The following is a 57,671-nucleotide window of genomic DNA, read 5'->3' as shown; positions in this document are numbered from 1 at the left end:
GACAACTTATGAGTCGTATGTCGTTTGAATTGCTCGCTACGGACGGCAAAGCCCGTCGCGGTCGCCTGACCTTCCCGCGTGGCACTGTGGAGACCCCGGCGTTCATGCCGGTCGGCACCTATGGCACCGTTAAAGGCATGTTGCCCCGTGACATCGTCGCCACTGGCGCCGAAATCATTCTCGGCAACACCTTCCACCTGTGGCTGCGCCCGGGCACGGAAGTGATCAAGAAGCATGGCGACCTGCACGACTTCATGAAGTGGCAGGGCCCGATCCTCACCGACTCCGGTGGTTTCCAGGTGTTCAGCCTGGGCGCCATGCGCAAGATCAAGGAGGAGGGCGTGACCTTCGCCTCGCCGGTTGACGGCGCCAAGGTGTTCATGGGGCCGGAAGAGTCGATGCAGGTACAGCGCGACTTGGGTTCGGACATCGTGATGATTTTTGACGAGTGCACACCGTACCCGGCCGATGAAGACGTGGCGCGTATCTCCATGGAGTTGTCGCTGCGTTGGGCCCAGCGTTCGAAGAACGCCCATGGCGATAACACGGCGGCGCTGTTCGGTATTGTCCAGGGCGGCATGCATGAAAGCCTGCGCAAACGCTCGCTGGAAGGCCTCGACAAGATCGGCTTCGACGGCCTGGCCATCGGCGGTTTGTCGGTGGGCGAGCCCAAGCACGAAATGATCAAGGTGCTGGATTACCTGCCGGGCCTGATGCCCGCAGACAAACCTCGTTACCTTATGGGCGTTGGCAAACCGGAAGATCTCGTAGAGGGTGTGCGCCGCGGTGTGGACATGTTCGATTGCGTGATGCCAACCCGTAATGCCCGCAATGGGCATCTGTTCATCGATACAGGCGTGCTGAAGATCCGTAACGCGTTCCATCGCCATGATGATTCGCCGCTGGATCCTACCTGTGACTGCTACACCTGCCAGAACTTCTCCCGTGCTTATCTGCACCATCTGGACAAGTGCGGGGAAATGCTGGGTAGCATGTTGAATACCATCCACAATTTGCGTCACTACCAAGTCCTGATGGCTGGTTTGCGCGAGGCTATTCAACAGGGTACATTGGCCGCCTTCGTCGATGCCTTCTATGCCAAGCGTGGCCTCCCTGTGCCGCCCTTGGACTGAGTTTTCCGACCCTAAGATTCACTATTTGCAACTGGAGTGCTAAATGAGCTTTTTTATCTCTAACGCCATGGCTGACGCCGCTGCGCCTGCTGCTGCCGGCCCTATGGGCGGTGGTTTCGAGTGGATTTTCCTGGTCGGCTTCCTGGTCATCTTCTACCTGATGATCTGGCGTCCACAGGCCAAGCGCGCCAAAGAGCAGAAAAACCTGCTGGGCAGCCTGCAAAAAGGCGACGAAGTCGTGACCACTGGCGGCATCGCCGGCAAGATCACCAAGGTTTCCGATGCTTTCGTGGTACTGGAAGTCTCCGACACCGTGGAAATGAAGTTCCAGAAGGGCGCCATCGCCGCCACGCTGCCTAAAGGCACGCTCAAAGCGATCTGAGTAACAACCTTTACCAATCGACGGGGCGCGCAAGGCGCCCCGCGTTATAAGCGGGCGGCGTGATGCTGAACAAATACCCTCTGTGGAAATACGTACTGATCCTGGCGGTGCTGGCGATCGGTTTTATTTATTCCGCTCCCAATCTCTATCCTGATGACCCGGCGATCCAGATCTCTGGCGCCAGCACTTCGCTGCAAGTCAATCAGGCAGACCTGGACCGTGCGAGCAAAGCGCTCAATGACGCGGGTATCCAGGTTAAAGCGGCAACCTTGGCGGCTGGATCCAAAGGCGGCTTGTTGCGCCTGACCAAGCAAGAAGACCAATTGCCGGCCAAAGATGTCGTACGCAAGGCCATGGGTGATGACTACGTTGTCGCGCTCAACCTGGCCCAGACCACGCCACAATGGCTGCGCAGCATTGGCGCGCACCCGATGAAGCTGGGTCTGGACTTGTCCGGTGGTGTGCACTTCCTGCTGGAAGTCGACATGGACAAGGCCCTGGACGCACGTCTGAAGGTCTACGAAGGCGACGTGAAGAGCCTGCTGCGCAAAGAGAAGCTGCGCTATCGCAGCCTGCCGCAGCTCAACGGTGCCATTCAGCTGGGCTTTGCTGACGAAGCTTCCCGCGAACAGGCCCGTGCGCTGATCCGCAAGAACTTCAATGATTTCGACATCGTGCCTGCCGACCTCAATGGTCAAGCGGTACTGCGTCTGGCGATGAGCCCGGCCAAGATCGCTGAAATCCGCGAATACTCCATCAAGCAGAACTTGACCACGGTGCGTAACCGCGTCAACGAGCTGGGTGTGGCCGAGCCGATCGTGCAGCGCCAGGGCGCCAACCGCATCGTGGTTGAGCTGCCGGGCGTACAGGACACCGCTGAAGCCAAGCGTATCCTCGGCAAGACCGCCAACCTGGAGTTCCGTCTCGCGGCAGACCCAGGCGCTACGCGTGCTACTTCCGAAGAATTCGAATTCCGTGAAGGCAACCGTCCTCCTGCGTTGATCGAGCGTGGCTTGATCATCACCGGTGACCAGGTGACCGACGCCAAGGCTGGTTTCGGCGAGCACGGCACGCCTGAAGTGAACATCCGTCTGGATGGCCATGGTGGCGAACTGATGAGCCGCGCCACGCGCAGCAACGTCGGTCGCAGCATGGCGGTGATCTTCATCGAGCAGCGCCCGGTGACCACCTACACCAAGCAGATGGTCAACGGCGTCGAGAAAGACGTGCCGGTGCAGACCTTCAAGGAAGAGAAGAAGATCATCAGCCTGGCGACCATCCAGTCGCCGCTGGGTGCTCAGTTCCGTATCACTGGCCTGAACGGCCAGGGCGAGTCTTCCGAACTGGCGTTGCTGCTGCGTGCCGGTGGCCTGGCGGCACCGATGTACTTCGCTGAAGAACGTACCATCGGCCCGAGCCTGGGTGCCGACAACATCACCAAGGGTGTCGATGCGGCGCTGTGGGGCATGTTGTTCGTGTCCCTGTTCATCATCGCCATCTACCGCTTCTTTGGTGTGATCGCCACCGTTGCCCTGGCGGGCAACATGGTGATGCTGCTGGCCCTGATGTCGTTGCTGGGCGCCACACTGACCCTGCCAGGTATCGCCGGTATCGTACTCACCATGGGTATGGCGGTGGACGCCAACGTGCTGATCTTCTCGCGGATTCGTGAAGAGATCGCCGCCGGCATGACCGTGCAGCGTGCAATCAACGAAGGCTTCGGCCGGGCATTTACCGCGATCCTCGACTCCAACCTGACCACCTTGTTGGTCGGCGGGATTCTCTTCGCCATGGGCACAGGCCCGGTGAAAGGCTTTGCGGTGACCATGTCCCTCGGGATCTTTACCTCGATGTTCACGGCCATCATGGTGACCCGCGCAATGGTCAACCTGATCTTTGGCGGGCGTGACTTCAAGAAGTTGTGGATTTAAGGGGCTGCCATGTTACGTACAATCAACTTCATGGGCGTTCGCAACGTTGCGTTCGGCGTCACCGTGCTCCTTACCGTTCTGGCGTTGTTCAGCTGGTTCCATAAGGGTCTTAACTACGGCCTGGACTTCACCGGCGGTACGCTCATCGAGCTGACCTACGAGAAGCCGGCCGACGTTACCCTGGTGCGCAACGAGCTGGTCAAGGCCGGCTATCACGAAGCCGTGGTACAGAGCTTTGGTGCCACCACCGACCTGCTGGTGCGCATGCCTGGCGAAGACCCGCAACTGGGTCACCAGGTCGCCGAGGCCTTGCAGAAGGTGGGCGGCGACAACCCGGCGTCGGTCAAGCGCGTCGAGTTCGTCGGCCCGCAAGTGGGTGAAGAACTGCGCGACCAGGGCGGCCTCGGCATGCTGATGGCGCTGGTCGGCATCATGATCTACCTGGCGTTCCGCTTTCAGTGGAAGTTCGGTGTCGGCGCCATTGTGTCGCTGATCCACGACGTGGTCGTCACCGTGGGTATCCTGGCCTATTTCCAGATCACCTTCGACCTGACCGTATTGGCGGCCGTGCTGGCGATCATTGGTTACTCGCTCAACGACACCATCGTGGTATTCGACCGGGTTCGTGAGAACTTCCGTGTACTGCGCAAGGCGACGTTGATCGAGAACATCAACATCTCCACCACCCAGACCCTGCTGCGGACCATGGCGACGTCGATCTCCACCTTGCTGGCGATTGCTGCGCTGATGATCTTCGGCGGCGACAACCTGTGGGGCTTTTCCCTGGCGCTGTTTATCGGTGTTCTGGCGGGTACCTACTCGTCGATCTACATCGCCAACGTGGTGCTGATCTGGCTGAACCTCAACAGCGAAGACTTGATCCCTCCTGCCGCTACCGATAAGGAGGTCGACGACCGTCCTTGATGGGCGCTTGTTGATCCGCTGTTACAAGAAAGGCGCGAGTATTGAACTCGCGCCTTTTTTTTTGCTCCAAGGCTGGGTATAGCGCGGATCTTTCGGTCCGCTTGTGATGGTCAGGAGGTTCATGTGAACAAGTCGTTGCTGGTTGGTGCGGTATTGGGTGCTGTCGGTGTGACTGCCGGAGGCGCTGTTGCCACCTACAGCCTGGTAAAAAGCGGCCCTGAGTATGCGCAAGTACTGGCAGTACAGCCGGTGAAAACCCAGATTAAAACCCCTCGTGAGGTCTGCAAGGACGTCACCGTGACCCGGCAGCGTCCGGTGCAGGACCAACATCAAATCGCCGGTACCGTGGTGGGTGCCCTTGCGGGTGGCCTGCTAGGCAACCAGATTGGTGGCGGTAACGGTAAGAAGCTGGCCACCGTGGCCGGTGCGGTCGGTGGTGGCTACGCCGGTAACAAGGTTCAGGAAGGCATGCAGAACCGCGATACCTACACCACCACGCAAACTCGCTGTAACACCGTTAACGACATCAGTGACAAGGTGGTCGGTTATGACGTGCGTTACAACCTGGATGGCAAGGAAGGTACCGTGCGTATGGAGCGCGACCCTGGCAGCCAGATTCCGGTGGACAAGGAAGGCCGTTTGATCCTGGGGCAGAACCAGCAATAATTGCTGGGCAGTCACCGTTCAAAATGTGGGAGCGGGCTTGCTCGCGAAGGCGTACTGTCAGTCGGCAGATGTATTGACTGACCTACTGCATTCGCGAGCAAGCCCGCTCCCACATTGGGTATGTGCTGTGGCGGAAAAAACGCAGCATTACCCAAATGCCAAGCATAAAAAAGCACCCCGAGGGGTGCTTTTTTTGTGCTCGCGCGCTTAACGCTTCAGCGAAGCCGGCAGGTGCGGCTGGATCGCCGTCAGCACTGCCTTGAAGCATTTGGTGTTGCCAGCCACGACGTGGCCTTTCTCTAGGAAGTCGTGACCACCGGTGAAGTCGCTCACCAGGCCGCCCGCTTCTTGAATCAGCAGGGCGCCAGCAGCCATGTCCCACTCGGACAGGCCCGACTCCCAGAACGCATCAAAACGACCGGCGGCTACATACGCCAGGTCCAGGCTGGCTGCACCGGCGCGGCGGATGCCGGCGGTCTGGCCAACCAGGGCGCGGAACATGCCCAGGTAGTTTTCCAGGTTGTCCATCTGGTCGTCACGGAACGGGAAGCCGGTACCCAGCAGAGCGCCTTCCAGGCTGGTACGGCCGCTGACACGCAGGCGGCGGCCGTTCAACTGGGCGCCACGGCCACGGCTGGCGGTGAATTCTTCCTGGCGAACCGGGTCCAGCACAACGGCGTGTTCCAGGCGGCCACGGTATTTGCAGGCGACGCTCACGGCAAAGTGCGGGATGCCGCGCAGGAAGTTGGTGGTGCCATCCAGTGGGTCGATGATCCACAGGTAGTCTTCGCCTTCGCCGCTGCCTTTATGCAGGCCGGTTTCTTCGCCGAGGATGCCGTGGGTAGGGTAGGCCTTGCGCAGGGCGTCGATGATTTTCTGTTCGGCGGCGCGATCCACCTCGGATACATAATCCTTGGCGTCTTTTTCGTCGACCTTGATGGTATCCAGGCGCTCGATGGAGCGGAAAATCAATTCACTGGCGCTGCGGGCGGCGCGCAGCGCGATATTCAGCATGGGCTGCATGGATAGGTCACCTAAGGTTGTTAAAGAAAGCCGAGCATTCTAGCAGAAACTTTCTTCAGGTGAAGGACGACGTTCGCTTTCATGGCATAACCTTAGGCGGTTCTGTAAGATTTGCTCCCCTTTCCTGTGTCCGAGAGCGCCTCCCTTGCTGCAAAACATTCGTGTCGTCTTGGTCAATACCAGTCATCCCGGCAACATCGGCGGGGTGGCGCGAGCCATGAAAAACATGGGGCTGACGCGCCTAGTGCTGGTCGAACCGCGGGTATTCCCGCACCACGAGGCGGATGCCCGTGCGTCCGGCGCCAATGACTTGCTTGAAAATGCCCAGGTGGTCGCCACCTTGGAGGACGCCCTGGTCGGCTGCAATCTGGTGCTCGGCACCAGCGCCCGTGACCGTCGTATCCCTTGGCCGCTGCTGGACCCCCGTGAATGCGGCACCAAAGTGGTGGAAGAGGCAGCTGGCGGCGCTGAAATCGCCTTGGTCTTTGGTCGTGAAGACTCCGGCCTGACCAACGAAGAACTGCAGCGATGTCATTACCACGTGCATATCCCCTCAGACCCTGAGTTCAGCTCGCTGAACCTCGGGGCCGCGGTGCAGGTGCTGACTTATGAAGTGCGCATGGCCTGGCTGGCTGCTGCCGGCCAGCCGAGTAAAGTGGAAAAGGAAGAGGTTGCCTCGACCAAAAGTGGCGAGTTGGCCACCATGGACGAGCTGGAACGGTTCTATGAGCACCTGGAGCAAACCCTGGTCGCCATCGAATTCCTCGACCCTGAAAAGCCACGGCACTTGATGGCGCGCCTGCGTCGCTTGTATGGCCGCAGCTCGGTGAGCCGAGCTGAAATGAACATATTGCGTGGCATCCTCACGGAAACCCAGAAAGCGGCCCGTGGTGAGCTTCTTAAGCGGAAGGATTAAAAATGTTCGAGCGTTTGCGAGAAGATATCCAAAGTGTTTTCCACCGTGACCCGGCGGCGCGCAACGCCTTTGAAGTGCTGACCTGCTACCCGGGCATGCACGCGATCTGGATCCACCGCCTGTCCGGCGCCCTGTGGGGCATGGGCTGGAAATGGTTGGCGCGGCTGGTATCGAACTTCGGGCGCTGGTTGACCGGTATCGAGATCCACCCGGGCGCCAAAGTAGGTCGTCGGTTCTTTATCGACCACGGCATGGGCATCGTGATTGGCGAGACGGCCGAGATCGGCGATGACGTCACCCTCTATCAAGGCGTGACCCTGGGCGGCACCACCTGGAACAAGGGTAAGCGCCACCCAACACTGGGCGATGGTGTGGTGGTAGGGGCGGGCGCTAAGGTGCTCGGGCCGTTTACCGTGGGGGCTGGTGCGAAGGTTGGCTCCAATGCGGTGGTGACCAAGGCTGTACCGCCGGGTGCCACGGTTGTGGGTATTCCAGGCCGCATCATCGCCAAGCCGCAAGTTGGTGACGAGCAAGAGGCCAAGCGCAAGGCCATGGCCGAGAAGATTGGCTTCGATGCCTACGGCGTCAGTGAAGACATGCCCGACCCGGTGGCTCGTGCGATTGGTCAATTGCTCGATCATCTGCAGGCGGTGGATGGCAAGCTGGAGGGCATGTGCGGTGCGCTGAAGGAGTTGGGCAGCCCGTACTGTGCCAAAGACTTGCCTGAACTGCGCGAAGAAGATTTTGCTGAGATCAAGGACGAGGCTGCCACGAAGGCAAGCTGAGGTTTCGCAATCACTGCAAAACCCCTGTGGGGGCGGGCTTGCTCGCGAAGGCGGCGTGTCAGTCACCGGGTATATTGACTGGCCCATCGCATTCGCGAGCAAGCCCGCTCCCACATGTTGACCTCCGTTTGTCCTGCATTCTCGGCTCGGCCCTGTTCCCGCTGGTCCATCCCACCCCACCCTGCTATGATTCGCGCGCCCTTTTTACGGGTAATCCTGACTAAAGTACTAGGTCTTATAGTTGACTTAAATACTCGGGAATCGCATACTTGCTCCCATTCTGAAACACCTTGGTACTTGTCCATGAGACTGACTACAAAAGGCCGATACGCGGTGACCGCCATGCTCGACTTGGCCTTGCACGCGCAAACTGGGCCGGTGTCCCTGGCCGATATCTCCGAGCGCCAAGGCATTTCCCTGTCCTATCTCGAGCAGTTGTTCGCCAAATTGCGCCGTAGCAATCTGGTTTCCAGCGTTCGCGGTCCGGGTGGTGGCTATCAGTTGTCCCGCGACATGCAGGGCATTCAGGTGGCCCAGGTGATCGACGCGGTCAACGAATCCGTCGATGCCACCAAATGCCAGGGTTTGGGTGACTGCCATGCCGGCGACACCTGCCTGACTCACCACTTGTGGTGTGACTTGAGCCTGCAGATCCATGAGTTTTTGAGTGGTATCAGCTTGGCTGATCTTGTGACTCGCCGTGAGGTGCAAGAAGTAGCCCAGCGTCAGGACCAGCGCCGTTGCAATACCAAGGCGCCGCGTCTGGACAAGATTGAAGCGTCCGCCGTCGAGTGACAGCCGAAGAGCTAACGGCACGCCAGCCAGCCTGATTTAGGAGAAAGTCCATGAAATTGCCGATTTACCTTGATTACTCAGCGACCACCCCGGTTGATCCGCGTGTCGCGCAAAAAATGAGCGAATGCCTGCTGGTCGACGGAAACTTCGGCAACCCGGCCTCCCGTTCCCACGTATTCGGCTGGAAAGCCGAGGAAGCGGTCGAGAACGCTCGTCGCCAGGTCGCTGACCTGGTCAATGCCGACCCGCGCGAAATCGTATGGACCTCCGGAGCCACCGAGTCCGACAACCTGGCTATCAAGGGCGCGGCGCATTTCTACGCGACCAAAGGCAAACACCTGATCACCACCAAGATTGAGCACAAGGCTGTCCTGGACACCATGCGCCAACTGGAGCGTGAAGGTTTCGAGGTCACCTACCTCGAGCCGACCACCGACGGTATCGTCACTCCGGCCATGATCGAAGCTGCGATGCGTGAAGACACCATCCTGGTTTCGGTGATCCACGTGAACAACGAAATCGGCACCATCAACGACATCGCCGCCATCGGCGAGCTCACCCGCTCCAAGGGTGTGTTGCTGCACGTCGACGCTGCTCAGTCCACCGGCAAGGTCGATATCGACCTGTCCAAGCTGAAAGTCGACCTGATGTCGTTCTCTGCCCACAAGACTTACGGCCCTAAAGGCATCGGCGCGCTGTACGTGAGCCGCAAGCCTCGCGTGCGCATCGAAGCCACCATGCACGGCGGCGGTCACGAGCGCGGCATGCGTTCGGGCACCCTGGCGACCCACCAGATCGTCGGCATGGGCGAAGCCTTCCGTGTAGCCAAGGAAGACATGGCTGCCGAAAACGTGCGCATCAAGGCCCTGAGCGATCGCTTCTACAAGCAGGTCGAAAACCTTGAAGAGCTGTACATCAACGGCAGCATGACCGCCCGTGTACCGCACAACCTGAATTTGAGCTTCAACTACGTCGAAGGCGAGTCGCTGATCATGGCGCTCAAGGACCTGGCGGTATCGTCCGGTTCGGCCTGCACCTCGGCGTCCCTTGAGCCTTCGTACGTACTGCGCGCCCTGGGCCGCAACGACGAACTGGCCCACAGCTCGATCCGCTTTACGTTCGGCCGCTTCACCACCGAAGAGCAAGTCGACTACGCCGCGCAGAAGGTCTGCGAAGCCGTCAACAAGCTGCGCGTTCTGTCGCCACTGTGGGACATGTACAAAGACGGTGTCGATATTTCCAAGATCGAGTGGGCGGCACACTAACTATAGAAGCCGCCACCCAAGCTCTGTAGGAACGTGGCGGAAAACGCAGGCGTTTCTACAGGGTTCCAGAGCGGCCCTGATGAGTGAGGATTCAGTACCATGGCTTACAGCGAAAAGGTCATCGACCACTACGAAAACCCGCGCAACGTCGGCAAGATGAACGCGGAAGATCCTGATGTCGGCACCGGCATGGTCGGCGCTCCGGCGTGCGGCGATGTGATGCGCCTGCAGATCAAGGTCAACGATGCTGGCGTTATCGAAGACGCCAAATTCAAGACTTACGGCTGCGGTTCGGCCATCGCCTCCAGCTCCCTGGCGACCGAATGGATGAAAGGCAAGACCCTGGATGAGGCTGTCACCATCAGCAACACCCAGCTGGCCGAAGAACTGGCGCTGCCGCCAGTGAAAATCCACTGCTCGGTACTCGCTGAAGACGCCATCAAGGCGGCGGTTCGCGACTACAAGCAGAAGAAAGGCTTGATCTAAGCATTTGGCGACGAGTAAGGAGTCAACGATGGCTATCAGCATGACAGAAGCGGCTGCGCAGCACATTCGCCGCTCCCTGAATGGGCGCGGTAAAGGTGAGGGGATTCGTCTGGGTGTACGCACCACGGGCTGTTCCGGCCTTGCCTACGTGCTGGAGTTTGTCGACGAGGTGGTTGAAGAGGATCAGGTGTTCGAAAGTCACGGCGAAAAGGTGATTATCGACCCGAAAAGCCTGACCTACCTGGACGGCACCGAACTCGATTTCGTCAAGGAAGGGTTGAACGAAGGCTTCAAGTTCAACAACCCTAACGTGCGCGGTGAATGTGGCTGCGGCGAAAGCTTCAACATCTGAGGCTACTCGTGGGTACTCCTTGTCATTTCGCTTTATTCGAGCTGCAGCCGAGCTTTCGGCTGGACCTTGAGCAGCTTGCTACGCGCTACCGTGAGTTGGCGCGTGGCGTGCATCCGGACCGCTTCGCCGACGCTTCCGAGCGTGAGCAACGCTTGGCGCTGGAGCAATCGGCCAGCCTCAACGAAGCCTATCAGACGCTCAAAAGCCCCCCGAAACGCGCGCGTTATTTACTGGCGATGAAGGGCGGTGAGTTGCCGATGGAAGTCACCGTGCATGACCCGGACTTCCTGATGCAGCAGATGCAGTGGCGCGAAGAGCTCGAAGACTTGCAGGACGAAGCCGATGTGGCTGGCGTCGCGGTCTTCAAGCGCCGTCTGAAGGCGGCCCAGGATGAGCTCAACGAAAGCTTCGCAGCCTGTTGGGATGATGCGGCGCAACGCGAACAGGCCGAACGCCTGATGCGGCGCATGCAGTTTCTCGACAAGCTCACCTACGAAGTGCGCCAGCTAGAAGAGCGCCTCGACGATTAACCCAGTGCTGCCCGTGATGCACGCCTGATAGACAGATAAGACCTGATTACCATGGCTCTACTGCAAATCGCCGAACCCGGCCAAAGCCCTCAACCGCACCAGCGTCGCCTGGCGGTCGGGATTGACCTGGGCACCACCAATTCCCTGGTTGCTGCCTTGCGCAGCGGCCTGTCCGAGCCACTGCCCGATGCCGATGGGCAGGTGATCCTGCCGTCCGCCGTGCGTTATCACGCCGACCGCATCGAAGTGGGCGAATCGGCCAAGCTGGCCGCGTCCGCAGACCCCTTGAACACGGTGTTGTCGGTCAAGCGCTTGATGGGTCGTGGGTTGTCCGACGTCAAGCAATTGGGCGACCAACTGCCGTACCGCTTTGTCGGCGGTGAATCCCATATGCCGTTCATCGACACCGTCCAGGGGCCCAAGAGCCCGGTTGAAGTGTCGGCCGATATCCTCAAAGTGCTGCGCCAGCGTGCAGAAAGCACCCTGGGCGGTGAGCTGGTAGGGGCGGTGATCACTGTTCCGGCGTATTTCGACGACGCCCAGCGCCAAGCCACCAAGGATGCAGCGAAGCTTGCTGGCCTCAACGTGCTGCGCCTGCTCAACGAGCCGACTGCGGCGGCGGTGGCCTACGGCCTCGATCAGCACGCTGAAGGCCTGGTCGCTATTTATGACCTGGGCGGCGGCACCTTCGATATTTCGATCCTGCGCCTGACCGGCGGTGTGTTTGAAGTGCTCGCGACCGGCGGCGACAGCGCCCTGGGTGGCGATGATTTCGATCACGCCATTGCTGGCTGGATCATCAGCAGTGCCGGCTTGTCGGCCGACCTGGACCCAGGCGCGCAGCGCAACCTGCTGCAAACGGCCTGCGCGGCCAAAGAGGCGCTGACTGACGCTGCTTCTGTTGAAGTGTCCTACGGTGACTGGTCGGCACAGCTGACCCGCGAAGCCTTTGATGCGCTGATCGAGCCGATGGTCGCCCGCAGCCTCAAGGCCTGCCGTCGTGCTGTGCGTGATTCCGGTATCGAGTTGGAAGACGTCGGTGCAGTGGTCATGGTCGGCGGTTCCACCCGTGTGCCGCGCGTGCGTGAAGCGGTCGCCGAGGCCTTTGGGCGTCAACCATTGACCGAGATCGACCCGGATCAAGTCGTCGCCATCGGCGCTGCCATCCAGGCCGATACCCTGGCGGGTAACAAGCGCGATGGCGGCGAATTGCTGTTGCTCGACGTGATCCCGCTGTCCCTGGGCCTGGAAACCATGGGCGGCCTGATGGAGAAGGTGATTCCGCGTAACACCACCATCCCCGTCGCACGTGCCCAGGACTTCACCACCTACAAAGACGGCCAGACAGCCATGATGATTCATGTGCTGCAAGGTGAGCGCGAGCTGATCAGTGACTGCCGCTCCCTGGCGCGCTTTGAATTGCGCGGCATTCCGGCGATGGTGGCCGGTGCCGCCAAGATTCGCGTGACCTTCCAGGTCGATGCCGATGGCTTGCTCAGTGTCGCCGCGCGCGAACTGGCCTCGGGCGTTGAAGCCAGCATCCAGGTGAAGCCGTCCTACGGCCTCACCGATGGCGAAATCGCAAAGATGCTCAAGGATTCGTTCCAGTATGCCGGTGACGACAAAGTCGCCCGCGTATTGCGCGAGCAACAAGTGGATGCCCAGCGCCTGCTCGAAGCGGTGCAGGGTGCCCTTGAAGCCGATGGCGAACGCCTGCTGGATGCCGAAGAGCGCATGGTCATTGACCTGCAGATGCAAGAACTGGCCGAACTGATGAAAGGCAACGATGGCTACGCCATCGAGCAACAGACCAAGCGCCTGTCGCAAGTGACTGATGCCTTTGCCGCCCGCCGTATGGATCAGACGGTTAAAGCCGCGCTGGCGGGCCGCAACCTGAATGAAATTGAGGAATAACTGATGCCGCAGGTCACTTTTCTACCGCACGCCGAACATTGCCCTGAGGGCATGGTCGTGGAGGCTGAGACCGGCAAGTCCCTGCTCGACGTCGCGCATGACAACCATATCGAGATCGAAAGTGCCTGTGGCGGCGTCAATGCCTGCACCACCTGTCACTGCATCATTCGTAAAGGTTTCGACAGCCTCAATGAGGCTGACGACCTGGAAGAAGACTATCTTGATCGGGCGTGGGGCCTGGAGCCGACGTCGCGCCTGAGTTGCCAGGCGAAAGTGGGGACTGAAGACCTCACCGTCGAAATCCCGAAATATTCGCTTAACCATGCGGCCGAAGCGCCGCATTGATTCAAGGAAGTGTCATGAGTCTTAAATGGGTTGATGTACAAGAGATCGCTATCCTGTTGGCTGATGGCAACCCGGATTTGGATCCTTACTCCCTGAACTTTGTAGCTTTGCGTGACATGGTCATGGCATTGCCCGGGTTCGAAGATGAGCGTGATCGTGGCGGTGAAAAGGTCTTGGAAGCTATCCAGACTGCCTGGAAAGAAGAACAGGACTGACGCCTCCCTCACGCAGTTAGGCAATACCCAATAACCCGCGTATAATTCGCGGGTTTAATTTTTCGTAAATTACCGTTTCTGGAGTTACACCATGGCTGTTCAACGTACTTTCTCCATCATCAAGCCTGACGCTGTTGCAAAAAACGTCATCGGCGAGATCACCACTCGTTTCGAAAAAGCCGGCCTGAAGGTTGTAGCTTCGAAACTCAAGCAACTGTCCAAGGCTGAAGCTGAAGGCTTCTACGCTGAGCACAGCGCTCGTGGCTTCTTCGGCGACCTGGTTGCCTTCATGATCTCCGGTCCTGTTGTTGTTCAGGTTCTGGAAGGCGAAAACGCCATCGCTCTGAACCGTGAGCTGATGGGCGCTACCAACCCTAAAGAAGCGGCTGCCGGCACCATCCGTGCTGACTTCGCTGAATCCATCGACGCCAACGCTGTTCACGGCTCGGACTCCGAAGCTGCTGCTGCTCGCGAAATCTCGTACTTTTTCGCTGCTACTGAAGTAACCGCTCGCTAAGCATCGGCTTAAAGAGTGAGGGTGAATCCATGACTACATCGACTGTTAAAACCAACCTGCTGGGTCTGACTCAGCCGGAAATGGAGAAATTCTTCGACTCAATCGGGGAGAAGCGTTTCCGTGCCGGTCAGGTAATGAAGTGGATTCACCACTTTGGCGTCGACGATTTCGACGCCATGACGAACGTCAGCAAGGCCCTGCGCGACAAGCTCAAGGCCATTGCCGAGGTGCGTGGTCCCGAAGTGGTCAGCGAGGACATCTCCAGCGACGGTACCCGTAAGTGGGTCGTGCGCGTGGCGTCTGGCAGCTGTGTCGAGACCGTGTACATTCCCCAGGGCAAACGCGGCACTTTGTGCGTTTCGTCCCAGGCAGGCTGTGCCCTGGACTGCAGTTTCTGCTCCACCGGCAAGCAAGGCTTCAATAGCAACCTCACCGCCGCTGAAGTTATCGGCCAGGTGTGGATTGCCAACAAATCCTTTGGCAGCGTCCCGGCGACCGTCGACCGTGCCATCACCAACGTGGTGATGATGGGCATGGGTGAGCCGCTGCTGAACTTCGACAACGTGATTGCGGCCATGCACCTGATGATGGACGACCTGGGCTACGGCATCTCCAAGCGCCGTGTGACCCTGTCGACCTCCGGCGTGGTACCGATGATCGATGAGCTGGCCAAGCACATCGACGTCTCCCTTGCGTTGTCGCTGCACGCACCTAATGACGCATTGCGTAACCAATTGGTGCCGATCAACAAGAAGTATCCGCTTAAGATGTTGCTCGAGTCGTGCCAGCGTTATATGGCGACCCTGGGTGAAAAGCGTGTGTTGACCATTGAGTACACCATGCTCAAGGACGTCAACGACAAGCTGGAGCACGCGGTCGAGATGATCGAATTGCTCAAGGACACCCCGTGCAAGATCAACTTGATCCCGTTCAACCCGTTTCCCCATTCTGGCTACGAGCGGCCGAGCAACAACGCCATCCGTCGTTTCCAGGATCAACTGCACCAGGCCGGCTATAACGTCACTGTGCGAACCACCCGTGGTGAAGACATCGATGCCGCGTGTGGCCAATTGGTAGGGCAGGTGATGGACCGCACCCGCCGCAGTGAACGTTATATCGCCGTGCGCGAACTTAACGCCGCTGAAGATTTACCGCAAATCGCTGTGAATCGAATCTGAGAGAGGATCTCTATGCCCTTGCGCCTTGCGCTGCTTTTACTCTTTACCGGCCTGGTGGCCGGTTGCGTTTCATCGGGCCATGACAGCCCGTTGCGCACTGATAAAGGCCGTGATGAGGCGCGAGTTGCCTATGTGCAACTGGGCTTGGGGTATCTGCGCCAAGGCATGAGCGAGCAGGCCAAGGTGCCCTTGAAAAAGGCCCTGGAGCTGGACGCCGATGATGCCGATGCCAATGCCGCGCTGGCCCTGGTGTTTCAGGCCCAGGCCGAGCCCGAGCTGGCCGACCGCTATTTTCACAAGGCCCTGGCCTCCCGTCCTGCCGACCCGCGGCTGCTGAACAACTACGGCAGTTTCCTGTTCGAGCAGAAGCGGTATGACCTGGCGTCACGTTATTTCCAGCAAGCTTCCACCGATACCCTCTACCCGCAGCGTTCGCGGGTGTTCGAGAACCTCGGTGTGACCTCGATGCGCCTCGGCCAACGCGACAGCGCCCGCCAGCAACTGGAAAAAGCCCTGCATTTGAATAGTCGCCAGCCACGGGCATTGCTCGAAATGGCTGAGTTGTCTTACGAAGACAGGCATTATGTGCCGGCACGTGACTATTACGAGCGTTTTAGCCTGCTCAGCGGGCAAAATGCACGTAGTCTATTGCTCGGTGTGCGCCTGGCGACGGTTCATGAAGAACACGACACGGCCGCACGTTTTGGCCAGCAACTCGAACGACTCTATCCCGGTACGCCGGAATATCAGCAATACCTGTCGGAGCAATGATGAAAGCCGCGCACCCGGAAGATGTAGCAGCTAATCGCGTCAACCCAGGCGAAACCTTGCGCCAGGCCCGCGAAAGCAATGGTTGGTCGCTGGCGGAAGTGGCCCTCAAGCTCAATTTGACCAGCACCTCCCTGGCCAACCTGGAAGCTGGCGCGTTCGACAAGCTGCCTGGGCACACCTTTGCCCGCGGCTATATCCGCGCCTATGCCAAATTGCTGGGTATCGACCAGGCCGTGCTGGTCCAGGAGTTCGACCAGTTCACCGGTACCGACGCCCAGGGCAGTAATGTCCATGGGTTGGGGCGTATCGAAGAGCCAACGCGGGTTTCCCACACCATTTTGCGGATTGTCAGCCTGTTGTTGCTGATTGCCGTGGTCGGCGGCGGTTTTGTCTGGTGGCAAGACCAGACCTCCCAGCGCAACAAAGACCTGACCAGCAACGCCATGGAACATGTCGAAGTCGAAAGCGCCGACGGCACCACCCAGATTCACCCCCTGGACGAGCCGGAAGACCAGGCCGTGGTAGAAGGTCAAGCCGCGCCGCAAGCGCCTGCCACTGCCGAGCAACCCGCGCCAGACGCTGGCACGGCCCCGGCTGCGACGGCTGCGGTGCCGGCTCCGGCGGTTCCGACCGCTCCGGCAGCACCCGTGGCCCAGGCTCCGGCGGTTCCGGCACCTGCACCTGCGACCCCTGCGCCAGCCGCACCCGCAGCGCCGGCGATGTCGCCTCCCACCACCCCGGCATTGATCGCCGGTGACGGGCGCGTACAAATTACCTTCATCGCTGACTGCTGGACGCAGGTCACCGATGGCAACGGCAAAGTGCTGTTCAGTGGTTTGAAGCGTAAGGGAGATACGCTTGACCAGGGCGGCAAGCCTCCTTTGACGCTGCGTCTGGGCTTCGCCCGTGGCGCGCAAGTGGCCTACAACGGCCAGCCTGTAGACGTGGCGCCGTTCACCAGTGGCGAGACTGCTCGCCTCAAGTTGGGACAATAGTCATGCACGGCGAATCTCCAATTAAACGTCGCGTATCGCGCAAGATCTGGGTCGGCTCGGTGCCGGTGGGTGGCGACGCCCCCATCGCAGTGCAGAGCATGACCAACAGCGACACCAACGATGTGGCCGCCACCGTAGCCCAGATCAACCGTCTGGAAGCGGCGGGTGTGGACATCGTGCGGGTGTCCGTTCCGGACATGGACGCAGCCGAGGCCTTTGGTCGTATCAAACAGTTGGTCAAGGTGCCACTGGTTGCCGATATTCACTTCGATTACAAGATCGCATTGCGCGTGGCCGAATTGGGTGTGGACTGCCTGCGTATCAACCCCGGCAACATCGGGCGTGAAGATCGCGTGCGTGCCGTGGTGGACGCTGCCCGGGATCGTGGTATCCCGATCCGCATTGGCGTCAACGCCGGCTCCCTGGAAAAAGACCTGCAAAAAAAATACGGCGAGCCCACGCCGGCAGCCCTGGTTGAGTCTGCACTGCGCCACGTTGAACACCTGGAACGCCTGAATTTCCAGGACTTCAAGGTCAGCGTAAAGGCCTCTGATGTGTTCATGGCCGTAGAAGCCTATCGCCTGCTGGCCAAGGAAATCGTGCAACCGCTGCACCTGGGTATCACCGAAGCGGGCGGTTTGCGCTCAGGCACGGTGAAATCTGCGGTGGGTCTCGGTATGCTGCTCGCCGAAGGGATTGGCGATACTATTCGCATCTCCCTGGCGGCAGACCCCGTAGAGGAAGTGAAAGTCGGTTACGACATTCTCAAATCCCTGCGTTTGCGTTCCCGTGGTATCAACTTCATCGCCTGCCCGAGCTGCTCGCGGCAGAACTTCGACGTGGTGAAAACCATGAACGACCTGGAGTTGCGCCTCGAAGACCTGCTGGTGCCGCTGGATGTCGCAGTGATCGGTTGTGTGGTCAACGGGCCGGGTGAGGCCAAAGAGGCCCACGTGGGCCTGACCGGTGGTACACCGAACCTGATTTACATCGACGGCAAGCCGTCGCAGAAGCTAACGAATGACAATCTGGTGGATGAGCTGGAAAAGCTGATCCGCGAGAAAGCGGCCGAGAAGGTCGCCGCTGACGCAGCGCTGATCGCTCGCGGCTGATTGACCGAATTTAAGGATCTGATGTGAGCAAGTCTCTGCAAGCCATTCGTGGCATGAACGACATCCTGCCCGAGCAGACGCCACTGTGGCGCTACTTCGAAAGCACGGTCGCGCGCCTGCTGGATAACTACGGTTACAAGCAGATCCGCATGCCGATCGTCGAGTTCACCGAACTGTTCAAGCGCTCCATCGGTGAAGTGACCGACATCGTCGAAAAAGAGATGTACACCTTTGAAGACCGCAACGGCGACTCCCTGACCCTGCGTCCGGAAGGCACTGCCGCGTGCGTGCGCGCCGTACTGGAACATGGCATCACCGGTGGTGGCCAGACCCAGAAGCTGTGGTACATCGGCCCGATGTTCCGCCACGAGCGCCCGCAGAAAGGCCGTTACCGCCAGTTCCACCAGATCGGTTGCGAAGTGTTCAACCTGGACGGCCCGGACATCGACGCCGAGCTGATCGTGCTGACCTGGCGCCTATGGGGCCAGTTGGGCATTCGTGACGCGGTCAAGCTTGAACTCAACAGCCTGGGCACCAGCGAGTCCCGCGGGCGTTATCGTGAAGCCCTGGTCGAGTACCTGTCGGCCCACCTGGACAAGCTGGACGAAGACAGCCAACGCCGTCTGAAGACCAACCCGTTGCGCGTCCTGGATACCAAGAACGCCGACACCCAGGCCGTGCTGGTCGATGCGCCGAAAATGGCCGATTACCTGGACGACGAATCCCGTGTGCATTTCGAGGGCCTCAAGGCTCGCCTGGATGCAGCCGGTATTCCCTACGTGATCAACCCCAAGCTGGTGCGCGGCCTCGACTACTACAGCAAGACCGTGTTCGAGTGGGTCACCGACAAGCTTGGCGCCCAGGGCACCGTGTGTGCCGGTGGTCGCTACGACGGCCTGGTCGAGCAAATGGGCGGCAAGCCGACCACGGGCGTGGGCTTTGCCATGGGCATCGAGCGGCTGATCCTGCTGCTGGAAACCCTGGAGCAGGTCCCGCAAGAGATTTCCCGTCAGGTGGACGTGTACCTGTGCGCCTTCGGCGAGGCTGCCGAACTGGCGGCTCTGGCCTTGAGCGAAAAAGTACGTGACCAACTGCCGAGCCTGCGCCTGCAGGTCAATGCCGGCGCTGGTAGCTTCAAGAGCCAGTTCAAGAAGGCCGACAAGAGCGGTGCGCTGTACGCACTGATCCTCGGCGATGACGAGCTGGCCCAGCAAGTGATAGGTTTCAAACCCCTGCGTGGCCAGGGCGAACAACAGAACATTGCCTTTGATGCGCTCGCTGCGCACTTGGCCACCTGCGTTGTGCAGGGTTGAAGCTGTCGAACAGCCGAATTTAGCGATTAAGGAGTATTGGGGTGTCGAGTACTGATGATGAGCAACTGGCCGACTTCAAGGACTGGTGGCAGCGTAACGGCAAGCCCCTGGTCACAGGTGGCCTGCTGGCGCTAGTGGTGGTGTTCGGCTGGCAAGCCTGGACCAAGTATCAGGCCAACCAGTCCCAAGGTGCCTCGATCGTTTATCAGCAATTGCTGGAAACTACCCTGACCCCGGACGGCAAGCCTGACCCTGCGCAGGTAGCAGACCTGGCCGGCAAGCTGAAGAACGAATTCGGCGGTAGCACTTACGCCCAGTACGGCAGCCTGTTCGTCGCGAAAGTCGCGGTCGACACCGGCAAGCTGGATGACGCGGCCACCGAGCTGAAGGCCATCGCCGACAAGCCGACCAACCCGACCCTGGGTGAAATCGCACGTCAGCGCCTGGCACAGGTATTGGCGGCACAGAACAAGGCTGACGAAGCACTCAAACTGCTCGACGGCGATGCTGACAAGGCATTCGTGGCCACTCGCGAAGAGCTCAAGGGCGACCTGTTGGTCCAATTGGGTCGTACCGACGAAGCCTATGCTGCGTACCAAAAAGCCAAGGCGGCGCTGTCTGATGAAGCGGCGGTCGGTGGCTTACAAATCAAGCTCGACGACTTGGCCAAAGGGGATGCGTGACGTGATCCGTTGGAAACATGCAGCATTGCTGGCTCTGGCCATTTTGGCCGCGGGTTGCAGCAGCAACAGCAAAAAAGAACTGCCTCCTGCCGAGCTGACCAGCTTCAAGGAAGAAGTGGTCCTGCAAAAACAATGGAGCCAATCCATTGGTGATGGGCAGGGCGACCTCTACAACCTGTTGCAGCCGGCAATTGACGGCGACAACATCGTGGCCACTGATTCCACTGGTGTTGTCGTTGCCATGGATCGCATGAACGGCGACGTCAAGTGGAAGAAAGACCTCGAACTGCCGGTTTCCGGCGGTGTGGGCGTCGGCTACGGCATGGTGCTGATCGGTACGCTCAAGGGTGACGTGGTCGCGCTTGATTCCAGCACCGGTGAAGAGAAATGGCGCGCTCGCGTGACCAGTGAAGTGCTCTCGGCCCCGGCGACCAACGGCGATATCGTCGTGGTGCAAACCCAGGACGACCGCGTGATCGGCCTGGATGCCTCCACCGGTGACCAACGCTGGTTGTACGACAGCACCCCTGCGGTGTTGACCCTGCGCGGTACCAGTGGTCCGATTGTGACCAACAACCTGGCCGTTGCAGGCCTGTCGACCGGTAAAGTGGTTGCCCTGAATACCCAGAACGGCGTGCCGGCCTGGGAAACCCGTGTGGCTATCCCACAAGGTCGCTCCGAACTGGACCGCGTTGTGGACATCGACGGCGGCTTGCTGCTGTCGGGTGAAACGATCTACGTCGCCACCTACCAGGGCCGTGTTGCCGCGTTGGACCTGCAAAGCGGTCGCATCAACTGGCAGCGTGATGCTTCCAGCTATGCGGGTGTCGCCCAAGGGTTTGGCAGCGTCTATGTGAGCCTGGCATCCGGCACCGTTGAAAGTGTCGATGAGCGTTCCACCACTGCACTTTGGAGCAATGACTCCCTGGCTCGCCGTCAACTGTCGGCACCGGAAGTCTTCTCCAGCTACGTGGCGGTGGGTGACTTCGAAGGCTACCTGCACCTGCTGAGCCAGGTAGACGGTCGTTTTGTCGGTCGCCAGCGTATCGACAGCGACGGCCTGCGTGCGCGTCCGCTGGTGGTGGGTAACATGCTTTATGTGTATGGCAACGGCGGCAAGCTGGAAGCCCTGACCATCAAGTAAAGGTTTGACTATGCTTGGGGTAACCCCCAGGCGGCCCTGCTTCAATGCTCTGTGTAGGAGCGAGCTTGCTCGCGAAGGACGTCAACGATAACGCGGGTTTTCTGGATAAACGCGTCGTTCTCGGGTTTTTCGCGAGCAAGCTCGCTCCTACAGTAGTAGTGCCAGAGCAGGGCATGTGGCATTTCAAATGCCGCCCCGAGCACCAGCCGCTGCCCTGCAGCGGCTTTTGTATTTTCTGAAATAACGAAGTGGAGAGCCGCATGGTTCCCGTAATCGCCCTGGTGGGCCGACCTAACGTCGGCAAGTCCACCTTGTTCAACCGCCTGACCAGGACTCGCGACGCCATTGTCGGCGACTTGTCCGGTCTGACCCGTGATCGCCAATACGGTGAGGCAAAGTGGCAAGGGCGCTCCTATATTATTGTCGACACCGGTGGTATCTCCGGTGACGAGCATGGCATGGACGAAAAGATGGCCGAGCAGTCCCTGCTCGCTATCGAAGAAGCCGATGTGGTGCTGTTCCTGGTGGACGCCCGTGCGGGCTACACCGCTGCCGACCAGATGATTGGCGAGCACCTGCGCAAGCGCAACAAGCGTTCCTATCTGGTCGCCAACAAGATCGACAACATCGATCCTGAGGCGGCCCGTGCCGAATTCAGCCCGATGGGCCTGGGCGACGCGATCCCGGTCGCCGGTGCTCACGGTCGTGGCATCACCCAGATGCTGGAAATCGCCCTGCGCGACTTCCCCAAGGATGACGTCGAGGAAGAAGAAGGCGAAGAAGAGATCGTTGCTGAAGGCGAGGAAGCCAAGCGCATTCCGGGCCCGAGCGAAAAAGACGGTATCAAGATCGCCATCATTGGCCGTCCGAACGTCGGCAAGTCGACCCTGGTCAACCGTATGCTCGGTGAAGACCGCGTTATCGTCTACGACCAGCCCGGTACCACCCGCGACAGCATCTACATCCCGTTCGAACGCAACGAGGAAAAGTACACGCTGATCGACACCGCCGGTGTGCGCAAGCGCGGCAAGATCCACGAAGAAGTTGAAAAATTCTCCGTGGTCAAAACCCTGCAAGCCATCAAAGACGCCAACGTGGTGATCTTCGTGATGGACGCCCGCGAAGGCGTGGTAGACCACGACCTCAACTTGCTGGGCTTTGCCCTGGAAGCCGGTCGCGCGCTGGTGATCGCGATCAACAAGTGGGACGGCATGACGCCGAGCGAGCGCGATTTCGTCAAGATCGAGCTGCAACGCCGCTTGTTCTTCGTCGAATTCGCCGATATCCACTTTATTTCGGCACTGCACGGCACTGGCGTGGGCAACCTCTACGCGTCCGTACAGAACTCGTTCAAGTCTGCGGTCACCCGCTGGCCGACCAACCGCCTCACCCAGATCCTGGAAGACGCGGTGGGCGAGCACGCACCGCCGATGGTCAACAACCGCCGGATCAAACTGCGTTACGCCCACTTGGGTGGTGCCAACCCGCCGATTATCGTGATTCACGGTAACCAGATCGAGAAGGTGCCCAAGTCCTACGTGCGTTATCTGGAAAACACCTACCGCCGTGTCTTGAAGCTGGTCGGTACGCCGATCCGTATCGAGTTCAAAGGTGGCGATAACCCATACGAAGGCAACAAGAACACACTGACCGACCGTCAGGTGAACAAGAAGCGTCGTTTGATGACTCACCACAAGAAGGCCGACAAGAAGCGCCGTGACAAGAAATAACGGCAGCTTTGAGTGGTAAGCGGCACGCTGCAAAAAAGGGCTCCTTTGGAGCCCTTTTTTGTGCGCGACCGTTTGTGCCTTGACCCGATGCAATAGGCAGCTTAAAACTTGAGGCTCACCTGCAGGGGCTTTTGATGATCACCAGTAAGCTGCCAAACGTCGGCACGACCATTTTCACCACCATGTCACAACTCGCCGCCGAAACCGGCGCGCTCAACCTGTCCCAGGGTTTTCCCGATTTCAATGGCCCGCAGGGTTTGCTCGATGCGGTGGGCAAGCACATCGCCCTCGGCCATAACCAGTACGCCCCCATGACTGGCCTGCCGGTACTGCGCCAGCAAGTGGCGGCCAAGATTGCTCGCAGTTATGGCGTCACGGTGAATGCGGACACTGAAGTGACCATCACGCCTGGCGCCACCGAAGCGATCTTCTGCGCGATCCAGGCGGTGATTCGCAGCGGCGATGAAGTCATCGTGTTCGACCCCAGCTACGACAGCTACGAGCCTTCGGTTGAACTGGCCGGTGGTCGTTGCGTGCATGTGCAACTGAGCCTGCAAGGCTTCGCCCTGGACTTCGAGAAACTCAAGGCTGCGCTTTCACCGCGTACGCGCATGATCATCCTCAATAGCCCGCACAACCCCACCGGCGCCTTGATCAGCCGTGCCGAGCTGGACCAGTTGGCCGAACTGATCCGCGACCGCGATATCTACCTGGTCAGCGATGAGGTCTACGAGCACCTGGTGTTCGACGGTGTGCCCCATGTCAGTGTATTGGCCCATGAGGAGCTTTATCAGCGCGCGTTCGTGGTCAGCTCATTCGGCAAGACCTATCACGTCACAGGCTGGAAGACCGGCTACGTGGTCGCGCCACCGGCCCTTAGCGCCGAACTGCGCAAGGTGCATCAATATGTCAACTTCTGCGGCGTCACCCCTTTGCAGTACGCTTTGGCGGACTTCATGGCCGAACACCCGGAACATGTCGAAGAGCTGCCGGCCTTCTATCAGGCCAAGCGGGACCTGTTCTGCGACCTGCTGGCGCCATCGCGCTTGAGCTTTACCCGGGTGACCGGCACTTACTTCCAACTGGTGGATTACTCGCAGATTCGCCCAGACCTGGATGACGTGGCCATGTCCCTGTGGATGACCCGCGAACATGGCGTGGCGACCATTCCGGTTTCGGTGTTCTACCAGCACCCACCCCAAGGCCAGCGCCTGGTGCGCCTGTGCTTTGCCAAACGCGAGGAGACGCTGCGACATGCGGCGCAAAAACTATGCGTGATCTGAGTACATTGCCCAATCTGAACATTGCCCTGGTGCAGACAAGCCTGGCCTGGCATGACCGCCAGGCCAATTTCGAACACTTCGAGTTGCTGCTGGAGCAGGCCAAGGGCGCCGACTTGATCGTGCTGCCGGAGATGTTCACCACGGGGTTTTCCATGGAATCAGAAAGCCTCGCCGAGCCGGAAAACGGCCCCACCCATCATTGGCTCCAGGCCCAAGCGGCAAAATATCAGGCCGTGATAACGGGCAGTGTGATCATCCAGGCCGCCGATGGCAGCCACCGCAACCGCCTGCTGTGGGCGCGGCCGGATGGCGAGGTGTTGCATTACGACAAGCGCCACCTGTTCCGCATGGCCGGTGAACATGACCATTACACCCCAGGTGAACGCCAGGTGCAGTTCGAATTGAAGGGGTGGCGCATCCGCCCGCTCATCTGCTACGACCTGCGTTTCCCGGTGTGGAGCCGCGATGCCCAGGATACGGACCTGCTGTTGTACACCGCCAACTGGCCGGGTGCGCGGCGTCAGCATTGGAATCGACTGTTGCCGGCGCGGGCGATTGAGAACCTGTGTTACGTGGCGGCGGTGAATCGGGTCGGCACGGACGGTAAGGGGTTTGCCTACACCGGCGATAGCCAGGTGCTGGATTTTCAGGGGGAGACGTTGCTGAGTGCGGGTGAGGCGGATGGGGTGTTCCAGGTGATCCTGGATGCGGCGGAGCTGGCGGCTTACCGTACGCGGTTCCCGGCGAACCTGGATGCCGATAGCTTTCAGTTTGTCTAAGGCTCTGAGATTGTTCCCACGCTCTGCGTGGGAACGCCTCTTGGGACGCTCTGCGTACCGCTTCTAAGGGCGGACGCAGAGCGTCCAGAGCTGCATTCCCACGCAGAGCGTGGGAACGATCAGGCCCCTGGATTCTCACCCAGGGGCCTTTTGCATTGCTGCGATAAAGTTACGCCGCTTTGGCTTCCAACTGGCTCAACGAACGGTTCAGCGCACTGAACAGCGCCTTGAAGCTGGCCGTGGTGATGTTTTCATCGATCCCCACACCATGCACCGGGCGTTCGCCGTTCACGCGCAGCTCAATGTAAGCCGCCGCCTTGGCATTGGTACCCGCACCAATCGCGTGCTCGTTGTAGTCCATGATTTCAACGCCAATCGGCAAGCCGGCCACCAAGGCTTCCAACGCACCGTTGCCTTTGCCTTTCCAGTGCAGGTTGGTTTCGCCCTGGCCTTTGCCGGAGACCTCCACCTCGACAAAACTGTTGCCGTTCTCTTCCTGCAGGCGGTGGCTGACCAACGCATACGGCGTGTTGGCTTGCAGGTATTCACGCTGCAGCAAGGCGTAGATCTGTGGCGCGGTCATCTCCAGGCCCACGCGGTCGGTTTCGGCCTGCACCACCTGGCTGAACTCGATCTGCATGCGACGCGGCAAGCTGATGTCGTATTCCTGCTCCAGCAGGTAGGCGATGCCGCCCTTGCCCGACTGGCTGTTCACGCGGATCACCGCCTCGTAGCTGCGGCCAATATCCGCCGGGTCGATCGGCAAGTACGGCACTTCCCACAAGGCATCGTCTTTCTGCTGGGAGAAGCCTTTACGGATCGCGTCCTGGTGCGAGCCGGAGAACGCGGTATGCACCAGGTCGCCGACATACGGGTGACGTGGATGCACCTGGATCTGGTTGCACTCCTCGACCACTTTGCGCACGCCGTCAATGTCGGAGAAGTCCAACTGCGGGTCCAGGCCCTGGGTGTACATGTTCAGCGCCACGGTGACCAGATCGACGTTACCGGTACGCTCGCCGTTGCCAAACAGGCAGCCTTCCACACGGTCGGCGCCGGCCATCAGGCCCAACTCGGTGGCCGCCACGCCAGTGCCGCGGTCATTGTGGGTGTGCAGGCTGATGATCACGCTGTCACGACGGTTGATATGGCGACCGAACCACTCGATCTGGTCGGCGTAGATGTTAGGGGTGGCGCATTCAACCGTGGCGGGCAGGTTGAGGATCATCTTGTGCTCAGGCGTCGGGTTCCACACCTCGATCACCGCGTCGCAGACTTCCTTGGCGAACTCCAGCTCAGTGGCGCTGAACGTCTCTGGGGAGTATTCGAACGTCCACTGGGTTTCCGGCTGCTGGGCAGCGTACTTGACGAACAGCTTGGCGGCGTTGACCGCGATGGCCTTGATGCCGTCCTTGTCCTGGTTGAACACGATGCGGCGGAACGACGGCGAAGTGGCATTGTACAAATGCACAATGGCTTTCTTGGCACCGCGCAGGGATTCGAAGGTGCGTGCGATCAAGTCTTCACGGCCCTGGGTCAGCACCTGGATGGTGGTGTCCTCGGGGATGTGGTTGTCTTCGATCAGAGTGCGCACAAAGTCGAAGTCGGTTTGCGAAGCGGCCGGGAACGAGGCTTCGATTTCCTTCACGCCAACGGCCACCAGGGTCTTCCAGAAGCGCAGCTTTTTCACCGCGTCCATTGGCTCGATCAGCGACTGGTTGCCATCACGCAGGTCGGAGCTGCACCAGATCGGCGCTTGGGTAATGGTTTTCGACGGCCAGGTACGGTCCGGGATGTCGATGGTCGGGAACGCGCGGTATTTCGAAGACGGGTCTTTGAGCATGCTCATCGGGAAATCCTTGGTTGTAGGGGCCGAAAAAAGGCGGCCTGCCGTAGCACTGTTATTGGGGATAAAACGTGAAGACGAGGCAGATCGATTCAGCCTGGCAGTCGTGCGCTGACGAGGCACAGGCTGCGGTGCTGGCGGAGCTGAATGAGGGTGTGAGAGGTTTTCATGCAGTCAACCCTAACCGCGAGACTGAGGGATGGCAAGCATCGAAAAAAAATTGGTATAACTTCTATTTTTTCCTGTTTTGTTGGTTTTTTATTGTTGGTATTTGCAGGTTTTCTAATATTTATTCTCTGTTTGGTTTTTTGTAAGCAATAGTGGTCACGCAGCCCAAAGGCTGCGTGGTGGTGTTTGCAAGGAGCCCTCAGACGAGCAGGCCATCTATGTTGTATTCGATGTTCACGTCTCCCACGGGTCGAAAGTTGCCGCCCCGCGTGAGTTTGATCGGGGCAGGCTTGGTATGGGGAGGCTGACGAACTCGGCTTGAGGTACCTTTCAAGGCGGATGATACGGATATCCCGACCGCTCCCGTCTGTTCCGCGATGCCCGGCACACCCACAAAATTATTCATATGCGCGCTACCCACAACGCTCACGAATCTTTCCCAAGGTGGGGTTTTCTGGATGATTTGTGACGCGTAATAGTTGAACTCTGGAAGGCGTTCGTTCAGGTAACCGGGGTGGGCTCTCCATGCGGCGGCCTTCCCGGAGTGCAGGGTCAATTCGTAGTGCTCGAGCCCTATGACGTTAATGTCGTGTTTCCCGGCTTCGATGATGACGTCCAGCATCGTGGGGCCGCCCGTATATTCGGGGTCATAGTGGCGAGGTGACAGGTATTGAGCATGAGCCTCTGTTAACGCCGAAGCATTTAATCTCGAAGAGCCTTCAATAAACGGGGCGCCTTCAAGGTAAATGGTGGTCACACCGCTATTGGCGAAAGTTTGCATCTGATCAATCAGCAGTTGAAAAGGTGCAGGGTCATTGTGTGATTCACCGATTACGATGCCGCGTACTCCCGGTTGAGAAAGAATATTCTCAATGGCCGTTTTCGGCGAGGTGCTCTTGGACGTCAGTGCAGGTACGGAAGGCCGTTGAGTCGCTCCTGCTTTTCGGAGTTTTTTGTAGTGGGCCTTCATATCGCGCCTGTGCCATCTGCGGATAGTTCTGACTGTCGCATCCGTTGGGTTTACAAAGTCATCGGCAGCTGCCCCCGAGAGCACTCTATCCATATATCGTTCAGGGGCTTGGGGCAGAGCATTGCCTGGTTGAACGCCACCCGTCATCTGATTGAGCCGCCATTCACCATTTCCTGCCGATTGCAGAAACGCCACTGTCCTCTCGCTTCTGGAAGCCGTCGCCGGGGCATTGGGGTTGATGATATCGACCCGCCCGCTGGAGGCGTGGAACGCTGAGTGGATCTGATAAACCCGGTTTTCTCCGGTAACGTCGGTGTACCGTATATACCAATTACCACCGACGTTATAGGTGCCGTTGGACCCTAGGTGCGCCCCACGGATGACGTCGTCGGCTACGGCGTAAGCACTCAGGTCGCGGTTTGGCACGGCGACCGTGGTCGAGGGGCGCGTGGCGACGGTGGTGACGCCGCTGCTGGTGGAGGCGACTGCCGTGGGAGGGATGGCGGGCGCCGGCAGCGCTCTGGGGCCCGAGCGTGCCACCAGCGGGCCGGCTTGGCCGGTGGCTCTGAATACCGGTCGCATGGGGGCCGCACGAAGATTGGAGATGCCGGTGGCAGCCAGGCTGAAGTCACTGTAGATCGTGCGTGCCAAGCCAGGTTTTCTGATCAAGTGCGGCAAGATCTTGCTATTGGCGCGCAGCGCAGTCACACCGGCTTTACCCAGTCGAACACCTGAGGACACCCCTTTACCGACCACGGGTATCAGGTCCGCGAAGATCAAGGCCACTTCGAGGCCGAACTCGATTTTGTTGAGGGTGGATTGCTTCGCCACTTCCTCACTGCTTACCGACTGATGATCCGCTCGGTCGAGCACCATCTGTACGTGTTGTGTGTACAGGTGTTCCTGAACATCGCCTTCGATCGGCTTCAGGCTGATCGCACTGCCCAGTAGCTTGACCGATGAAATGATCAGTTCAGGGGAGATCAGCGTCAGAGGGTTGTATGCCTTTTCTTTAAGGGCTTCTTGGAATTGCGCGATGTCATCTTTACTGACGGGTGATTTTCTTTTTGCGATATAGGACGCCCACTCACCTTTAGCCAGAAGGGCATCCAGGGCTTTGTGGTCCGCCACTTCGCGAAAGGTGATGCCGTCGGGAGCCTTGGGGGTGTAAAGCACCAATGCCGAGTCCGTCTGATTGCCGATCACCATCACGCCTTGCACCGCCAACCCACGGTGGACAAGGCTGTTGGCCACGATGTTTTTTCCATCCACGTGGGGGCGCGTGACGGGATTGGGGTGGTCCACTACCGCATCAACCCACTGCACCGCACGCTTGGTGCTAGTGTCTTGCTGGGCTTTTTCCGTGTAAGCGTCGGGATTGAGTTCTGATAAAAACGCCTCCTTGATCATCGCGTCTTCCAAGTTGGCTTTCCAGGCGGTACGCAATTGCGCGGCGCTGCCAACCTCGGTGTCAGTGGCCATCTCCTGTTTGAGCAGCTTGGTGTATTCGCCGCCGACATCGACGGTATTGACCAGCTTTTTAAGCGCGTCGGTGTCCAGGATCACCGGCTTGCCAGCCACGTCCAGGACGGGCCTGCCTTGCGTGTCGAGCAATGCCAAGGTCATTTTTACATCGGTAAACGTGCCCCTCTCGATGGCTGGAAAACCACTGGGATTGTCCAGCGCCAGGTCGGTCAGCGAGACGGAGTGCTGTTTGTCATAAAGCGGCTGACCAGTCCCACGCCCACCCTGAATGCCGGTGCGGGTGCGTATCTGTACCTTTAATTGGTCAGCATCGACCGCAGCGTACGGGTACTGCTTCTTGATGGCCGCATTCAGTCTGTCCCGTGAGAAGTCTGCCAGGGACGGGATTTTTGCGAGCAGTGGCGCCAGTGTCTCCAGGCTTTTGTCTTGCACACGCTCCAAATGCAAAAACACCGCTTCTTGAGCCGCAGACAGGTTCTTCAACCATTGCGGTTGGTTTTTGTCAGTCAGTCTCGCATCCCGGGCCAGCATTGCATTGCTGCCATCGAGCAGATACGACCAGTCAGCCGCGTGATCGATGCCTTGGGCTGAGGCGTTGTCGAGCAAAGGGCTGGTGGTGCTGCCTGGGGCCAATGCGTTGTCCAAACCTGCCTTGGTTTCTGCTTGCTGGCGCCTGACCATCCAAGCCACGGCTTCTGCCAACACATCCCCGGACGATGGCGAGGCGCTGCGCATCAAGTCATCGCCGGAGAAACCGTCAGCCGGGTTTTGCAGGGCCGGTGGCAGGGTTTGTAGCAATAGCTGGGCCGCGGTGCCGCCTTGATCCAGTCGCTCGGCCAGTGCCTGACGTGCCTGGGCGGGCGTTGCAAACTCTTCGAATCCTTCGCCGGGTGTGTACAGCACGACGGGGCCATGGGTGTCGTTGAGTTCAAGGGTGCGCCCATTCGGCCAGGTAGGCGGCAGGGCCTGTGAGCCGTCGTTTTTGGTGATAAGAAACGCGCCCGCCAGCATCGCGCCGCGTTCGGTTTTGTCATCGACCGTGATGGGGTACACACCCAGTCGATCACCATCGGCGAAGTTTTTCTCGCGGGCATCCAACGTGGGGTATCGCAGCGCGTCGTCGATCAGTGCTTTGCTTTCTGGACTGAGGGTTTGATCGCTGACACGCAAGGCTGCCAGGATCGACAATTGGCGTTTGTGCAGGGTCAACAGCTGATTCAATGGCGACTCGTGCTTGCTCGGGTCTTCATGCACCGGGCTGGCGGTGTTCCAATAGCGTTCAATTGCTTGTGGGTACTGCGTGGCGATGCTACGCGCGATGGTTTGCAAGGTGCTCGTGGTGGCGGCGGGCAGTGCCAGATCGTCGTCCAGGCTGGTGCGATGAGTGAATTGGGTGTGTATGTCGCGCTCAGGGCTGATCAGTTTGTCGGGATTAGCCAGAATGTCTTGGACCCTCCTGGCCAGGGCGGTCATTAGCGGTTCGGATGACTCCAGTGACACCTCATTGCCGTTAATGCGGTAACGATTGATGCTCATTGTCTCGGCGTCCAGAGGCCGGACGGCGGGGAATGCTTCCTCGAGTTGCGCCTGTATGAAGGCTTTGAAGCTTGGCTGTTGGTTGTGCAGGCGCTGCATGTCCTCCGTCAGGAGGGCGTGTTCAACGGTGTAGGCTAATTGTTTGCTGGGTTTGAAATGTTTCTCCAAGTGGGGGTAACGCATTTGCGCGCTGGCTATGCCGGGCGAAGTGGGGACGGGGGGAGTGTCGGGGGCGTAGGTTGAAGCGCGAGCAAGCGCTTGTGTCGTACTAGAAGGCGTGGGAAGAGCGGGGGATGCCGGAACCGCAGAATCGGTCAGGATTTGGTGTGCGTGTCGTGCTGCCAAGGCTTGGGTCAGAGAGTACATAGAGCGAGTCTCACAAGTTTCGGATTTCCATTGGTCAGGTCATGCTCATTACGCTCCGTGTAAGTTGTGGAATAGGTGGGTGGTGAATGTCGGATGGTTCCTGTCGCAACTGTAAGAGGTGTGCAACAGCTTGCTTCGAAGTCACCGCTTTTGAGGGGGCGGTGGTAAAGGCGGGCAGGTGTGTGGCGTGGCGCGCTGATTCAATCAGCGCGCCGTCGTCAGGTTGATCAAGACGTTTTGAGGTAGGGGTCGACGTTCTGGTGGACTTGGTAGTCCCCCACCGTTGCATCGGCGGCGAACTTTTCTTCAGGTGCCGGACGCGAGCCGGTGTTTCTGACGGCATTACTGCTGGCGCCCTGCGGTGCGTCATACACGCCTACGCTGACGGCCCCGGTTTGCTCAGCGATGCCGGGGACGCCCTGGGTGGTGTTCATGTGCCTTCTTCCCACTACGGCGATCCACTTTTCCCCAGGGGGGGTCTGCTGAATAATCTTGCTGGCAAAGTAATTGAACTCACGCAGCCGGTCAGTGGTGTGCGCCGCGTTACCTGCTTCACCTATGGGCGTTCGGGTTATGTGCATCGTCATATGTTCATGTTCGAGACCTACGATTTTAATACCATGTTGTTGCGCGGCAGCGAGCACGTCATCGCGTGTAGGCGTACCGCGTTTATACTTTTTCGCATCAGCGGGCGTCTGCCATACCCCACCCACCCCGCTGGCGCTATTCCAGTAGGCCCCCTCCAGGTACAGGGTCGTGACGCCTGAATCTGCGTAACCCTGCATGTTCTTTATCAGCATGACGTTGGTGGAAATCTGATCGTGCTTCTCTCCAAATACGATACCGTCCGAGACGCGCAGCAGTTCACGTGTCATTTCGCCGGGAGAGGCGTCAGGCGTCAGAGCCGGCATGTTCGGGCGAGGTATCGGTGCGACGGCATGATTGGCATAAGATTCAGTCATCCCTTCTCTGAACCAGCGTATCGCCATGCGCCTGTAGCATGGTTGGGTGCTTGAATCAGGTAGGCCTACGATCAGGTAATCGACGAAATTTATATTCCAGTGTTGTTGAATGTGATTTTTCCTATGCCGCCTGCCACCAGGCAGTTGATTGATGCGCCATTCGCCATTGCCCGCCGATTGCAGGGAGGCCACCGTCCTGCTGCTTCTGGACGCCGTCGCAGGGGCATTCGGATCAATGATATTGACTTGCCCGCTGCGGGCGTGGAATGCCGAGTCGATCTGGTAAACCCGGTTTTCTCCGGTACTGTCGGTAAAGCGCACGTACCAGTTGTCCCCCACGTTGTACGTGCCGTCGGGCCTTAACGGGCGACCGGTGATGACCTCATTCGGCACCGTGTAGGCGCTCAGGTCGCGGGTTGGCCGGGCGACCGGGGTGGCGACGGTGGTCAAGCCACTGCTGGTAGAGGCGGTGGCTGGCGGTGTGCTGGGCGGGGTTCCCGTCGAGGTGCCGGTCACTTGACGTGGCGCAGGCGCGCGTGCCGTTGTCGACTGTCTGAAGACAGGCCGTAGTGGCCCTGCACGCACACCCTTGATACCGGTTGTAGCCAGTAGGAAATCAATATAAAGCGTCTGCGCCAGGCCGGGATTTTTCATGAGCTTGGGCAACAGTTTTCTGTTGGCGCGCAAAGCGATTAAAGCGGCTTTGCTCAGATGAGTAGTGGTGCTTGCGACCTTGCCGGCACCTGGCAAAAAATCCAGGAATACCATTCCCACTTCGACGCCAAACGTGGCCTTATTGATGAACGATTGCTTGGCCACTTCTGCACTGCTGACGGATTGATGGTCTGCCTTGTCGACGATCATCTGAACGTTTTGCTGGTACAGGTGATCCTGGACATTGCCCCTTATTGGTTTGAGTGAAGAGCCACCGAGCATGACCTTTGTACTTTTGTCGGCTATGTCCAGGACTTTATCGGGCGCCAGGGCGGTGAATGGATTGTTGGGGATATCCCTGACGACCTCGTCGAATTCAGCTACATCATCTTTCTTGACCGGTGATTTTCTGTCCGCGATATAGGCTTTCCACGCGTCTTTTTTCAATAAGGCGTCCATTGCCTTCTGGTCCGCAACTTCGCGAAACGCGATGCCGTCGGGCGCCTTGGGCGTGTAGAGCACCAATGAAGAATCGACCTTGTTGCCAATCACCATCACTCCATGGACCGGCTGTCCGTAGTCGTACAGGGCATTGGCGATAATGTTCTGGCCATCGACTTTGGGGCGGTTGGCGGGGTCGGGGTGGTCCAGGATTGCCGTAACCCATTGCGCTGCGCGTTTGCTGTTCTTGTCTTCGGCGGCCTGCTCTGTATAGGCCGTAGGGTTGAGCTCTGCGAGAAAGGCGTCTTTCTCCATGGCATCGCTCAGGTTGGATTTCCACGCCTCCCGTAGAGGTGAAGGGGCATCAGGTGCCAGTTCTTTTTTAAGCAGCTTGTCGTATTGGCCGCCCACATCTGCAGCCTTGATCAAGGCTTTTAGCTGCTCATCATTGAGTATGATCGGCTTGCCACGGCTATCGCGAATCGGGTTGCCCTGGGTGTCAATCAACGGCAGGGTCAGTGTGATAGTGGTTTTTTTCTGAATACTTCTTGGAAGAAAACCGGTGGGGTTTTTCAGCGCCAGATCCGTCAGTGAAAGCTGTTTTTGTTCTGACGAGGTCGTTACGCGGTTACCCATTATTGACATGGCCACGTCCGCTAGGACGAAGTTGGTCGAATTGTCCCGGGTTGTGGTTTGGTCTATGTTCACCGTTAATTTATCGGCATCAATCTGCGCAGTGGGGTACAGCTTCCTGATAGCCTCGTTCATCCTGTTGCGAGCGAAGTCCGACAGGGACGGGATTTTTTCAAGCAGGGGCAGTAACGCGTCAGTGCTCTTTTTCTCCCACTGTTCCAGTTTCAGGAAGATGGCTTCTTGAGCCGGGGTCAGGTTTTTCAACCACTGCGGTTGTTGTTTTTCGATCAACTTGGCGTTGTAAGCCAACAGGGCATTGGTGCTGTCGAGCTGGTACGACCAGTCGGCGGCGTCATCTATGGCTTGGGCTGACGTCGGGTCTGTCAGTGGGTTGGCTGGTGTAGTGGCTGTCAGTGTCTGGATGAGCTGTTTATTGATTTCCTCTTGCTGGCGCTTGAGCATCCACGGAATGCCCTCTGCCAGTACCTCCGCAGCCACAGGCTCAACGCGCCATGTCAGGTCATCTCCCGAGGGCTGTTCTGTTCGGTTTTGCAGCGCCAACGGCAGCGTTTGCAACAACAGTTCGGCCTCTACTCCACCGTCATCAAGGCGCTTGGCCAATGCTTCGCGGGCTTGGGCGGGTGTGGCGAACTCCTCGAACCCTTTACTGGGGGTATACAGAACCACCGGGCCGTGGCTGTCGTCGAGCGCCAAGGACCGACCTTTAGGCCATGCGGGCTCAGTCGCGAAGGAGCCGTCGGTCTGGGTGATGAGGAAGGTCCCCGCCAGCAGTGCACCCCGTTCAGTACCGTCATCCACGGTGAGTGGGTACACCCCAGGGCGGGCACCGTCAGCAAAGGCATTTTCCCGCGCGGCCAAGGTGGGGTATTGCAGCGCCGTGTCGATCAGTTGTTTGCTCGCCGGGCTCAAGGTGCCATCGTTGGCGCGCGCTGCGGCCACGGTTGCCAGTTGCTGCTTGTACAAGGCCAACAGTTCGTTCTGTGGTGTGGTTCGCACGTGCGGGTTGTGCGGGCTTTGGCGAGGTGTGGTCCAGAACTTCTGTTGCGTGGTCGCGTATTGGACGATGCGCTGGGCAATCGTGTGCAGTGAGTGCGCAGGGGTAATCAGGGTGGGCGGCGCACCGGTGCTGCCTCGGGTGAAAAAATCCCCGTATAGGTTGTTGCCTTCGCCTGCTTTTTTCCCCGGGTTACGCAGCTGTTCCTGGATTTCTTTATGCAGTGCGTCGAGAAAGGGTTCTACCGACAGCGTTTTTATACTGCCATCGTTTTGCTTGCCCCAACGCTTGAAGGTGAGGTCTGCAACATTGAGGTGGGGCTGGTCAGGAAACAGTGTGGCCAGTTGTTGCTGCAGGAAAGTCTTGAAGTTCGGTTGCTCTTTGTAGAGCTGCTGTATCGCATGGGCGGCTTCATTGTGTTGCTCTATGAGACTGCTATTGCGTGGAGGTGTGACGGTGGCAGGTGGCGTACTTGGCGAATCGGGTACAGGCAAGTCGTCTGGTGCGTAGGTCGAAGACGCTACGACCGGGGCGGCCTGGCTTTTTTCTAGCTGGGGTGTCGGTGTTCCGGCAGGTTGGGGAAAGGGTTGATGCTGATCCAAAGGTTTTTGGACTGTAGAACTGGCTGGCGCAAGCATAGAAACAACCTCATCACTTAATGGAAATGGTGTCGTTACGGTCCTTGTAAGTCGCCAGGTAAGTGATGGGGTATGGTCGGTTGGTTCCGGTTGCAAATGTAAGGAAAGAGGTATGCCCGGTGTCAGGGCATTGGATAAAAATCAGGGCTGAAACGCACCGATGAATATCGCCGGGTCTACCCGGGCATCGTTGAGGCTGACGTTCCAGTGCATATGCGGCCCGGTCGCACGGCCTGTCGAGCCAACCTTGCCCACCACTGCGCCGCGTACCAGTTGCTGGCCCACCTTCACGTCGATTTTGGACATATGGCAGAACATGCTGATAAAGCCCTGGCCGTGGTCGACGAACACCGTGTTGCCGTTGAAGAAGTAATTGCCCACCAGGATCACCTTGCCGTTCGCAGGCGTCTTGATCGGCGTACCGGCCGGTACCGCGAAGTCCAGGCCCGAGTGCGGGTTGCGCTCTTCACCGTTGAAGAAGCGCCGCACGCCAAACTTGCTCGACAGCGGCCCGCTCACCGGTTTATCCAGCACCAGGTTGCTCGGCAGGTTCGGGCTGAAACTGCGGTAAGCCTTGATCTGCACGGCCAGCTCATTTTCGATGCGCTTGAGCTGGGCCGGGTCGGGGTTGACCTGGCTTTTGTTTTTCAAGGTGATGCGCTGTTCCGGGTACTTCTTGTAGCCGACGATAAACGGCAGGTTGCGCCCACCGCTGCTGATGCGCTCGTTACCGGGCTTGACCGTCAACGGGATGCCGACAATCGCCAGCCAGTTGTCCTGCTCCTTGACCACCAGCACCGGCTTGCCCTGGTAGGTGGCTTTCGGCGCTGTGGCCGAAGGGCCTAGTTCGACGACGGCCACGCCGCCAGGCACCGGTTTGTTCAGGGTTCGCGTGATGTAGCTGTCGGCGTGGGCGTTAAACGTGAGGCACAACAGCATCAACAGGCTCAGTAGGCGTGGCATCGATCAATCCAATAATGAAAGGGTGACGGGTGTCAGGTGGTTGTCTTCCACCCGCACTTGCAATTGGCCTTCACCCAGGCGCGCGGTGAGGCGCTGGCCGGTGTGGGTTTGTGCGGCGTTGCGAATCGCCTGGCCGCGCTCGTCCAACAGGATGCTGTAGCCACGGCCCAGGGTTGCCAGCGGGCTGACCACCTGCAACGTCTGCACCTGGCTCTGCAGTTGCAGGCGCCGCGCCTTGAGACCTTCGCGCATGGCGCGGGGCAGGCGTTCGGCGAGGCTGTCCAGGCGTTGGCGCAAGAGGGCCAGTTGACGGCCCGGGTGCTGGCCGGCGAGGCGGGTCTCCAGGCGGATCAAGCGCTCGCGACGGGTATTGAGGCTGCGCTCAAACGCACGGCGCAAGCGCATGTCCAGGTCATCCAGGCGCTGGGCCTGTTGGCGCAAGCGCTCACCAGGGTGACGCAAGCGGCGGGCCATGCCTTCCAGGCGCAGGCGGCTGTGGCTCAGGCGGTTGCGCATCAGCATCACCAGGCGCCGCTGCAGGTTCTCTACCTGGCGCACCAGGTGGCTGGCGTCCGGGGCGAGCAACTCAGCGGCGGCGGAGGGGGTAGGGGCGCGGACGTCCGCCACGAAGTCGCTGATGGACACATCGGTTTCATGGCCGACGGCACTGACGATAGGGGTAACGCAGGCATCGATTGCGCGGGCCACGGCTTCTTCGTTGAAACACCAGAGGTCTTCCAGGGAGCCGCCGCCACGGGCCAGGATCAGCGCGTCGAAACCGCGTGCGTCGGCGAGTTTCAGCGCCCGCACAATCTGCGCGATCGCTTCGCGGCCTTGCACAGCTGTGGGAATCAGGGTCAGTTCAATGTTCGGCGCACGCCGGCTGAACACGCTGATGATGTCGCGAATCACCGCACCGGTGGGCGAGCTGATAATGCCAATGCGCCGAGGATGCACCGGCAGCGCCACTTTGCGTTCGGCACTGAACAGGCCTTCGGCGCTGAGTTTTTCCTTCAAAGCATCAAAGGCCAGGCGCAGTGCACCATCCCCGGCCGGCTCCACGGTGTCGAGGATCAGTTGGTAATCGCCACGGCCCTCGAACAACGAGACCTTGCCACGCACCTTCACCGCCAGGCCGTCCTTCAACGCCTGGCGTACCCGCGCCGCGTTATTGCGAAACAGCGCGCAACGCACCTGGGCGCCACTGTCCTTGAGCGTGAAATACACATGGCCGGAAGCCGGGCGGGCGAGGTTGGAGATCTCGCCTTCCACCCAGATATTGGTGAATACGTCTTCCAGCAACACCCGCGCACGGCCGTTGAGCTGGCTGACAGTCAGGACTTCGCGGTCCAGGCCCAAACGGGCAAAAGGATCTTTAATCATGGGCGGCAGTTTATAGGCATTCGTGCAGGGTTTGACAGAATTGCTCCACCAACGCGTTCGGCGCTTGCGCGCAGGCCAGCGCTACGGTGCTGTGGCAGTCCGGGTCGGCCAAGGGCAAAAAATGCACATGGGGCGGGGCAATGTCCTGCATGGATTTTGGTAACAAGGCAATACCGAAACCGGCCTGGATCAATTGCAACTGCGTGGTCTTGCGCGACATCACCCGCGCCGCCTTGGGGAAAAAACCGGCGCGCATGCACAATTCGGCTGACAGATAACTCAGCCCGCCGCGCTGAGGGTGGGGGATCGAGATAAACGCTTGGTCCTTGAGTTGCGCCAACTCCACCGCTGCGTCGCCGCGTGCCAACGGGTGGCCCGTCGGCACCGCCAGCGCCAACGGCTCGGTGTACAAAGGCACCACGCGCACGCCTTCGCGCTGGCGCAACACCGGCAACCGCAGCAGGCCGACGTCCAGGCGCCCCTCGGCGATTTCTTCCAGTTGGGCTTCGGAGGAGAGCTTGACGATATCCATCGACACACCCGGACAGTGCTCCAGCCACATGCTGATGCCTTGCAGTAACGCGCCGCTCATCGGCACGGTGCTTGAATGGCTCAGGCGCAAGGTGCCGAGCTGGCCCTGGCCCACTTGCGTCGCCAGGTCGCTGGCCTTGAGCAACTCACTCAGCAGGTTGCGCGCTCGTGGGTAGAAGGCTTCGCCGGCGGCCGTCAGCCGTGGCTGGCGTGCAGTGCGTTCGAACAGCGGGGTTTGCAGGTGGGATTCCAGCGCCTTGATCTGCCGACTCAACGCCGATTGCGCCACGAACAGACGTTCGGCCGCGGCACTGAAGCTGCCGCTGTCGGCGATTTCGACGAAATAACGCAGTTGGCGAGTGGAGATCACAAGTCATGCCTTTTTGAGATGGGTGGCAAGCTTTGAAGATATTAGTCGCAACGCTCGTCGATGGCTAAAGTGAGTGGCATCTGAAATAGAAGGAATAAGTCATGAGCCCGGTTGAGCTGATGAGCCAGTGGTCGTTCGGCGGTGTTGATTGGTTGGTGATCGGCCTGGGCGTGACGGTGGCTTACATCGTGTTCGGCATTGCCGGATTCGGCACCGCGCTGGTGGCGGGGCCGATCCTGATTTTATTCATGCCGCTGTCGAAGATCATCCCGTTGCTGGTGCTTCTGGACTTTGTCGCGGCGTTTGGCGGCCTGTTGCAAACCCGGCGCGATGTGAACAAGCCGGAACTGTTGCGGTTGCTGCCCTGCATGGCCATCGGCTGCACCTTGGGGGTGGTGTTTTTGCTTAACCTGCATTCGGACCTGTTGCTGTTGTTGATGGGGCTGTTTATCAGCGCCTACGCGATTTACAGCCTGGCGGTGAAAGCACGGCCGACTCAGTTGGCGGCGGGGTGGTCGATTCCCATGGGCACTGTGGGTGGCCTGTTTGGTGCGCTATTTGGCAGTGGCGGCTTTTTATATGCGATCTATCTCAATAGCCGTTTGCCCAAGGACGCTGCGCGGGCTACGCAAAGCGCGCTGATCAGTTGCAGCACGGTTGTGCGTTTGAGTCTGTTCCTGATTGCCGGGGTGTATGCCGATTGGCCGTTATTGATATTGGCGGTTTGCCTGTTGCCAGCGATGGCCCTGGGGCTGTGGTGTGGGCGCAGGCTGACGATGCGGCTGTCCCGTGAGGCGTTCGTGCGGTTGGTGACCTGGCTGGTATTGGCCAGTGGTATTGCGTTGATCGGGCGGTATTTGAGTACTTGACCTCATTTTTTCAGGGATTAAGCTGCCAGCCTTCAGGGCCTCTTCGCGAGCAAGCCCGCTCCCACAGTTGACCGCATTTAATCCTGCAGGATCGCGGTCGAATGTGGGAGCGGGCTTGCTCGCGAAGGCGTCAGACGGCACACCGCAGGACTCCCATGAATTCCCAAAGCATCCTTGTCCCGAAAATCTCCACCTTACCCGTCCACGAACCCCGCGCCCGGGCAATCGTGCGCTGGCTGGTGCGCAAGAACATCATCAAGGAAGAGCTCACCACCTGCGGCCGCACCGGCAACCGCATGGGCTATGCCCTGGCCGATGGTGCCCGCGCCGTGGTGCTGCACCCCGAGGCGCTGCCATTCAACGAGCCGGTCAACGGTTTGGAGATCATCTACAAGCGGTGCATCTATACCCCGGCCAAGGGTTTTCTCGAAGAAGCCGGCTGCCCGGAGTGCCTCAAGGAAGTCGGCGAGGCGCTGTTTGAAAGCCTGGAAGACTGGATGCCCGGTCACACCGATAACTTCACTTGCCCGCTGTGTGGGCATGAAGACGACATCAACGGCTTTCTATTCCTGCAGGAATGCGGGTTTTCCAACCTGGGCTTCATCTTCAACAACTGGGCGGAGGCGGGCTTCAAGCAGAGCTTTATCGACGAGTTTGCCGACTGGTTGGACCAGAAGATTGCCTGGGTCAAAGTTGAGCTGTAGGAGCGAGCTTGCTCGCGAAAATCGTCAACGATAACGGGGTGAGTCTGATTTAACGCGGTGCCTTTGCCTCCTTCGCGAGCAAGCTCGCTCCTACAGAAAAAGCGGCGCGTTTTCTCCATCTATCAGTATTACCAAGTTTGTCAGAGTTTTACATTGAGCCCGGCAGGGTGCATGTATATAATGGCGCGCTTCCATTTTCCCGCTCGGGAGCCCCCGCGATGCTGCGTATCAGCCAAGAAGCTCTGACATTCGACGACATTCTCCTAGTGCCCGGTTATTCCGAGGTGCTTCCTAACGAAGTCAGTCTCAAGACCCGCCTAACCCGTGGCATCGAGCTGAATATTCCCCTGGTTTCTGCTGCCATGGACACCGTCACCGAAGCCCGTTTGGCAATCGCCATGGCTCAGGAAGGCGGCATCGGCATCATCCACAAGAACATGACCATCGAGCAGCAAGCTGCCGAAGTGCGCAAGGTCAAGCGTTACGAAGCCGGCGTGGTGAAAGATCCGATCACCATCGAAGCTGACGCCACCGTGCGTGACCTGTTCGAACTCACTCGCATGCACAACATCTCCGGCGTCCCGGTGCTGCACGATGGCGACCTGGTCGGCATCGTCACTTCCCGTGACGTGCGTTTCGAGAACCGCCTTGAAGTCACCGTCCGTGAAGTGATGACGCCTAAAGAGCGCCTCGTCACCGTCAAGGAAGGCGCCGACAAGAACGATGTGCGCGAACTGCTGCACAAGCACCGCATCGAGCGCGTGCTGATCGTCGACGACAAATTCGCCCTCAAAGGCATGATGACCGTCAACGACATCGAAAAAGCCAAGGCTTACCCGCTGGCCAGCAAGGATGACCAAGGTCGTCTGCGTGTTGGCGCTGCAGTCGGCACCGGTAAAGACACCGGTGATCGCGTCTCGGCGCTGGTCGCTGCTGGCGTTGACGTGGTGGTGGTCGACACCGCCCACGGCCACTCCAAAGGCGTGATCGACCGCGTGCGCTGGGTCAAGCAGAACTTCCCTGACGTGCAGGTGATCGGCGGCAACATTGCCACCGGCGCTGCCGCCAAGGCCCTGGCCGAAGCGGGCGCCGATGCAGTCAAGGTCGGTATCGGCCCAGGCTCCATCTGCACCACGCGCATCGTTGCCGGTGTGGGCGTGCCGCAGATCAGCGCCATCGCCAACGTTGCCGCTGCCCTTGAAGGCACAGGCGTACCGTTGATCGCCGACGGCGGCATCCGTTTCTCCGGTGACCTGTCCAAGGCCATCGTTGCCGGTGCCTCCTGCGTGATGATGGGCTCGATGTTTGCCGGTACTGAAGAGGCGCCGGGCGAGATCGAACTGTTCCAGGGCCGTTCGTACAAGGCTTACCGTGGCATGGGTTCGCTGGGCGCCATGTCCCAGGCGCAAGGCTCTTCCGACCGTTACTTCCAGGACTCTTCGGCAGGCGCCGAGAAGCTCGTACCGGAAGGCATCGAAGGCCGTGTGCCGTACAAAGGCACCCTGAGCGCGATCATCCACCAACTGATGGGCGGCCTGCGTTCCTCGATGGGCTACACCGGCAGCGCCAACATCGAAGAAATGCGCACCAAGCCAGAGTTCGTGCGGATCACCGGCGCCGGCATGGCTGAATCCCATGTTCACGATGTGCAGATCACCAAGGAAGCGCCAAACTACCGTGTAGGTTGAGCCTTCCAGCAAAATGTTAAGTAACCGGGGCTGTTCTTCAGCCCCGAGTTGTTTCTGATTCATTAGACGAGACTGACTTCATGGCCCTCGACATTCACGCCCACCGCATCCTGATCCTCGACTTCGGTTCCCAGTACACCCAGCTGATCGCCCGCCGCGTGCGTGAAATCGGCGTGTACTGCGAACTGCACCCGTTCGACATGGACGATGAAGCGATCCGCGAATTCGCACCTAAAGGCGTCATTCTCGCCGGTGGCCCCGAGTCCGTTCACGAAGCCAACAGCCCGCGCTGCCCGCAGGCGGTATTCGACCTGGGCGTGCCGGTGTTCGGCATCTGCTACGGCATGCAGACCATGGCCGAGCAACTGGGCGGCAAGGTTGAAGGTTCCGAGCTGCGTGAATTCGGTTATGCCCGTGTCGACGTGGTCGGCAAGAGCCGCCTGCTGGACGGTATCGAAGACCACATCGACGCCGACGGCCTGTTCGGCCTCGACGTGTGGATGAGCCACGGTGACAAGGTCACCAAGATGCCGGAAGACTTCCACATCCTGGCCAGCACCCCGAGCTGCCCGATCGCTGGCATGTTCAGCGACGAGCGTCGTTACTACGGCGTTCAGTTCCACCCGGAAGTGACCCACACCAAGCAAGGCGGGCGCATCCTGTCGCGTTTCATCCTCGACATCTGCGAGTGTGAAGCCCTGTGGACCCCGTCGAAAATCGCTGAAGACGCCATCGCCCAAGTGCGCGCCCAGGTCGGCACCGACAACGTGCTGCTCGGCCTGTCCGGCGGCGTTGACTCCTCGGTGGTGGCGGCCTTGCTGCACAAAGCCATCGGCGACCAGCTGACCTGCGTATTTGTCGACAACGGCCTGCTGCGCCTGCACGAAGGCGAGCAAGTGATGGCCATGTTCGCTGAGAACATGGGCGTCAAGGTGATCCGCGCCAACGCTGAGGACCAGTTCCTCAACAACCTGGCCGGCGAGTCCGACCCGGAGAAGAAGCGCAAGATTATCGGCCGCACCTTCATCGACGTATTCGATGCCGAGTCCACCAAACTGGACAACATCAAGTACCTCGCCCAGGGCACCATCTACCCCGACGTGATCGAGTCGGCCGGCGCCAAGAGCGGCAAGGCCCACGTGATCAAGTCCCACCACAACGTGGGCGGCCTGCCTGAGGAAATGAACCTCAAGCTGGTAGAACCGCTGCGCGAACTGTTCAAGGACGAAGTCCGCCGTCTGGGCCTGGAACTGGGCCTGCCGTACGACATGGTCTACCGCCACCCATTCCCAGGCCCGGGCCTGGGCGTGCGTATCCTGGGTGAAGTGAAGAAGGAATACGCCGACCTGCTGCGTCGCGCCGACCACATCTTCATCGAAGAACTGCGCAAGGCCGACTGGTACCACAAGGTGAGCCAGGCATTCGTGGTGTTCCAGCCGGTGAAATCGGTTGGCGTTGTCGGCGATGGCCGCCGTTACGCGTGGGTTGTTGCACTGCGTGCCGTAGAGACGATCGACTTCATGACAGCGCGTTGGGCACACCTGCCTTACGAACTGCTGGAGACGGTCAGCGGCCGGATTATCAATGAGATCGAAGGTATTTCCCGCGTGACTTATGACGTGTCGAGCAAGCCGCCGGCGACGATTGAGTGGGAGTAAAGCTGTATAGTAACTATTTGATTTTATTTTAAAAAATAAAATTGAATAGTTATGTTTGATACGTCATCAATGGCGTTTTTAATGGCGCCCATCGTACGTATTTGAGAGAGCTAGATCGATACCATGTCCCGGACAAGGAATGCCGGCATGGTATCGAAAACGCTTAGCAGCGCAGATGTCAGCAATAACTGTTTGCCCATCTCCCCTAGGGTGTTGGCGTGTGTTTTGAATAACGTCACGCGCAGCCTTCAACCCGCGCAGATTTCGGGCTAGAAGTTATCAATCGCGTTGCACATCGACACCTTCCCCGCTGGCTGCGGTTGGGTCATGGCCCACTGCTTGCCGCCCGCCTCCAATTCATCCAGCTGGAACGAACAGTCCGCCGACATGGTGGCCTGCACCATGTAGTCCACGCCGGGCCGAGGCACGAAGGTCATGGTCTTGGCACACTGCCGGGAATATTGCAGGCGCCCCAGATAATGGAACGCGATCGGCTTGTTCGCCGGCACCACCAGCTCCGACGAGACCGCACCGGCCCACGAAAAGATCGGTCCGGGAATGCCGAGGTTTTCGCCGTTATGGTCGGGGAAGCCGGGTTTCGCCGACGCCATTACCCCCGCGCCGGGCACGTTCCAGTCGAGGCAATCACGCCCCGGCACGGCGCGCACCAGGCCGTCGGTGAGCAGGCGGATACGCGCGGTCTCGCCACTCTGCGGGGGCTCGTAGCCGGTGGACAGCGAACGCACGTTCGCCACTTGGCCGCAGCCGCCGAGCGCTAGCAGCAGCACGGCGGGGATTACAGGCAACAGTCTCATCAGGCATTGACTCGTAGGGGGAAGTTAAGGCTGGCGGCAGTTCTGGTTGACCGACAGATGTGGCGCCGGCTCATAGCTCACGCGCTGCAAACCATCGGCGTCCTGGAACAGAAAGTATTTGACGCGACAGTCCTTGAACATCGCTGAGTAACCCTCCGCCCGGAAGCCTTGGCCATCGACCTGTTTGGTCACGGTATTGGTGCGGCTGACCACCGCGAGCACCTTCTGATAGCTGTCGCCCATGTTTACCCCAGGCTCGCCGGTGATCGCGGCCGAGGAGGCGCAACCGCCCAGCGCTGTTGCCGCCAGGGCCAATGCGGCGCCATACAGTCCGTTGCGTAGATTGTTCATTCCCTGTGTCCTTTTAGTAATGGGTTAACGGCGGCCGTCGCACACCGGCGATTCGCCAACGCGGCCTTGCTTGCACAGGTCCAGATCGTCCGTGCGGATAAAACCCGCATCCTTCATGCAGTAGAAGCGCGTCAGCACCACATCAATCGGCGACTTGTCGCCAACGCCATCAAGATTGGTATACCCGCAAGCCCGCATTGCGTCATCGACGCCCTGCTGGGAGACGCCCTTCTTTTTCCATTGGGTGTAGTCCCCTGGCGGCGGTTGAAAAGGGGTACAGCCCCCAACTGCTACCAGAAGGCTCAGGCCCAACCACTGATTTCGAGTCAGCAACATCACATGCTCCATGTCCATGAGCGCCCCGGACTGTGCCTGATTACCGGCGCCCGTCACACACCGCAGACTCACCAATACGACCGAGCTTGCACATGTCCAAGTTATCTTTGCGTTTGTAGCCCGCGTCTTTCATGCAATAGAAATTCATTAACCTCACATCGATTGGCGACCTGTCTCCTGCGCCATCAACATTGGTATATCCGCACGCACGCATCGCAGCAATGATCCCGGTCTGCGAGACGCCCTCCTTGTACCATTTTGTGTAATCCGGAGGCGGCGGTTGAAAGCCCCTTCCCGTGCAGCCAACCAGTAACACAGCGCAAAAACTCAGCAACAGGCTCCTAGTGGACATGGCGTTCTTCCTTATGGGTTGACTCGGATAAGTGTGAGACGCCGTAGGGTGAGTCGCTCTAGAAGGGTTTGCAAGCGGCCCCGGCATCCTCATAGCGGTTATGCACTGTTTGATTGCCGTCCAGCACGTTCAGTCATTCCCATAGGCGAGCGTGTTTCAGCTTATGAAGTATGTTTATGTTCGAGTGGGAATGATGGGGCGTCCGGCATTGTCCGGCACGATCTAGCATCAAATGCCCTGGAGCCCGCGTAATAGCGGGCTTTTGGCTTTTTGGGTCTGGCAAATTCTGGCAGCTTTGTGCATCGCCAAGCACCTTGTGTCTTTTTGCTGACGGATTACCGGCGGCCTTCGCAAACGGGTGATTCGCCGATGCGGCCTTCCTTGCAAAGGTCAATGTTATCTGTGCGCTTGAAACCTGCGTCTTTCATGCAATAAAACCGCGTGAGCACCTGGTCAATCGGGGTTTTGTCGCCCGTCCCTATCAGGTTGGTATAGCCGCATGTGGTCATGGCGTGTTTGACGCCCTCTTCAGACACCCCGATCTTCTTCCAATTGGTAAATTCCGGCGACGGTGGTTGAAAGCCTCTGCCGGTGCAGCCGATCAATAGCAACGCGTACATACTCGACACCAAGCTCTTCCTGAACATCGTATTCTCTCCCTTGGTTTGACTCGGATAATGTGTACGACGTCTGCGCAACAGTTAATGCAGTCACTACGAAGAAGGTTTTTCGTGAAGGGTATTTTTCGTGGTGTCAGTTGGTTTCACGGCTTACGCTTACCGCCGCGCCACATCCGAAAAGTAAAACTTATCCAACGTATGCCGCGACTCGGTGTACTCGAACTGCCTTCCATCCTGCAAAAACGTCTGGTTGCTCACCACAATCACATGGCTTTGCCCATCCAAATCCAGATGCGCCTGGTCGTCCTTGCTGCGCGGCAAGGCTTCGATGGTGCGTTGCGCGTAGCTGATCTGCAACTGCAGCGTTTGCTCGATAAACGCGTAGATCGACTGCTCGGCGATGTCGCGGTCCAGGCCGGGAATCAGGTCGCTGATGAAGTGGTTGATGTCCAGGATCACCCGTTTGCCACCGATGCGGCGTACCCGTTTGATGCGCGTGATCAGGGTGCCGGGCTCGGCCTCGATGTGTTGCAGCAGTGAGCCTTCCAACGGGATCTGGGTGAACTCGACCACCTCGGTGCGTACGTCATCACCCAGGTCGGCGTGGGTCTCGTGGAAGCTGACGATGCCGCCCAGTTGGAACTCAATCGGGTTGGGCGACAACACAAAGGTGCCCTTGCCGTGGATTTTTTGTGCAAAGCCACGTTCCTGCAACTGTTCGATGGCGCGCCGCACGGTGCCACGGCTGGCCTGGTAGGCGTCCATCAGTTCGGTTTCGGAGGGAAGGCGCGTACCGCGCTGCAGGCGTTCGGTGGTGATGCTGGCAAGCAGATCCGTATAGATCTGGTTGTATTTGCTCATGGGATGGCTCTTGCCCGGCGTTATGAAGGTGGACTGCGCGTTCAAGGCAGGAACCATAGTGGCAGAGGTGGGGTTTGTCCATTGGACAGCGGTGCGAGCTGGGGAAAAATCTGACAGAAAGCTCGCAGGCATAAACAAAAGTGTAACTCGTACAGACGAGTTGTTGATTTAACTCGTACAGACGAGTACTTTTCCCTTCTCGGCGTGCTGCCAACGACTGCCACCCATAAAAACAATCACAGTGGAAAACGAGCATGAGCCACGACTATTCAACGATTGCCCGCGAGATTCTCGACAACCTCGGGGGCCGCGAAAACCTTGAGCAAGCCGCCCATTGCGTGACCCGCCTGCGCCTGGCACTCAAGGACCCCAGCCTGGTCAACAGCAGTGCGCTGAACCAGGTCGACCTGGTCAAAGGGTCGTTCTTTACCGGTGGCCTGTTCCAGGTAGTGATCGGCCCCGGCGAAGTGGAAAAGGTCTACGCCGCCCTGCGCGAACTGACCGGCCTGGCCGCCTCCACCATCGCCGACGTGAAGAAAGCCGGCGGCGACAAGACCAACCCCATGCAGCGCCTGGTGCGGGTGTTCTCCGATGTGTTCATGCCGATCCTGCCAGCGTTGATCATCGCCGGCCTGTTGATGGGCGTGAACAACCTGATGGGCGCCAAGGGCATGTTCATCGAAGGCAAGACGCTGCTGGAGGCCTACCCGAACCTGGATGGCCTGTGGAGCCTGATCAACCTGATGGCCAACACCTCCTTCGTGTTCCTGCCGGCGCTGGTGGGCTGGTCGGCGGCCAAGCGGTTCGGCGGCAGTGAAATCCTCGGCATCGTGCTGGGCCTGATGCTGGTGCACCCCGACCTGCTCAACGCCTGGAACTACGGCAAGGCGGTCGCCGGCCTCGACGGCCAGAGCCTGCCGTACTTCGATATCTTCGGCTGGTTCCAGATCGAGAAGGTGGGTTACCAGGGGCAGATCCTGCCGATCCTGATGGCCGCCTTTGTCATGAGCGTGATCGAAAAATGGCTGCGGGCGCGGGTGCCGAATGCCATTCAACTGCTGGTCGTGCCGATCACCACCATCGTCGTCACCGGCGTGCTGGCCTTGGCGATCATCGGCCCGGTGACCCGTCACCTTGGCATTCTGATTACCGAGGGTTTGGTGACGCTGTTCGAGATCGCCCCGATGATCGGCGGCGCGATTTTCGGCCTGCTCTACGCGCCGCTTGTGATCACCGGCATGCACCACATGTTCCTGGCCGTCGATCTGCAGCTTATCTCTACCCAGGGCGGCACTTTTATCTGGCCGATGATCGTCATGTCCAACCTGGCCCAGGGCAGCGCCGCCCTCGGAGTGTTCTACATGACCCGCAACGCGCGGGACAAAAGCATGGCCTCGACCTCGGCGATTTCCGCTTACTTCGGCATCACGGAGCCGGCGATGTTCGGGGTGAACCTACGCTTCAAGTTTCCGTTCTATGCCGCGCTGCTGGGCTCGGCGCTGGGCAGCATTTTCCTGTCGTTGAACAAGGTGCAGGCCTCGGCCATCGGCGTCGGCGGGTTGCCCGGGTTTATCTCGATCGTGCCGAGCGCCATTCCGATGTTCGTGATTGGCATGGTCGTGGCGATGGTCGTGCCTTTTGCGCTGACGTGCATGTTGAGCATGAAGATCGTTCGGCCTGGTTACCGGGTCGCCTGAAGATCGCTATCGCAGGCAAGCCAGCTCCCACAGTGATTTGTGAACACATTCAAGTGTGGGAGCTGGCTTGCCTGCGATGAGGCCAGAAGGGCCAGCACCCAACTCTACTGAAGGAACCCACCATGCAAACCTGGCAACACTCGGTGATCTACCAGATCTACCCCAAAAGCTTCCACAGCCACGCGGGTAACGCCACCGGTGACCTGTTGGGCATCGTGGACAAACTCGACTACCTCAAGTGGCTGGGCGTGGATTGCCTGTGGGTTACGCCGTTCCTGCGCTCGCCCCAGCGCGACAACGGCTACGACATCAGCGACTACTACGCCATCGACCCCAGCTACGGCACCATGGCCGATTGCGAGCTGCTAATCAGCGAAGCCGCCAAGCGTGGCATCAAGCTGATGCTCGACATCGTGGTCAACCACACCTCCATCGAACACGAATGGTTCCAGCAGGCGCGCAGCAGCCTCGACAACCCCTACCGCGACTTCTACATCTGGCGCGACCAGCCGAACAACTGGGAGTCCAAGTTCGGCGGCTCGGCCTGGGAATACGAAGCGCAGACCGGCCAGTACTACCTGCACCTGTTCGACCACACCCAGGCCGACCTCAACTGGGACAACCCCCAGGTGCGCGCCGAAGTGTTCAAGATGATGCGCTTCTGGCGCGACAAAGGCGTGGGTGGGTTCCGCCTGGATGTGATCAACCTGATCTCCAAGCCCGCCGATTTCCCCGAGGACAACAGCGATGGCCGCCGCTTCTACACCGACGGCCCGAACGTGCATGAATACCTGCAGCAAATGCACCGCGAAGTCTTTGAAGGCCATGACCTGATCAACGTGGGCGAGATGTCATCTACTCGCCTGGAGCACTGCATTCGCTACTCGAATCCAGCGTCTAAAGAACTGTCGATGACGTTTAACTTCCATCACCTGAAAGTCGATTACCCCAACCTGCAAAAGTGGGTGAAGGCCGACTTCGACTTCCTGCAACTCAAGCAGATTTTGTCCGACTGGCAGATGGGCATGCAGGCCGGTGGCGGCTGGAATGCGTTGTTCTGGTGCAACCACGACCAGCCGCGGGTGGTTTCGCGTTTTGGTGACGACGGCGAATACCGCGTGGTCTCGGCCAAGATGCTCGCCACGGCGCTGCACTTTCTGCAGGGCACGCCGTATGTGTATCAGGGCGAAGAGCTGGGCATGACCAACCCCGGCTTTGACAGCATCTCGCAATACCGTGATGTGGAAACCCTGAACATCTTCCGGCTCAAGCGCGATGCGGGCGAGTCCGAAGCCTCGAGCATGGCGGCGATCATACAGAAGTCCCGCGACAACGGGCGCACGCCCATGCAGTGGAGCACTGAAGCGAATGCGGGGTTCAGTCGCGGTGAACCCTGGATCGGCATCCCCGCCAATGCCGCGCAGATCAACGTCGAAAGCCAGATGGATGACCCCGATTCAGTGCTGCATCACTACCGCAGGCTGATCGACTTGCGCCGTCGCGAACCACTGATACAGCAAGGTGTTTACCGCCCGTTGCTGCAAGACCATCTCCAGGTCTGGGCGTACCTGCGTGAAGGCCATGGCGAGCGCCTGTTGGTAGTCAACAACTTCTATGGATCACCGTGCGAGATCCAACTGCCCGAAGGCGTGATCAACGCCGCGAACGAGCAACGCCTGCTGATCAGCAACTACCCCGATTGCCCACCGCGCACGAGCACGCTGGTGCTACGCCCTTATGAATCCTTCGTGCTGCACCTGACGGGTTGAAACACCCCCTGTAGGAGCGAGCTCGCTCGCGAAGATCGCCAACGAAAACGCGCCCCTCCAGGTGTTGCGTGGAGGCTGCAAGTTCTTCGCGAGCAAGCTCGCTCCTACAGGGGATCGAGTCACGCAAGACCGTAAGAAAAAACAATAAAAATAAAAGGAGCGCTTCATGAAAACAACAATCAAGCTGGGCCTTATGGCGACATGCCTCACGGTGCCTTTCGGCGCCCAAGCCCTGGAGTTTGCCGGGTATTTGCGCAGCGGTGTGGGCACGTCAACCGGAAGTGGCAAGCAGCAATGTTTCCAACTGCCAGGTGCACAAACCAAATACCGCCTGGGTAACGAATGCGAGCAGTACGCCGAGCTGGAACTGCGTCAGGATTTGCTGACCCTCGACGACGGTTCGGTGCTCAGCGTCGATGCCATGGCTTCCCTCTACAACAAGTACGACCGCGCCCTGAAGTTCCAGGGTGAAAACAACGGCTCGGCGCGCATGCCGCAGATATATGCGCAGTGGTCCAACCTGCCCAGCCTCAATGGCGGTTCGCTGTGGGCCGGGCGGCGTTACTACAAGCGTAACGATATCCATATCTCCGACTTCTACTACTGGAACCAGAGCGCCACCGGTGGCGGGATCGAGGACGTGCTGATCGGCGGCTTGAAATACAGCTATGCGCTGTCGCGCAAGGACAACCTGTACCAGAAGGAATACGCCACCCGTCACGACTTCAACGTCGCAGGTTTCAAGACCAACCCCGGTGGCGAGCTGGAACTGGGCTTGAGCTACATCGCCAAGGCCGGTGGGCGTGACACTAACAGCGGCTGGGCGCTGACGGCGCAGCATGTGCAAGCGGCCTTCCTGGGCGGCAAGAACAAGTTTGCCCTGCAGTACGGCGAAGGCCCCGGCACCGGCCTGGGTTACACCGGCAATACCGCGCTGGACAAGAGCAGCAAAAGTTACCGCGCGGTGGAGTTCTTTGATTGGCAAGTGACTCCGCGTTTTGGTGGGCAAGTCGAGGCGGTGTACCAGAAAGATGTGCGCCCAGGGCGTCAGGACCAGAACTGGATGTCCCTCGGCGTGCGCCCGGCGTATGCGCTCAGCGAGCAATTCAAACTGGTCGCTGAGCTGGGGCACGATCAGGTCGAGGCCACAGGCGGTACGCGCAAATTGAGCAAATTTACCTTCGCCCCGACCTGGTCGCCCAAAGGCCCTGAATTCTGGGCGCGGCCGGAAGTGCGGTTGTATTACACCTATGCGTCCTGGAACAAAGCGGCCAAGCGTGCGGCCAATGAGCTGGCGGCGGGCTCGGCGTTGTCCGACACCGGCGCCTATGGCACGGCGCGGCATGGGTCGAACGTCGGTGTGCAGGTCGAATATTGGTGGAAGTAATCCGGTAGTCCCCAATGATTTTTAAAGAACAACACAAACAGGTGAAGTCATGACCACATCTCAACCCCTGGAACTGCTGGCACCCTTGTCCGGGGTTTTGCTGGCGCTGGATCAGGTGCCCGACCCGGTATTTTCCGGCCGCGTGATTGGCGATGGCCTGTGCATCGACCCCACCTCGCAAACCCTCTGCGCGCCGTTGACCGGGGTGATCAGCAACATTCAGGACAGCGGCCATGCGGTCAGTGTCACCGCCGATAATGGTGTGCAGGTGCTGCTGCATATTGGCCTGGATACCGTGAACCTGGCGGGCCAGGGCTTCACCCGGCTGGTCGAGGAGGGCCAGCGGGTGGAGGCCGGGCAGCCGCTGATCGAGTTCGATGCCGACTATGTCGCGCTCAATGCGCGCAGCCTGCTGACCTTGATGCTCATTGTGAGCGGCGAGCCGTTTGTGCCGTTGGTGGCCGGTCAGGCGCTGGTCGAGTCCGGCCAGCCACTGTTGCAGGTCTCACCGGGGCCGATGAAAGCTGAGGTGGACGAGGAGGAGGGCAATGCGTTGTTTTCCAAGCCAGTGACCCTGCCTAATGCCAGCGGCTTGCACGCCCGCCCTGCGGCGGTGTTTGCCCAGGCGGCAAAGGGGTTCAGTTCCAGCATTTTCCTGCACAAGCAAACCTTGAGCGCGAATGCCAAGTCGCTTGTAGCGATCATGGCGTTGCAGACCTCCCAGGGCGACAGCGTGCAAGTGAGCGCGGCGGGGGAAGATGCCGAGGCGGCGATTCAGGCGCTGGTGGCGTTGTTGCTCGAGGGCTGTGGCGAGACGCTGCCGGTAGCGGTCGAGACGATCAACAAACCCGCTGCGCCTGCTTCTTCGGCGTCCGTGTTGCGAGGCATCTGTGCCTCGCCTGGCTCGGCGTTCGGCCAGGTGGTCCAAGTGGCTGAACCGGCGCTTGAGATTCCCGAAGCCGGTGCCGGAGAAACCTTCGAACGTACCGCATTGGCGCGTGGCCTGCGGGCGGCAAACGAGGCGTTGCAAGCGTTGCAGGCCAAGGCGGCCGGCAGCGCCCAGGCCGAGATCTTCCGCGCCCATCAGGAACTGCTTGAAGACCCGACCCTGCTTGAACAAGCCCATAGCCTGCTGGCCGAAGGCAAGAGCGCGGCCTTTGCCTGGAACACGGCCACAGTGGCGACCGCCAGACTCTTCGAAGGCTTGGGTAAAACGCTGCTGGCTGAGCGTGCGGCGGACTTGGCCGACGTCGGCCAGCGCGTACTCAAATTGATCCTGGGCGTTCCAGAGCGGTCCATGGAACTGCCGGAGTGCGCCATCCTGGTCGCTGAACAACTGACACCCTCACAAACCGCCGGCCTGGATACCAGCAAAGTGCTGGGCTTTGTCACGGTCGCCGGGGGCGCTACCAGTCATGTGGCCATCCTCGCCCGGGCCCTCGGCTTGCCATCCCTTTGCGGTGTACCCAGTCAAGTACTGGCCTTGGCCAACGGCAAGCGGGTACTGCTCAATGCCGACAAAGGTGAGCTGCAGCTGGAGCCGAACCTGGCCGAAATCGAACAACTGCAGGCGGTGCGCCAACAGCAAAAGCTGCGGCTGCAGCGTGAAGTGGCACAGGCCTCACAGGCAGCGGTCACCCGCGACGGTCACCACGTCGAGGTCACGGCCAACGTCGCCTCGTTGCATGAAGTGGAGCAGTCCCTGACCCTGGGCGGTGAAGGCGTGGGCCTGCTGCGTTCGGAGTTTCTCTATCTGGAACGCAACCGTGCGCCGAGCGCAGAGGAGCAGGCCGATACCTACAGCGCCATCGCCCGCGCCCTCGGCACTGAGCGCAATCTGGTGGTACGTACCCTGGATGTGGGCGGCGATAAACCCTTGGCCTATGTGCCGATGGACAGCGAGACCAACCCGTTCCTAGGCCTGCGCGGCATCCGCCTGTGCCTGGAACGCCCCGAACTGTTGCGTGAACAGCTGCGTGCGATTCTTGCCAGCGCCGGCTTGGCGCGGCTGCATATCATGTTGCCGATGGTCAGCCTGCTGTCGGAACTGCACCTGGCGCGCAAGATGCTCGAAGAGGAAGCTCAGGCGCTTGGCCTGAGCGAACTGCCCAAGCTGGGCATCATGATCGAAGTGCCGAGCGCGGCGCTGATGGCGGATGTGTTTGCGTCCCATGTGGATTTCTTCTCCATCGGCACCAACGACCTCACCCAGTACACCCTGGCCATGGACCGCGACCACCCACGGCTGGCCAGCCAGGCCGACAGTTTTCACCCGGCCGTCCTGCGCCTGATCGACATTACCGTCAAGGCGGCCCATGCCCACGGCAAGTGGGTCGGCGTGTGTGGTGCGTTGGCGTCCGAAACCATGGCGGTGCCGGTGTTGATCGGCCTGGGCGTGGATGAGCTGTCGGTCAGTGTGCCGCTGATCCCCACCATCAAGGCCACCGTGCGCGAGCTGGACCTGCACGACTGCCAGATCATCGCCCGCCAGGTATTGGGCCTTGAAGAAGCCGACCAAGTGCGCGAGGCCCTGCGCCTGTACCACGCGGCCACCGTTGAAACCTCACCTGTCGTGGAGCACTGAGCATGTTCGAGAAATTGCAGCGGGCGTTCTGGAAAGCCCTGACGCCTGATTTGGTGGCCGAGACGGTTACCGCGTCGACCCCCAGCCTGTTGTCGGCCGAGGTGCTGAGCGCATTGGGCGGGGAGGGCAACGTCACGTCACAGCAGCGCGTGGCACTCACGCGGGTGCGGGTGCAGTTGAAGGAGGGGCAGCGGTTGGATGAGTCTGCGTTGAAGGCGGCGGGTATACCCGCCGTGATGGTACTGCCGGGCGGTGCGGTCCACCTGCTCACCGGCCTCTAAGCCAAGTGAAGATCCAAATGTGGGAGCGGGCTTGCTCGCGAAGGCGGTGTGTCAGTCAGCACATGTATTGACTGATCCACCGCCTTCGCGAGCAAGCCCGCTCCCACATGAGGTATGTGGTGTTTTTATAACTGTGGGGTGTCTTGCGCAGGCTTGGTCTTGTCCACACCCGGCACATGCAGGTTGCCTTCCACCACCTGGTTACCCTCCAATTGCGGCTGGGTCACCCAGGTGAGGATGTCGTAGTAACGCCGGATGTTGGCCACAAAATGCACCGGCTCGCCGCCGCGGGCGTAGCCGTAGCGGGTCTTGCTGTACCACTGCTTCTGCGACAGGCGTGGCAGCATCTTCTTCACGTCCAGCCACTTGTTGGGGTTCAGGCCTTCTTTTTTCGCCAGGATGCGCGCGTCGTCCAGGTGGCCGGTGCCCACGTTATAGGCGGCGAGGGCGAACCAGGTGCGGTCGGGTTCGGCGATCTTGTCGTCCAGCTCATCCTTGATCCGCGCCAGGTACTTGGCGCCGCCCATGATGCTCTGCTTGGGGTCCAGGCGGTTGGACACGCCCATGGCTTGCGCGGTGTTCTGGGTCAGCATCATCAGGCCGCGCACGCCGGTCTTGGACGTGACCGTGGGTTGCCACAGCGATTCCTGATAACCAATGGCTGCCAATAACCGCCAATCGACTTTCTCGGCCTTGGCATAGGCGCGAAAGTGCTTCTCGTACTTGGGCAAGCGTTGTTGCAGGTGCTGGGCAAAGGTGTAGGCACCGACATAGCCGAGGACATCGACATGCCCGTAGTAGCGATCCTTCAGACGCTGCAGGGTGCCATTCTTCTCGACCTTGTCCAGGTAACTGTTGATCTCGTTGAGCAGGCTGTTGTCTTCACCGGCCGCCACCGCCCAGCTCTGGTTGCTGGCATTGCCAAGGTCGAAGGCCACGCGCACATTGGGGAAGTACACCTGGTTCATGGCCACCTCGTTGGAGTCCACCAGGGTCAGGTCGATTTGCCCTTCGTCGACCATGCGCAGCAAATCCACCACTTCAACGGCGTCGGATTCTTCGTACTCGATGGCCGGGTTCTGTTTTTTCAGCGCCGCCAGTTGTTCGGCGTGGGTGCTGCCCTTGAGCACCATGATCTTTTTGCCCACCAGGTCGGCGGCGTTGGTGGGGCGCGATTGGCCGTTGCGGTAGATGATCTGCGGGGTGACTTCAAGGTACGGGTGGGAAAAGCGCACTTGCTGCTGGCGCTGCTCGCTGCTCACCAGGCCGGCGGCGGCGAGTACCGGGCCGTTGGGTTTGCTCAGCTGGTTGAACAGGTCGTCAAGGTTGTCGGCTGTCTCGATTTCCAGTTTCACGCCCAGATCGTCGGCAAAGCGCTTGACCAGTTCGTATTCGAAGCCGGTTTCACCGTTGCGATCCTGGAAATACGTGGCGGGACTGTTGCGAGTGACCACCCGCAATACGCCATCCTCCTTGATTCGCTCCAGTGTGCTGGGTTTATCAACACAGGCACTGAGCATCAGGAAGAGCAAGGTGGCGATGAGCCATTTGACGCATCGCAGGCGCGAAACAGTTGGGAAGAACATCTGCGCAGTATACGCAAACGGCTCACGGCGCCATATCTCGACAGCGGCGCACTTGTCTGCTAGCCAGCGCAAAACTGTGCTGCAGCCCGCAGAAACGGGGCTTGGCGAGGGTTTGTGACGGTTAAAATAACTGCGCCCAATGCCCTGGATAACGCCGTGATCGCAGGCAAAGCGTGCCAACTGACGTTCGGCGGCGGCCACCGGTAGCGTTTCGGGTGCCGTTGGCGAAGGTTTACGCTAGAATGCACGGCCTCAAAGCACACCCCTTCCCGAGGCTGTCCCGAAGATGTTGATCCTGCGCGGCGCTCCTGCCCTTTCTGCCTTTCGCCACAGCAAACTCCTTGAGCAACTGAGCCAGAAGGTTCCAGCTGTTACAGGCCTGTACGCTGAATTTGCTCACTTCGCCGACGTAACCGGCGTCTTGACCGCCGACGAACAGCAAGTGCTGGCACGCCTTCTGAAGTACGGCCCAAGCGTTCCCGTTCAAGAGCCGACTGGCCGCTTGTTCCTGGTTCTGCCGCGGTTCGGCACCATCTCGCCCTGGTCGAGCAAGGCCAGCGACATCGCCCGCAACTGCGGCCTGGACAAAATCCAGCGCCTGGAACGTGGGATCGCCTTCTACGTGGCTGGCCAGTTCAGCGACGCCGAGGCCGAGCTGATCGCCAGCAGCCTGCACGACCGCATGACCCAGATCATCGTCAGCCAGCTGGAACAGGCTGCCGGCCTGTTCAGCCACGCCGAACCCAAGCCGCTCACCGCCATTGACGTACTCGGCGGTGGCCGCGCGGCCCTCGAGAAGGCCAACACCGAGCTGGGCCTGGCCCTGGCCGAAGACGAGATCGACTACCTGGTCAACGCCTTCAACGGCTTGAAGCGCAACCCCCACGACATCGAACTGATGATGTTCGCCCAGGCCAACTCCGAGCACTGCCGCCACAAGATCTTCAACGCCAGTTGGGACATCGACGGCCAAAGCCAGGAAAAA

52 protein-coding genes (2 of these 52 cut by a window edge) are annotated in these 57,671 nt (G+C 59.5%); 38 read left to right on the top strand and 14 right to left on the bottom strand.

Features of this window, described 5'->3' with window-relative positions; all coding sequences use genetic code 11:
- From queA to ACWHXD_RS25675, 6 genes are all read left to right on the top strand, one after another.
- On the top strand, nucleotides 1–12 hold the 3' portion of the coding sequence (queA, locus tag ACWHXD_RS25700) for a tRNA preQ1(34) S-adenosylmethionine ribosyltransferase-isomerase QueA (protein WP_138762231.1). Its footprint begins 1,038 nt before the window's first position; only the last 12 of its 1,050 coding nucleotides appear in the window; its start codon lies beyond the left edge, outside the window; its stop codon occupies nucleotides 10–12.
- A 5-nt stretch (nucleotides 13–17) separates the two neighbouring features.
- Nucleotides 18–1,133 (top strand): tRNA guanosine(34) transglycosylase Tgt, encoded by a 1,116-nt coding sequence (gene tgt, locus ACWHXD_RS25695; RefSeq protein ID WP_032803964.1) that lies wholly within the window; start codon nucleotides 18–20, stop codon nucleotides 1,131–1,133.
- A 43-nt stretch (nucleotides 1,134–1,176) separates the two neighbouring features.
- A complete protein-coding gene (yajC, locus tag ACWHXD_RS25690) occupies nucleotides 1,177–1,515 on the top strand; it encodes a preprotein translocase subunit YajC (RefSeq protein ID WP_003175975.1) in 339 nt (112 codons plus the stop codon).
- Between the two features lie 62 nt (nucleotides 1,516–1,577).
- Entirely contained in the window at nucleotides 1,578–3,446 is a 1,869-nt protein-coding gene (gene secD, locus ACWHXD_RS25685; RefSeq protein ID WP_003194025.1) for a protein translocase subunit SecD, read from the top strand.
- Nucleotides 3,447–3,455: 9 nt separating this feature from the next.
- On the top strand, nucleotides 3,456–4,370 hold the full coding sequence (secF, locus tag ACWHXD_RS25680) for a protein translocase subunit SecF (RefSeq protein WP_032895384.1): 915 nt from the start codon (nucleotides 3,456–3,458) through the stop codon (nucleotides 4,368–4,370).
- A 123-nt stretch (nucleotides 4,371–4,493) separates the two neighbouring features.
- Nucleotides 4,494–5,036, top strand: coding sequence for a glycine zipper 2TM domain-containing protein (locus ACWHXD_RS25675; RefSeq protein WP_003194023.1), 543 nt, complete (start codon nucleotides 4,494–4,496; stop codon nucleotides 5,034–5,036).
- 207 nt (nucleotides 5,037–5,243) lie between these two features.
- Here the strand turns inward: ACWHXD_RS25675 and suhB are convergent, their stop codons facing one another.
- Nucleotides 5,244–6,059: a type III secretion system regulator SuhB gene (suhB, locus tag ACWHXD_RS25670; protein ID WP_138762232.1), complete on the bottom strand. Its 816-nt coding sequence runs from the start codon at nucleotides 6,057–6,059 to the stop codon at nucleotides 5,244–5,246.
- 145 nt (nucleotides 6,060–6,204) lie between these two features.
- Here suhB and trmJ point away from each other — a divergent pair, with 145 nt between their 5' ends.
- From trmJ to ACWHXD_RS25560, 22 genes are all read left to right on the top strand, one after another.
- Complete coding sequence (gene trmJ, locus ACWHXD_RS25665) at nucleotides 6,205–6,975, top strand: tRNA (cytosine(32)/uridine(32)-2'-O)-methyltransferase TrmJ (RefSeq protein WP_014719824.1); 771 nt, start codon at nucleotides 6,205–6,207, stop codon at nucleotides 6,973–6,975.
- Between the two features lie 2 nt (nucleotides 6,976–6,977).
- The gene (gene cysE / locus ACWHXD_RS25660) at nucleotides 6,978–7,760 is read left to right on the top strand and encodes a serine O-acetyltransferase (RefSeq protein ID WP_138762233.1); all 783 of its coding nucleotides are present in this window, start codon (nucleotides 6,978–6,980) and stop codon (nucleotides 7,758–7,760) included.
- Nucleotides 7,761–8,063: 303 nt separating this feature from the next.
- Nucleotides 8,064–8,555 carry a Fe-S cluster assembly transcriptional regulator IscR gene (iscR, locus tag ACWHXD_RS25655; RefSeq protein WP_003194020.1) on the top strand — a complete coding sequence of 164 codons (492 nt, stop codon included), beginning with the start codon at nucleotides 8,064–8,066 and terminating at the stop codon, nucleotides 8,553–8,555.
- 50 nt (nucleotides 8,556–8,605) lie between these two features.
- Complete coding sequence (locus ACWHXD_RS25650) at nucleotides 8,606–9,820, top strand: IscS subfamily cysteine desulfurase (RefSeq protein WP_003194019.1); 1,215 nt, start codon at nucleotides 8,606–8,608, stop codon at nucleotides 9,818–9,820.
- A gap of 99 nt (nucleotides 9,821–9,919) precedes the next feature.
- Complete coding sequence (iscU, locus tag ACWHXD_RS25645) at nucleotides 9,920–10,306, top strand: Fe-S cluster assembly scaffold IscU (RefSeq protein WP_003175965.1); 387 nt, start codon at nucleotides 9,920–9,922, stop codon at nucleotides 10,304–10,306.
- A 28-nt stretch (nucleotides 10,307–10,334) separates the two neighbouring features.
- Nucleotides 10,335–10,658, top strand: a complete 324-nt coding sequence (iscA, locus tag ACWHXD_RS25640) for an iron-sulfur cluster assembly protein IscA (RefSeq protein WP_003209680.1) — start codon at nucleotides 10,335–10,337, stop codon at nucleotides 10,656–10,658.
- 8 nt (nucleotides 10,659–10,666) lie between these two features.
- Nucleotides 10,667–11,188, top strand: a complete 522-nt coding sequence (gene hscB / locus ACWHXD_RS25635; protein ID WP_065892372.1) for a co-chaperone HscB — start codon at nucleotides 10,667–10,669, stop codon at nucleotides 11,186–11,188.
- 51 nt (nucleotides 11,189–11,239) lie between these two features.
- The gene (gene hscA, locus ACWHXD_RS25630; RefSeq protein WP_032895387.1) at nucleotides 11,240–13,102 is read left to right on the top strand and encodes a Fe-S protein assembly chaperone HscA; all 1,863 of its coding nucleotides are present in this window, start codon (nucleotides 11,240–11,242) and stop codon (nucleotides 13,100–13,102) included.
- A 3-nt stretch (nucleotides 13,103–13,105) separates the two neighbouring features.
- The gene (gene fdx / locus ACWHXD_RS25625) at nucleotides 13,106–13,447 is read left to right on the top strand and encodes an ISC system 2Fe-2S type ferredoxin (protein ID WP_032895388.1); all 342 of its coding nucleotides are present in this window, start codon (nucleotides 13,106–13,108) and stop codon (nucleotides 13,445–13,447) included.
- Between the two features lie 14 nt (nucleotides 13,448–13,461).
- Nucleotides 13,462–13,662, top strand: coding sequence for a Fe-S cluster assembly protein IscX (iscX, locus tag ACWHXD_RS25620; RefSeq protein ID WP_003194015.1), 201 nt, complete (start codon nucleotides 13,462–13,464; stop codon nucleotides 13,660–13,662).
- 91 nt (nucleotides 13,663–13,753) lie between these two features.
- The gene (gene ndk / locus ACWHXD_RS25615) at nucleotides 13,754–14,179 is read left to right on the top strand and encodes a nucleoside-diphosphate kinase (protein WP_003175956.1); all 426 of its coding nucleotides are present in this window, start codon (nucleotides 13,754–13,756) and stop codon (nucleotides 14,177–14,179) included.
- Between the two features lie 29 nt (nucleotides 14,180–14,208).
- A complete protein-coding gene (gene rlmN / locus ACWHXD_RS25610) occupies nucleotides 14,209–15,357 on the top strand; it encodes a dual-specificity RNA methyltransferase RlmN (RefSeq protein ID WP_003194014.1) in 1,149 nt (382 codons plus the stop codon).
- Between the two features lie 12 nt (nucleotides 15,358–15,369).
- Entirely contained in the window at nucleotides 15,370–16,128 is a 759-nt protein-coding gene (gene pilW / locus ACWHXD_RS25605; protein ID WP_032895390.1) for a type IV pilus biogenesis/stability protein PilW, read from the top strand.
- Entirely contained in the window at nucleotides 16,128–17,123 is a 996-nt protein-coding gene (locus ACWHXD_RS25600; protein WP_047711725.1) for a RodZ domain-containing protein, read from the top strand. Before pilW ends, ACWHXD_RS25600 begins: the two co-directional genes overlap by 1 nt.
- A gap of 2 nt (nucleotides 17,124–17,125) precedes the next feature.
- Entirely contained in the window at nucleotides 17,126–18,235 is a 1,110-nt protein-coding gene (gene ispG / locus ACWHXD_RS25595; protein WP_003175952.1) for a flavodoxin-dependent (E)-4-hydroxy-3-methylbut-2-enyl-diphosphate synthase, read from the top strand.
- Nucleotides 18,236–18,258: 23 nt separating this feature from the next.
- The gene (gene hisS / locus ACWHXD_RS25590; protein WP_032895392.1) at nucleotides 18,259–19,548 is read left to right on the top strand and encodes a histidine--tRNA ligase; all 1,290 of its coding nucleotides are present in this window, start codon (nucleotides 18,259–18,261) and stop codon (nucleotides 19,546–19,548) included.
- 41 nt (nucleotides 19,549–19,589) lie between these two features.
- Nucleotides 19,590–20,231 (top strand): YfgM family protein, encoded by a 642-nt coding sequence (locus ACWHXD_RS25585; protein WP_032895393.1) that lies wholly within the window; start codon nucleotides 19,590–19,592, stop codon nucleotides 20,229–20,231.
- Nucleotides 20,224–21,375, top strand: coding sequence for an outer membrane protein assembly factor BamB (gene bamB / locus ACWHXD_RS25580; protein ID WP_032895394.1), 1,152 nt, complete (start codon nucleotides 20,224–20,226; stop codon nucleotides 21,373–21,375). Before ACWHXD_RS25585 ends, bamB begins: the two co-directional genes overlap by 8 nt.
- Before the next feature lie 65 nt (nucleotides 21,376–21,440).
- Complete coding sequence (locus ACWHXD_RS25575; protein ID WP_156995565.1) at nucleotides 21,441–21,614, top strand: hypothetical protein; 174 nt, start codon at nucleotides 21,441–21,443, stop codon at nucleotides 21,612–21,614.
- Nucleotides 21,615–21,635: 21 nt separating this feature from the next.
- Nucleotides 21,636–23,105, top strand: a complete 1,470-nt coding sequence (gene der / locus ACWHXD_RS25570) for a ribosome biogenesis GTPase Der (protein WP_003194008.1) — start codon at nucleotides 21,636–21,638, stop codon at nucleotides 23,103–23,105.
- 134 nt (nucleotides 23,106–23,239) lie between these two features.
- Complete coding sequence (locus ACWHXD_RS25565) at nucleotides 23,240–24,388, top strand: pyridoxal phosphate-dependent aminotransferase (protein WP_138762235.1); 1,149 nt, start codon at nucleotides 23,240–23,242, stop codon at nucleotides 24,386–24,388.
- Nucleotides 24,376–25,167 (top strand): amidohydrolase, encoded by a 792-nt coding sequence (locus tag ACWHXD_RS25560; protein WP_003194006.1) that lies wholly within the window; start codon nucleotides 24,376–24,378, stop codon nucleotides 25,165–25,167. The genes ACWHXD_RS25565 and ACWHXD_RS25560 overlap by 13 nt, the downstream gene beginning before the upstream one ends.
- A 169-nt stretch (nucleotides 25,168–25,336) precedes the next feature.
- Here the strand turns inward: ACWHXD_RS25560 and leuA are convergent, their stop codons facing one another.
- The 6 genes from leuA to ACWHXD_RS25530 form a co-directional block, all read right to left on the bottom strand.
- Nucleotides 25,337–27,016, bottom strand: coding sequence for a 2-isopropylmalate synthase (gene leuA, locus ACWHXD_RS25555; protein ID WP_014719812.1), 1,680 nt, complete (start codon nucleotides 27,014–27,016; stop codon nucleotides 25,337–25,339).
- Nucleotides 27,017–27,380: 364 nt separating this feature from the next.
- Nucleotides 27,381–31,340 (bottom strand): membrane-targeted effector domain-containing toxin, encoded by a 3,960-nt coding sequence (locus tag ACWHXD_RS25550; RefSeq protein ID WP_238344562.1) that lies wholly within the window; start codon nucleotides 31,338–31,340, stop codon nucleotides 27,381–27,383.
- Nucleotides 31,341–31,765: 425 nt separating this feature from the next.
- Nucleotides 31,766–35,881 (bottom strand): membrane-targeted effector domain-containing toxin, encoded by a 4,116-nt coding sequence (locus ACWHXD_RS25545; protein WP_138762237.1) that lies wholly within the window; start codon nucleotides 35,879–35,881, stop codon nucleotides 31,766–31,768.
- 141 nt (nucleotides 35,882–36,022) lie between these two features.
- Nucleotides 36,023–36,844 carry a M23 family metallopeptidase gene (locus ACWHXD_RS25540; protein WP_098950435.1) on the bottom strand — a complete coding sequence of 274 codons (822 nt, stop codon included), beginning with the start codon at nucleotides 36,842–36,844 and terminating at the stop codon, nucleotides 36,023–36,025.
- Nucleotides 36,845–36,847: 3 nt separating this feature from the next.
- Complete coding sequence (xseA, locus tag ACWHXD_RS25535; RefSeq protein ID WP_044268078.1) at nucleotides 36,848–38,227, bottom strand: exodeoxyribonuclease VII large subunit; 1,380 nt, start codon at nucleotides 38,225–38,227, stop codon at nucleotides 36,848–36,850.
- Nucleotides 38,228–38,237: 10 nt separating this feature from the next.
- Complete coding sequence (locus ACWHXD_RS25530) at nucleotides 38,238–39,128, bottom strand: LysR family transcriptional regulator (RefSeq protein WP_138762238.1); 891 nt, start codon at nucleotides 39,126–39,128, stop codon at nucleotides 38,238–38,240.
- A gap of 101 nt (nucleotides 39,129–39,229) precedes the next feature.
- Here ACWHXD_RS25530 and ACWHXD_RS25525 point away from each other — a divergent pair, with 101 nt between their 5' ends.
- From ACWHXD_RS25525 to guaA, 4 genes are all read left to right on the top strand, one after another.
- Nucleotides 39,230–39,997 (top strand): sulfite exporter TauE/SafE family protein, encoded by a 768-nt coding sequence (locus ACWHXD_RS25525; protein WP_138762239.1) that lies wholly within the window; start codon nucleotides 39,230–39,232, stop codon nucleotides 39,995–39,997.
- 155 nt (nucleotides 39,998–40,152) lie between these two features.
- Nucleotides 40,153–40,701, top strand: coding sequence for a hypothetical protein (locus tag ACWHXD_RS25520; protein ID WP_032895403.1), 549 nt, complete (start codon nucleotides 40,153–40,155; stop codon nucleotides 40,699–40,701).
- A 218-nt stretch (nucleotides 40,702–40,919) separates the two neighbouring features.
- Nucleotides 40,920–42,389 (top strand): IMP dehydrogenase, encoded by a 1,470-nt coding sequence (gene guaB, locus ACWHXD_RS25515; RefSeq protein WP_003193998.1) that lies wholly within the window; start codon nucleotides 40,920–40,922, stop codon nucleotides 42,387–42,389.
- A gap of 80 nt (nucleotides 42,390–42,469) precedes the next feature.
- The gene (gene guaA, locus ACWHXD_RS25510) at nucleotides 42,470–44,047 is read left to right on the top strand and encodes a glutamine-hydrolyzing GMP synthase (protein ID WP_003193997.1); all 1,578 of its coding nucleotides are present in this window, start codon (nucleotides 42,470–42,472) and stop codon (nucleotides 44,045–44,047) included.
- 269 nt (nucleotides 44,048–44,316) lie between these two features.
- Here the strand turns inward: guaA and ACWHXD_RS25505 are convergent, their stop codons facing one another.
- The 6 genes from ACWHXD_RS25505 to treR form a co-directional block, all read right to left on the bottom strand.
- Nucleotides 44,317–44,862: a hypothetical protein gene (locus ACWHXD_RS25505; RefSeq protein WP_084571015.1), complete on the bottom strand. Its 546-nt coding sequence runs from the start codon at nucleotides 44,860–44,862 to the stop codon at nucleotides 44,317–44,319.
- 24 nt (nucleotides 44,863–44,886) lie between these two features.
- Nucleotides 44,887–45,213 carry a hypothetical protein gene (locus ACWHXD_RS25500; protein WP_032895404.1) on the bottom strand — a complete coding sequence of 109 codons (327 nt, stop codon included), beginning with the start codon at nucleotides 45,211–45,213 and terminating at the stop codon, nucleotides 44,887–44,889.
- Between the two features lie 24 nt (nucleotides 45,214–45,237).
- Nucleotides 45,238–45,549, bottom strand: coding sequence for a hypothetical protein (locus ACWHXD_RS25495; protein ID WP_138762240.1), 312 nt, complete (start codon nucleotides 45,547–45,549; stop codon nucleotides 45,238–45,240).
- A gap of 40 nt (nucleotides 45,550–45,589) precedes the next feature.
- Nucleotides 45,590–45,901 carry a hypothetical protein gene (locus tag ACWHXD_RS25490; RefSeq protein ID WP_032895405.1) on the bottom strand — a complete coding sequence of 104 codons (312 nt, stop codon included), beginning with the start codon at nucleotides 45,899–45,901 and terminating at the stop codon, nucleotides 45,590–45,592.
- 335 nt (nucleotides 45,902–46,236) lie between these two features.
- Nucleotides 46,237–46,548, bottom strand: coding sequence for a hypothetical protein (locus tag ACWHXD_RS25485; RefSeq protein WP_032895406.1), 312 nt, complete (start codon nucleotides 46,546–46,548; stop codon nucleotides 46,237–46,239).
- A gap of 129 nt (nucleotides 46,549–46,677) precedes the next feature.
- Nucleotides 46,678–47,382, bottom strand: a complete 705-nt coding sequence (treR, locus tag ACWHXD_RS25480) for a trehalose operon repressor (protein WP_032895407.1) — start codon at nucleotides 47,380–47,382, stop codon at nucleotides 46,678–46,680.
- Nucleotides 47,383–47,636: 254 nt separating this feature from the next.
- Between treR and treP the strand changes: the two genes are divergently transcribed.
- The 5 genes from treP to ACWHXD_RS25455 all read left to right on the top strand — a co-directional run bounded on the left by treP (nucleotide 47,637) and on the right by ACWHXD_RS25455 (nucleotide 55,100).
- Nucleotides 47,637–49,079, top strand: a complete 1,443-nt coding sequence (gene treP, locus ACWHXD_RS25475; protein ID WP_014719803.1) for a PTS system trehalose-specific EIIBC component — start codon at nucleotides 47,637–47,639, stop codon at nucleotides 49,077–49,079.
- A gap of 122 nt (nucleotides 49,080–49,201) precedes the next feature.
- Nucleotides 49,202–50,848 (top strand): alpha,alpha-phosphotrehalase, encoded by a 1,647-nt coding sequence (treC, locus tag ACWHXD_RS25470; RefSeq protein ID WP_138762241.1) that lies wholly within the window; start codon nucleotides 49,202–49,204, stop codon nucleotides 50,846–50,848.
- 166 nt (nucleotides 50,849–51,014) lie between these two features.
- On the top strand, nucleotides 51,015–52,235 hold the full coding sequence (locus tag ACWHXD_RS25465; RefSeq protein ID WP_138762242.1) for a maltoporin: 1,221 nt from the start codon (nucleotides 51,015–51,017) through the stop codon (nucleotides 52,233–52,235).
- Nucleotides 52,236–52,284: 49 nt separating this feature from the next.
- Complete coding sequence (ptsP, locus tag ACWHXD_RS25460; RefSeq protein WP_138762243.1) at nucleotides 52,285–54,819, top strand: phosphoenolpyruvate--protein phosphotransferase; 2,535 nt, start codon at nucleotides 52,285–52,287, stop codon at nucleotides 54,817–54,819.
- Nucleotides 54,820–54,821: 2 nt separating this feature from the next.
- Entirely contained in the window at nucleotides 54,822–55,100 is a 279-nt protein-coding gene (locus tag ACWHXD_RS25455; RefSeq protein WP_138762244.1) for a PTS sugar transporter subunit IIB, read from the top strand.
- 125 nt (nucleotides 55,101–55,225) lie between these two features.
- On the opposite strand, the gene mltF is transcribed toward ACWHXD_RS25455, so the two are convergent.
- A complete protein-coding gene (mltF, locus tag ACWHXD_RS25450) occupies nucleotides 55,226–56,686 on the bottom strand; it encodes a membrane-bound lytic murein transglycosylase MltF (protein WP_032895413.1) in 1,461 nt (486 codons plus the stop codon).
- A gap of 286 nt (nucleotides 56,687–56,972) precedes the next feature.
- Between mltF and purL the strand changes: the two genes are divergently transcribed.
- Nucleotides 56,973–57,671 carry the beginning of a phosphoribosylformylglycinamidine synthase gene (gene purL, locus ACWHXD_RS25445; protein ID WP_032895414.1) on the top strand. Its footprint extends 3,198 nt past the window's final position, so only the first 699 of its 3,897 coding nucleotides appear in the window; the start codon lies at nucleotides 56,973–56,975; its stop codon lies off the right edge, out of view.

The organism is Pseudomonas fjordensis (assembly GCF_976987115.1).
This window is presented reverse-complemented; position numbering and strand designations above follow the sequence as displayed.

Coding starts and splice junctions, on each gene's coding strand:
- ACWHXD_RS25525 (WP_138762239.1), top strand. CDS start 39,230: ATGAGCCCGGTTGAGCTGATGAGCCAGTGGTCGTTCGGCGGTGTTGAT.
- iscA (WP_003209680.1), top strand. CDS start 10,335: ATGGCTATCAGCATGACAGAAGCGGCTGCGCAGCACATTCGCCGCTCC.
- ACWHXD_RS25650 (WP_003194019.1), top strand. CDS start 8,606: ATGAAATTGCCGATTTACCTTGATTACTCAGCGACCACCCCGGTTGAT.
- ACWHXD_RS25540 (WP_098950435.1), bottom strand. CDS start 36,844: ATGCCACGCCTACTGAGCCTGTTGATGCTGTTGTGCCTCACGTTTAAC.
- tgt (WP_032803964.1), top strand. CDS start 18: ATGTCGTTTGAATTGCTCGCTACGGACGGCAAAGCCCGTCGCGGTCGC.
- ptsP (WP_138762243.1), top strand. CDS start 52,285: ATGACCACATCTCAACCCCTGGAACTGCTGGCACCCTTGTCCGGGGTT.
- secD (WP_003194025.1), top strand. CDS start 1,578: ATGCTGAACAAATACCCTCTGTGGAAATACGTACTGATCCTGGCGGTG.
- treC (WP_138762241.1), top strand. CDS start 49,202: ATGCAAACCTGGCAACACTCGGTGATCTACCAGATCTACCCCAAAAGC.
- bamB (WP_032895394.1), top strand. CDS start 20,224: ATGCGTGACGTGATCCGTTGGAAACATGCAGCATTGCTGGCTCTGGCC.
- xseA (WP_044268078.1), bottom strand. CDS start 38,227: ATGATTAAAGATCCTTTTGCCCGTTTGGGCCTGGACCGCGAAGTCCTG.
- ACWHXD_RS25495 (WP_138762240.1), bottom strand. CDS start 45,549: ATGTTGCTGACTCGAAATCAGTGGTTGGGCCTGAGCCTTCTGGTAGCA.
- rlmN (WP_003194014.1), top strand. CDS start 14,209: ATGACTACATCGACTGTTAAAACCAACCTGCTGGGTCTGACTCAGCCG.
- mltF (WP_032895413.1), bottom strand. CDS start 56,686: ATGTTCTTCCCAACTGTTTCGCGCCTGCGATGCGTCAAATGGCTCATC.
- leuA (WP_014719812.1), bottom strand. CDS start 27,016: ATGAGCATGCTCAAAGACCCGTCTTCGAAATACCGCGCGTTCCCGACC.
- ndk (WP_003175956.1), top strand. CDS start 13,754: ATGGCTGTTCAACGTACTTTCTCCATCATCAAGCCTGACGCTGTTGCA.
- ACWHXD_RS25465 (WP_138762242.1), top strand. CDS start 51,015: ATGAAAACAACAATCAAGCTGGGCCTTATGGCGACATGCCTCACGGTG.
- ACWHXD_RS25545 (WP_138762237.1), bottom strand. CDS start 35,881: ATGCTTGCGCCAGCCAGTTCTACAGTCCAAAAACCTTTGGATCAGCAT.
- ispG (WP_003175952.1), top strand. CDS start 17,126: ATGCACGGCGAATCTCCAATTAAACGTCGCGTATCGCGCAAGATCTGG.
- guaA (WP_003193997.1), top strand. CDS start 42,470: ATGGCCCTCGACATTCACGCCCACCGCATCCTGATCCTCGACTTCGGT.
- guaB (WP_003193998.1), top strand. CDS start 40,920: ATGCTGCGTATCAGCCAAGAAGCTCTGACATTCGACGACATTCTCCTA.
- ACWHXD_RS25485 (WP_032895406.1), bottom strand. CDS start 46,548: ATGTTCAGGAAGAGCTTGGTGTCGAGTATGTACGCGTTGCTATTGATC.
- pilW (WP_032895390.1), top strand. CDS start 15,370: ATGCCCTTGCGCCTTGCGCTGCTTTTACTCTTTACCGGCCTGGTGGCC.
- secF (WP_032895384.1), top strand. CDS start 3,456: ATGTTACGTACAATCAACTTCATGGGCGTTCGCAACGTTGCGTTCGGC.
- ACWHXD_RS25520 (WP_032895403.1), top strand. CDS start 40,153: ATGAATTCCCAAAGCATCCTTGTCCCGAAAATCTCCACCTTACCCGTC.
- iscU (WP_003175965.1), top strand. CDS start 9,920: ATGGCTTACAGCGAAAAGGTCATCGACCACTACGAAAACCCGCGCAAC.
- iscX (WP_003194015.1), top strand. CDS start 13,462: ATGAGTCTTAAATGGGTTGATGTACAAGAGATCGCTATCCTGTTGGCT.
- yajC (WP_003175975.1), top strand. CDS start 1,177: ATGAGCTTTTTTATCTCTAACGCCATGGCTGACGCCGCTGCGCCTGCT.
- ACWHXD_RS25455 (WP_138762244.1), top strand. CDS start 54,822: ATGTTCGAGAAATTGCAGCGGGCGTTCTGGAAAGCCCTGACGCCTGAT.
- hscA (WP_032895387.1), top strand. CDS start 11,240: ATGGCTCTACTGCAAATCGCCGAACCCGGCCAAAGCCCTCAACCGCAC.
- der (WP_003194008.1), top strand. CDS start 21,636: ATGGTTCCCGTAATCGCCCTGGTGGGCCGACCTAACGTCGGCAAGTCC.
- cysE (WP_138762233.1), top strand. CDS start 6,978: ATGTTCGAGCGTTTGCGAGAAGATATCCAAAGTGTTTTCCACCGTGAC.
- treP (WP_014719803.1), top strand. CDS start 47,637: ATGAGCCACGACTATTCAACGATTGCCCGCGAGATTCTCGACAACCTC.
- ACWHXD_RS25560 (WP_003194006.1), top strand. CDS start 24,376: ATGCGTGATCTGAGTACATTGCCCAATCTGAACATTGCCCTGGTGCAG.
- treR (WP_032895407.1), bottom strand. CDS start 47,382: ATGAGCAAATACAACCAGATCTATACGGATCTGCTTGCCAGCATCACC.
- suhB (WP_138762232.1), bottom strand. CDS start 6,059: ATGCAGCCCATGCTGAATATCGCGCTGCGCGCCGCCCGCAGCGCCAGT.
- ACWHXD_RS25565 (WP_138762235.1), top strand. CDS start 23,240: ATGATCACCAGTAAGCTGCCAAACGTCGGCACGACCATTTTCACCACC.
- iscR (WP_003194020.1), top strand. CDS start 8,064: ATGAGACTGACTACAAAAGGCCGATACGCGGTGACCGCCATGCTCGAC.
- ACWHXD_RS25500 (WP_032895404.1), bottom strand. CDS start 45,213: ATGAACAATCTACGCAACGGACTGTATGGCGCCGCATTGGCCCTGGCG.
- ACWHXD_RS25600 (WP_047711725.1), top strand. CDS start 16,128: ATGAAAGCCGCGCACCCGGAAGATGTAGCAGCTAATCGCGTCAACCCA.
- ACWHXD_RS25505 (WP_084571015.1), bottom strand. CDS start 44,862: ATGAGACTGTTGCCTGTAATCCCCGCCGTGCTGCTGCTAGCGCTCGGC.
- fdx (WP_032895388.1), top strand. CDS start 13,106: ATGCCGCAGGTCACTTTTCTACCGCACGCCGAACATTGCCCTGAGGGC.
- ACWHXD_RS25490 (WP_032895405.1), bottom strand. CDS start 45,901: ATGTCCACTAGGAGCCTGTTGCTGAGTTTTTGCGCTGTGTTACTGGTT.